General features: G+C 58.3%; 55 protein-coding genes, 1 tRNA gene and 1 pseudogene (1 of these 57 only partly in view). 36 read left to right on the top strand and 21 right to left on the bottom strand.

Translation table 11 applies throughout. From position 1 onward, the window contains the following. The 6 genes from RYC18_RS18025 to RYC18_RS18000 all read right to left on the bottom strand — a co-directional run. Positions 1–301: the 5' portion of a helix-turn-helix domain-containing protein gene (locus RYC18_RS18025; protein ID WP_003372222.1), read on the bottom strand. The gene continues 143 nt to the left of window position 1, outside the view; only the first 301 of its 444 coding nucleotides appear in the window; its start codon is at positions 299–301; its stop codon lies beyond the left edge, outside the window. Then, positions 298–615 (bottom strand): DUF4258 domain-containing protein, encoded by a 318-nt coding sequence (locus tag RYC18_RS18020; protein ID WP_005781631.1) that lies wholly within the window; start codon positions 613–615, stop codon positions 298–300. Before RYC18_RS18020 ends, RYC18_RS18025 begins: the two co-directional genes overlap by 4 nt. 361 nt (positions 616–976) lie before the next feature. Continuing rightward, positions 977–1,052 (bottom strand) — tRNA-Phe (locus RYC18_RS18015). Positions 1,053–1,153: 101 nt separating this feature from the next. Further along, positions 1,154–1,426 carry an oxidative damage protection protein gene (locus RYC18_RS18010; RefSeq protein ID WP_002555777.1) on the bottom strand — a complete coding sequence of 91 codons (273 nt, stop codon included), beginning with the start codon at positions 1,424–1,426 and terminating at the stop codon, positions 1,154–1,156. Continuing rightward, positions 1,423–2,490, bottom strand: coding sequence for an A/G-specific adenine glycosylase (gene mutY, locus RYC18_RS18005; RefSeq protein WP_002555776.1), 1,068 nt, complete (start codon positions 2,488–2,490; stop codon positions 1,423–1,425). The genes RYC18_RS18010 and mutY overlap by 4 nt, the downstream gene beginning before the upstream one ends. Before the next feature lie 96 nt (positions 2,491–2,586). Then, positions 2,587–4,812 carry an AsmA family protein gene (locus RYC18_RS18000; protein WP_016981252.1) on the bottom strand — a complete coding sequence of 742 codons (2,226 nt, stop codon included), beginning with the start codon at positions 4,810–4,812 and terminating at the stop codon, positions 2,587–2,589. A gap of 428 nt (positions 4,813–5,240) precedes the next feature. Here RYC18_RS18000 and RYC18_RS17995 point away from each other — a divergent pair, with 428 nt between their 5' ends. From RYC18_RS17995 to RYC18_RS17960, 8 genes are all read left to right on the top strand, one after another. After that, positions 5,241–6,902, top strand: coding sequence for an OFA family MFS transporter (locus tag RYC18_RS17995; protein WP_002555774.1), 1,662 nt, complete (start codon positions 5,241–5,243; stop codon positions 6,900–6,902). Positions 6,903–7,169: 267 nt separating this feature from the next. Then, positions 7,170–8,369 carry an aromatic amino acid transaminase gene (locus RYC18_RS17990; RefSeq protein ID WP_016981253.1) on the top strand — a complete coding sequence of 400 codons (1,200 nt, stop codon included), beginning with the start codon at positions 7,170–7,172 and terminating at the stop codon, positions 8,367–8,369. Between the two features lie 92 nt (positions 8,370–8,461). After that, positions 8,462–9,055, top strand: coding sequence for an imidazoleglycerol-phosphate dehydratase HisB (gene hisB / locus RYC18_RS17985; RefSeq protein ID WP_002551454.1), 594 nt, complete (start codon positions 8,462–8,464; stop codon positions 9,053–9,055). Next, entirely contained in the window at positions 9,055–9,693 is a 639-nt protein-coding gene (gene hisH, locus RYC18_RS17980; protein WP_005745046.1) for an imidazole glycerol phosphate synthase subunit HisH, read from the top strand. The genes hisB and hisH overlap by 1 nt, the downstream gene beginning before the upstream one ends. A 4-nt stretch (positions 9,694–9,697) precedes the next feature. After that, positions 9,698–9,958: a DUF2164 domain-containing protein gene (locus tag RYC18_RS17975; protein WP_002551456.1), complete on the top strand. Its 261-nt coding sequence runs from the start codon at positions 9,698–9,700 to the stop codon at positions 9,956–9,958. Between the two features lie 107 nt (positions 9,959–10,065). Then, positions 10,066–10,803, top strand: a complete 738-nt coding sequence (gene hisA / locus RYC18_RS17970; RefSeq protein WP_002551457.1) for a 1-(5-phosphoribosyl)-5-[(5-phosphoribosylamino)methylideneamino]imidazole-4-carboxamide isomerase — start codon at positions 10,066–10,068, stop codon at positions 10,801–10,803. A 19-nt stretch (positions 10,804–10,822) separates the two neighbouring features. Continuing rightward, on the top strand, positions 10,823–11,593 hold the full coding sequence (gene hisF, locus RYC18_RS17965) for an imidazole glycerol phosphate synthase subunit HisF (protein WP_002551458.1): 771 nt from the start codon (positions 10,823–10,825) through the stop codon (positions 11,591–11,593). A gap of 185 nt (positions 11,594–11,778) precedes the next feature. Then, complete coding sequence (locus tag RYC18_RS17960) at positions 11,779–12,534, top strand: substrate-binding periplasmic protein (RefSeq protein ID WP_004663214.1); 756 nt, start codon at positions 11,779–11,781, stop codon at positions 12,532–12,534. A gap of 4 nt (positions 12,535–12,538) precedes the next feature. On the opposite strand, the pseudogene RYC18_RS17955 reads toward RYC18_RS17960, so the two are convergent. After that, positions 12,539–12,779: pseudogene (locus RYC18_RS17955) on the bottom strand (serine protease); the annotation flags it as partial. 321 nt (positions 12,780–13,100) lie between these two features. On the opposite strand from RYC18_RS17955, the gene RYC18_RS17950 reads away from it, so the two are divergent. Together RYC18_RS17950 and RYC18_RS17945 are read left to right on the top strand one after the other, a co-directional pair. Further along, positions 13,101–13,283: a type II toxin-antitoxin system HicA family toxin gene (locus tag RYC18_RS17950; protein WP_005781617.1), complete on the top strand. Its 183-nt coding sequence runs from the start codon at positions 13,101–13,103 to the stop codon at positions 13,281–13,283. Positions 13,284–13,314: 31 nt separating this feature from the next. Further along, positions 13,315–13,740, top strand: coding sequence for a type II toxin-antitoxin system HicB family antitoxin (locus RYC18_RS17945; protein WP_016981256.1), 426 nt, complete (start codon positions 13,315–13,317; stop codon positions 13,738–13,740). Between the two features lie 54 nt (positions 13,741–13,794). Here RYC18_RS17945 and RYC18_RS17940 read toward each other — a convergent pair whose 3' ends face one another. From RYC18_RS17940 to gpmI, 4 genes are all read right to left on the bottom strand, one after another. After that, positions 13,795–14,577 carry a divergent polysaccharide deacetylase family protein gene (locus RYC18_RS17940; RefSeq protein WP_054995969.1) on the bottom strand — a complete coding sequence of 261 codons (783 nt, stop codon included), beginning with the start codon at positions 14,575–14,577 and terminating at the stop codon, positions 13,795–13,797. A gap of 3 nt (positions 14,578–14,580) precedes the next feature. Continuing rightward, complete coding sequence (locus RYC18_RS17935; protein WP_316886557.1) at positions 14,581–15,918, bottom strand: S41 family peptidase; 1,338 nt, start codon at positions 15,916–15,918, stop codon at positions 14,581–14,583. A 33-nt stretch (positions 15,919–15,951) separates the two neighbouring features. Beyond that, complete coding sequence (locus tag RYC18_RS17930; RefSeq protein ID WP_316886556.1) at positions 15,952–17,274, bottom strand: murein hydrolase activator EnvC; 1,323 nt, start codon at positions 17,272–17,274, stop codon at positions 15,952–15,954. 153 nt (positions 17,275–17,427) lie between these two features. Beyond that, complete coding sequence (gene gpmI, locus RYC18_RS17925; protein ID WP_005781612.1) at positions 17,428–18,960, bottom strand: 2,3-bisphosphoglycerate-independent phosphoglycerate mutase; 1,533 nt, start codon at positions 18,958–18,960, stop codon at positions 17,428–17,430. 156 nt (positions 18,961–19,116) lie between these two features. On the opposite strand from gpmI, the gene RYC18_RS17920 reads away from it, so the two are divergent. The 3 genes from RYC18_RS17920 to secB are packed head-to-tail and all read left to right on the top strand — an operon-like array spanning position 19,117 to position 20,313. After that, on the top strand, positions 19,117–19,530 hold the full coding sequence (locus RYC18_RS17920) for a rhodanese-like domain-containing protein (protein ID WP_002551466.1): 414 nt from the start codon (positions 19,117–19,119) through the stop codon (positions 19,528–19,530). 2 nt (positions 19,531–19,532) lie between these two features. Beyond that, on the top strand, positions 19,533–19,784 hold the full coding sequence (grxC, locus tag RYC18_RS17915; RefSeq protein ID WP_002551467.1) for a glutaredoxin 3: 252 nt from the start codon (positions 19,533–19,535) through the stop codon (positions 19,782–19,784). A 40-nt stretch (positions 19,785–19,824) separates the two neighbouring features. Continuing rightward, entirely contained in the window at positions 19,825–20,313 is a 489-nt protein-coding gene (secB, locus tag RYC18_RS17910) for a protein-export chaperone SecB (protein ID WP_002551468.1), read from the top strand. Positions 20,314–20,375: 62 nt separating this feature from the next. Here secB and RYC18_RS17905 read toward each other — a convergent pair whose 3' ends face one another. Further along, positions 20,376–20,831: a tRNA (cytidine(34)-2'-O)-methyltransferase gene (locus RYC18_RS17905; RefSeq protein ID WP_005781609.1), complete on the bottom strand. Its 456-nt coding sequence runs from the start codon at positions 20,829–20,831 to the stop codon at positions 20,376–20,378. Between RYC18_RS17905 and RYC18_RS17900 the strand changes: the two genes are divergently transcribed. Next, positions 20,830–21,270: a hypothetical protein gene (locus tag RYC18_RS17900; protein WP_004655063.1), complete on the top strand. Its 441-nt coding sequence runs from the start codon at positions 20,830–20,832 to the stop codon at positions 21,268–21,270. The genes RYC18_RS17905 and RYC18_RS17900 overlap by 2 nt on opposite strands. A gap of 347 nt (positions 21,271–21,617) precedes the next feature. Here RYC18_RS17900 and tauC read toward each other — a convergent pair whose 3' ends face one another. From tauC to tauA, 3 genes are read right to left on the bottom strand one after another with little or no spacing between them, the layout of a single operon-like run. Further along, on the bottom strand, positions 21,618–22,493 hold the full coding sequence (gene tauC / locus RYC18_RS17895) for a taurine ABC transporter permease TauC (RefSeq protein ID WP_005745053.1): 876 nt from the start codon (positions 22,491–22,493) through the stop codon (positions 21,618–21,620). After that, positions 22,490–23,275, bottom strand: coding sequence for a taurine ABC transporter ATP-binding subunit (gene tauB, locus RYC18_RS17890; RefSeq protein ID WP_005745054.1), 786 nt, complete (start codon positions 23,273–23,275; stop codon positions 22,490–22,492). Before tauB ends, tauC begins: the two co-directional genes overlap by 4 nt. Before the next feature lie 25 nt (positions 23,276–23,300). After that, the gene (gene tauA, locus RYC18_RS17885; protein WP_016981262.1) at positions 23,301–24,278 is read right to left on the bottom strand and encodes a taurine ABC transporter substrate-binding protein; all 978 of its coding nucleotides are present in this window, start codon (positions 24,276–24,278) and stop codon (positions 23,301–23,303) included. A 770-nt stretch (positions 24,279–25,048) separates the two neighbouring features. On the opposite strand from tauA, the gene RYC18_RS17880 reads away from it, so the two are divergent. The 7 genes from RYC18_RS17880 to RYC18_RS17850 all read left to right on the top strand — a co-directional run bounded on the left by RYC18_RS17880 (position 25,049) and on the right by RYC18_RS17850 (position 31,686). Beyond that, entirely contained in the window at positions 25,049–26,410 is a 1,362-nt protein-coding gene (locus RYC18_RS17880) for an OprD family outer membrane porin (protein ID WP_005737118.1), read from the top strand. A 168-nt stretch (positions 26,411–26,578) separates the two neighbouring features. Next, on the top strand, positions 26,579–27,217 hold the full coding sequence (locus RYC18_RS17875; RefSeq protein ID WP_316886555.1) for a peroxiredoxin: 639 nt from the start codon (positions 26,579–26,581) through the stop codon (positions 27,215–27,217). A 446-nt stretch (positions 27,218–27,663) separates the two neighbouring features. Beyond that, positions 27,664–28,629, top strand: a complete 966-nt coding sequence (locus RYC18_RS17870; RefSeq protein ID WP_002555773.1) for a sulfonate ABC transporter substrate-binding protein — start codon at positions 27,664–27,666, stop codon at positions 28,627–28,629. Between the two features lie 28 nt (positions 28,630–28,657). After that, the gene (ssuC, locus tag RYC18_RS17865) at positions 28,658–29,455 is read left to right on the top strand and encodes an aliphatic sulfonate ABC transporter permease SsuC (RefSeq protein ID WP_004655051.1); all 798 of its coding nucleotides are present in this window, start codon (positions 28,658–28,660) and stop codon (positions 29,453–29,455) included. After that, positions 29,452–30,264, top strand: a complete 813-nt coding sequence (gene ssuB, locus RYC18_RS17860; protein WP_010195713.1) for an aliphatic sulfonates ABC transporter ATP-binding protein — start codon at positions 29,452–29,454, stop codon at positions 30,262–30,264. Before ssuC ends, ssuB begins: the two co-directional genes overlap by 4 nt. A 26-nt stretch (positions 30,265–30,290) precedes the next feature. Further along, a complete protein-coding gene (locus RYC18_RS17855; protein ID WP_002555770.1) occupies positions 30,291–30,506 on the top strand; it encodes a molybdopterin-binding protein in 216 nt (71 codons plus the stop codon). Between the two features lie 133 nt (positions 30,507–30,639). After that, entirely contained in the window at positions 30,640–31,686 is a 1,047-nt protein-coding gene (locus RYC18_RS17850) for an RHS repeat-associated core domain-containing protein (RefSeq protein ID WP_316886554.1), read from the top strand. Between the two features lie 6 nt (positions 31,687–31,692). Here RYC18_RS17850 and RYC18_RS17845 read toward each other — a convergent pair whose 3' ends face one another. Together RYC18_RS17845 and RYC18_RS17840 are read right to left on the bottom strand one after the other, a co-directional pair. Then, positions 31,693–32,325: a TetR/AcrR family transcriptional regulator gene (locus RYC18_RS17845; RefSeq protein ID WP_004655040.1), complete on the bottom strand. Its 633-nt coding sequence runs from the start codon at positions 32,323–32,325 to the stop codon at positions 31,693–31,695. A gap of 219 nt (positions 32,326–32,544) precedes the next feature. After that, complete coding sequence (locus RYC18_RS17840) at positions 32,545–33,921, bottom strand: glutamine synthetase family protein (RefSeq protein ID WP_003413528.1); 1,377 nt, start codon at positions 33,919–33,921, stop codon at positions 32,545–32,547. A gap of 593 nt (positions 33,922–34,514) precedes the next feature. On the opposite strand from RYC18_RS17840, the gene RYC18_RS17835 reads away from it, so the two are divergent. From RYC18_RS17835 to RYC18_RS17805, 7 genes are all read left to right on the top strand, one after another. Continuing rightward, positions 34,515–35,873: a glutamine synthetase family protein gene (locus RYC18_RS17835; RefSeq protein ID WP_002555767.1), complete on the top strand. Its 1,359-nt coding sequence runs from the start codon at positions 34,515–34,517 to the stop codon at positions 35,871–35,873. 69 nt (positions 35,874–35,942) lie between these two features. After that, the gene (locus tag RYC18_RS17830; protein ID WP_005758606.1) at positions 35,943–37,310 is read left to right on the top strand and encodes an aspartate aminotransferase family protein; all 1,368 of its coding nucleotides are present in this window, start codon (positions 35,943–35,945) and stop codon (positions 37,308–37,310) included. 141 nt (positions 37,311–37,451) lie between these two features. Beyond that, a complete protein-coding gene (locus RYC18_RS17825) occupies positions 37,452–38,549 on the top strand; it encodes a polyamine ABC transporter substrate-binding protein (RefSeq protein WP_004663257.1) in 1,098 nt (365 codons plus the stop codon). A gap of 171 nt (positions 38,550–38,720) precedes the next feature. After that, positions 38,721–39,815 carry a polyamine ABC transporter substrate-binding protein gene (locus tag RYC18_RS17820; RefSeq protein ID WP_005745064.1) on the top strand — a complete coding sequence of 365 codons (1,095 nt, stop codon included), beginning with the start codon at positions 38,721–38,723 and terminating at the stop codon, positions 39,813–39,815. Positions 39,816–39,870: 55 nt separating this feature from the next. Continuing rightward, positions 39,871–41,013 (top strand): polyamine ABC transporter ATP-binding protein, encoded by a 1,143-nt coding sequence (potA, locus tag RYC18_RS17815; protein ID WP_002555763.1) that lies wholly within the window; start codon positions 39,871–39,873, stop codon positions 41,011–41,013. Then, the gene (locus RYC18_RS17810) at positions 41,010–41,930 is read left to right on the top strand and encodes an ABC transporter permease subunit (protein ID WP_003372160.1); all 921 of its coding nucleotides are present in this window, start codon (positions 41,010–41,012) and stop codon (positions 41,928–41,930) included. Before potA ends, RYC18_RS17810 begins: the two co-directional genes overlap by 4 nt. After that, positions 41,927–42,808 carry an ABC transporter permease subunit gene (locus tag RYC18_RS17805; protein ID WP_004655028.1) on the top strand — a complete coding sequence of 294 codons (882 nt, stop codon included), beginning with the start codon at positions 41,927–41,929 and terminating at the stop codon, positions 42,806–42,808. The genes RYC18_RS17810 and RYC18_RS17805 overlap by 4 nt, the downstream gene beginning before the upstream one ends. Before the next feature lie 320 nt (positions 42,809–43,128). Here the strand turns inward: RYC18_RS17805 and RYC18_RS17800 are convergent, their stop codons facing one another. After that, the gene (locus tag RYC18_RS17800) at positions 43,129–45,516 is read right to left on the bottom strand and encodes a penicillin acylase family protein (RefSeq protein WP_316886553.1); all 2,388 of its coding nucleotides are present in this window, start codon (positions 45,514–45,516) and stop codon (positions 43,129–43,131) included. Between the two features lie 278 nt (positions 45,517–45,794). Between RYC18_RS17800 and RYC18_RS17795 the strand changes: the two genes are divergently transcribed. After that, positions 45,795–46,736 carry an alpha/beta hydrolase gene (locus tag RYC18_RS17795; RefSeq protein ID WP_016982735.1) on the top strand — a complete coding sequence of 314 codons (942 nt, stop codon included), beginning with the start codon at positions 45,795–45,797 and terminating at the stop codon, positions 46,734–46,736. Positions 46,737–46,750: 14 nt separating this feature from the next. On the opposite strand, the gene RYC18_RS17790 is transcribed toward RYC18_RS17795, so the two are convergent. Further along, positions 46,751–47,503, bottom strand: coding sequence for a DUF2059 domain-containing protein (locus RYC18_RS17790; protein ID WP_117140111.1), 753 nt, complete (start codon positions 47,501–47,503; stop codon positions 46,751–46,753). A gap of 141 nt (positions 47,504–47,644) precedes the next feature. Between RYC18_RS17790 and RYC18_RS17785 the strand changes: the two genes are divergently transcribed. After that, entirely contained in the window at positions 47,645–48,280 is a 636-nt protein-coding gene (locus RYC18_RS17785; protein WP_005733639.1) for a 2OG-Fe(II) oxygenase, read from the top strand. Positions 48,281–48,416: 136 nt separating this feature from the next. Beyond that, on the top strand, positions 48,417–48,854 hold the full coding sequence (locus RYC18_RS17780) for a DUF4399 domain-containing protein (protein WP_016982738.1): 438 nt from the start codon (positions 48,417–48,419) through the stop codon (positions 48,852–48,854). Positions 48,855–48,976: 122 nt separating this feature from the next. Here the strand turns inward: RYC18_RS17780 and serA are convergent, their stop codons facing one another. Continuing rightward, complete coding sequence (gene serA / locus RYC18_RS17775) at positions 48,977–50,206, bottom strand: phosphoglycerate dehydrogenase (RefSeq protein WP_002555754.1); 1,230 nt, start codon at positions 50,204–50,206, stop codon at positions 48,977–48,979. A 160-nt stretch (positions 50,207–50,366) separates the two neighbouring features. Between serA and RYC18_RS17770 the strand changes: the two genes are divergently transcribed. From RYC18_RS17770 to RYC18_RS17755, 4 genes are all read left to right on the top strand, one after another. Then, positions 50,367–51,761, top strand: coding sequence for an FAD-binding oxidoreductase (locus tag RYC18_RS17770; RefSeq protein WP_016982739.1), 1,395 nt, complete (start codon positions 50,367–50,369; stop codon positions 51,759–51,761). Between the two features lie 66 nt (positions 51,762–51,827). Beyond that, entirely contained in the window at positions 51,828–52,493 is a 666-nt protein-coding gene (locus RYC18_RS17765; RefSeq protein WP_005781573.1) for a fumarylacetoacetate hydrolase family protein, read from the top strand. Between the two features lie 182 nt (positions 52,494–52,675). Further along, positions 52,676–53,620 carry an SdiA-regulated domain-containing protein gene (locus tag RYC18_RS17760; RefSeq protein ID WP_005745071.1) on the top strand — a complete coding sequence of 315 codons (945 nt, stop codon included), beginning with the start codon at positions 52,676–52,678 and terminating at the stop codon, positions 53,618–53,620. A 126-nt stretch (positions 53,621–53,746) separates the two neighbouring features. Continuing rightward, entirely contained in the window at positions 53,747–54,652 is a 906-nt protein-coding gene (locus RYC18_RS17755) for an SdiA-regulated domain-containing protein (RefSeq protein WP_032704014.1), read from the top strand. Positions 54,653–54,697: 45 nt separating this feature from the next. Here RYC18_RS17755 and rpiA read toward each other — a convergent pair whose 3' ends face one another. Beyond that, positions 54,698–55,369, bottom strand: a complete 672-nt coding sequence (rpiA, locus tag RYC18_RS17750; protein WP_057404911.1) for a ribose-5-phosphate isomerase RpiA — start codon at positions 55,367–55,369, stop codon at positions 54,698–54,700. A 163-nt stretch (positions 55,370–55,532) separates the two neighbouring features. On the opposite strand from rpiA, the gene RYC18_RS17745 reads away from it, so the two are divergent. After that, positions 55,533–55,998: pyridoxal-phosphate dependent enzyme (locus RYC18_RS17745; protein ID WP_316886552.1), on the top strand; the 466-nt coding region annotated here is incomplete at its 3' end.

Raw genomic sequence — 55,998 nt, 5'->3', positions numbered from 1 at the left:
CATCAGCTGGTCCCGGTATTTCTTGAGATTCGCGCTTTTCCCAGTTGGCAATGGTCTGCACATCGACCCGGAAAATGGCTGCAGCCTCCTCCTGAATGAGATCCTGCTCCTTTCTCAAAAAGCGAAACTGACGCCCGGTCATTGGCGTTTTCTGGCCAATGATATCCACAGCTATCGCTCGATGAAGTCCGTCGATATCTTCGATCTTCACACCCTCGCCGTATGGCGTTTCGAGGATCGTATAGCCATTTTTCAAGAAGATGCCGTCCAGTCCACTGCCTTTATATTTGTACATTTTCATACCTCCCACACCGTAATTGCGAAAAGCTCGTCAGGCTCAGGACTTGGATTGACGGCTACTACCATGCAGACAACATCTCTCGGCGCGAGCTCGCTCATCCGGAACTCGAAGTTGCCATGCCTCTCGCTGTACGTAGGCCCTCGGATGATTGCTCCTCGACGCAGGCATCTCAGGGCCTCCGTGGCGGTTATGCCGCGCTCATAGAGGCGCTCCAGGCAATGCTCGCGAAAGACGACTTTGGAGGAATCTCTTGCCAGGACATGAACAAGATCCTCAAGTTGCTGCTTGCTCCACAAGGGCTGCCTGTTTTTCATGCTGCCTATAATCCTTATAGGTGACACCATATTAGGGTGTCGTCCTTGCGTCGTAAATAATGATTATTTTCCGCTTGAGGCGTCGCGCTTGGAGCCTTTGAAATTAGCGGGTTTTGGTTTGCCGAGGCTTGGCTACCTTGTCACGCGCTGCGAAATGCGGGCAAGCGAATAAGCCGGATGGCGGCAGACGTGCGGTGCAGGAAGAGGCGACACGTGCAGTAGTCTGATTCTACTGGTCTCTTCTGCGCGCGCAGGGTGCAGACACGTCTGTCATTCAAAAAAACCAGACAACAAAAAGCCCGCACGAGGCGGGCTTTTTGTGTGCTTTCAGGTGTGCTTGGCATCACCTGAAAACGAAAGGTGGTGCCCAGAGACGGAATCGAACCGCCGACACGGGGATTTTCAATCCCCTGCTCTACCGACTGAGCTATCTGGGCAACGGGGCGCATTAGACGTGTTTTTCAGGAGGTCGTCAAGCGTGTTTTTTAAAAAATTTGAATTATTACCGACGCTTACGACCTTCACTGCGTGAAACGCTTTATTTTTCGGGGGGTACGTAGCCTTCGGCCTGGGCGTATTCTTCGCCGGAGAGAAACTTGTCCATCTCGGTCTGGAGGAATTTCCGGTCTTCAGCGTTCATCATATTCAGGCGGCGCTCGTTGATCAGCAGGGTTTGGTGTTTCTGCCAATCGGCCCAGGCTTTTTGCGAGACGTGGTTGAAGATGTCTTCGCCCTTGGCTCCCGGATAAGGGGCGCGTTCCAGGCCGGGCAGTTCTTCTTTGTACTTGCGGCACATTACGGTGCGGGTCATGACGACTCTCCTGCGTTCAATACGTCAGCTGCGCGTTTGAGCAGCTTTTTCACCGGGGCGGCAAGGCCCAGGCGTGGCGGGGTGGCGAGGTTATACCAGAGCCAGTCGGCCTCGGCCACGTGATCGGCGGACTCCTGGACCTTGACCAGCCAGGGTTCGATGCTCAACTGGAAGTGGCTGAAAGTGTGGATCAGCCCCGGCAGTTCATGATGCTCGCCCAGTTGCAGCGCGTGTTGGGTGGCCAGGTGCTGCAGGTCATCGAAGTCATCCAGTTCCGGCAGGCTCCACAGGCCGCCCCACAAGCCGCTGGAAGGGCGACGATAAAGCAGGATCGCGCCGTCTTCGTTGGCGAGCATCGGCATGAGCGTGCGTTTCTGCGGCACGGTCTTGCGCGGCTTGGGGATCGGGTAGCGCGTTTCCAGGCCCAGCATGTGCGCCTCGCAACTGCGTTCCAGCGGGCAGAGCAGGCAGCTGGGTTTGCTGCGGGTACAGAGCGTGGCACCGAGGTCCATCATGGCCTGGGTATAGTTGTTGACCCGGCTATGCGGTGTGAAGCGTTCAGCTGTGGCCCACAGCTGTTTGGCCACCTTGGGTTCGCCGGGATAGCCCTCCTGCGCGGTAAAGCGCGCCAGCACGCGTTTGACGTTGCCGTCGAGGATCGGCGCGCGAAGACCCATGCTCAGGCTGGCGATTGCGCCTGCGGTGGATAGACCGATACCGGGCAGCAGGATGAGTTTTTCGACGTCGCGGGGAAACTCGCCATCGTGATCGGCAACCACGATTTTTGCGGTCTTCTGCAAGTTGCGGGCGCGGGTGTAGTAGCCCAGCCCGGTCCATAGGTGCAGCACTTCGTCTTCCGGTGCCTCAGCCAGCGCCTGCACGGTCGGCAGGGCCTCCATGAAGCGGTCGAAGTAATTCAGAACGGTGCTGACCTGGGTCTGCTGCAGCATGATTTCCGATACCCAGACCCGATACGGCGTGATGTCTTGTTGCCAGGGCAGGTCATGTCGGCCATGACGGTCGTACCAGTCCAGCACGGCGCTGGAGAATTGTTCGGGTTGCATGGCCTGAAGGGCTCTCGTCGTCGGGATATGAGTCGGTATAGGAAAGGTTGCGCCAATGGAGCGCCGCGAGGGCGCTCCTGAGCTGTTCACAGTGCTCTAGCGTTTGAACAATCCCTTGAGGGCGTCCTTGAGTTCGGGGCTGACCTTGTCACCGAGTTTTTCATTCAGCTTGTCCTCAAGCTTCTCGCTGATCCGGTCGCCTGCCAGCCTGGCAGCGATCTGGCCCACGCCTTCCTTGTCCAGGCGGCAGGCTTTGGCACCCAGTTCCAGCGGGCCGCGGCACTGCACCGGCCACTCGATGCCGACAAAGCGCGGATTGATCTCGCACGCCGGGTCCGGCATGTCGCTCTTGTCGCCTTCGACGATGATGCCGACGCGGTAATTCATGCCCAGTACGCGCAGATCGACGTCGCCGTTACCGTTGACGGCCATGCCCGGCGTACGAACCTTGAGATCCGGGTTGCTGGCCACGCCGTTGCGTATCACCAGATTGCCGTTGAGCTGCTGGAAAGGAGTGTCCTTGGCGCGCGGTTCGCCGCTAAGCGTCTTGCGGTTGAGGATCGAAATACCCTTGCACAGCTGCTGCTCCAGGTTGGCATTGACCAGTACGCCGTTATTGAGCGCAAAGCTGGCGGTGCCGTTCAGGCTGTCGATCAGGGCTTTTTCGCTGTTGCCTGTGCCGGTCAGGCTGCTGTCTAGGTTCAGCAGGCCACGCACTGGCGGCGTCTGGCCCTGGCTTTCCAGAATGCGTTCGACCGGTACTTTGGCAATGCGCGTCTGTACCGTGGCCACAGGCGTGTCCGGACGCGCGTCCAGATTGCCCTTGACCTCGAAGTTGCCGTTGTACAGGTCGCCACTCAGCGTATCGACCTTGATAAGACCACCGTTGGCCTGGGTCTTGAACGCTGCGTTGTCGATGGGCAGTTTGTTCAGGGTCAGTTTGCCGAAGCTCAGGTCAGCTTCGACATCCAGCGTACGCAAGCGCTCCAGCGGCAGCAGCCTGGCAGTGCTCCAGGCGGCCTTGGTCGGTTGTTCGGGCAGCGGTGAATCGCCCGCAGCAGCGGCGGCTTCACCGGACTGAACCTCGGATTTGCGCGCGGCCTTGGCACCTTTGCTTTCTTCGCTCTCAGCCGGACGATAGCGGTCGGCGTCGAAGGTATCGCCCTTGAGCTGGACACGCAGCGCCTGCTTGGCGAAGTCGTCCACGGCGATCCGACCCGTGAAGGTGCTGTCGTCGACTTTCAGGTTGAGGTTTTCCAGCGCAAGGCTGGTGGGCGTGCCAGCGAGGCGTGTGACCATTTCAACCTTGCTCAGCGCGCCCTCGGACATGGCTGGCAATGGCTGGCCGATGTTTTCGAAGAAGGTGCGCAGGTCGAGCTGGGCGATGGACAGACCGCCGCTGATCTGTGGCGTCTTGTCCAGATCACGGGCACGCAGTTCGCCCAGTGCGCGCAACTGGTTGGCTGACACTTTGAGGCTGTTCCATTCGGCGATATTGGCGGCAAGGTCTGCCAGCAACTGGCCCTGCGCCGAGAAAGTGACGGTCTTGCCCTGCAGCGGCTCGCCTGCGACTTCGCCGGACAAGCGCATGTCTTCGAATTGATAGCGCTTGAGTACGCGGTCCATGCGCAGTTCGCCGACCAGTTCGGTCTTGGCGCGCACGACGGGCTGGTTGGTGCTCAGGAACGCCGTCAGTTTGATCGGGATGTCGGATGCTTCACGAATTGGTCCGGTGCTCAGTTGAATGCTCTCGGCCGTGAAGGTTCGGCCTTTGCGGGCATCGCTGTAATCCACGCGGGCGTTGTTGACAGTCAGGCTGTCGATGTCCAGCCGGATCGGCTGGGAAGGGCGATCGGCCTTGGGCGCGTCCGGGGCAGGCGCAGGGGTTGGTTCGCCAGGCGCTGTGGTGGTTGCGACAGCGGGCTTGCCGATGTCCTCCCAGTTGCCATGACCGTTTTCGTCACGGTGCAGGGCCAGGTTAAGGCCTTCGACGCGGATGTCACTCATCTGCACCTGACGACGAAGCAGCGGCAGGACACGTACGGACAGGCCGAGCATCTGCACATCGGCAAACGGCTGATCGGGGGCGGTCAGGGTGGCGACATGGGCGTCGTGCAATTCCAGGCCGAGCCAGGGGAACAGGCTCCAGCCGATATCGCCGTTGAGCGTCAGCTCGACGTTGGCCTTGTCGCGTGCCAGCTGGCGAATCTCGTCTTTGTAGTCGTTGGGATCAAACAGGTGGGTCAGGGCGAAGCCGAGAGCCACGATGATCAGCAACAGCCCGAGAATAAACAGCCCCAGGATTTTGCCGAACGCTTTCATGGGCGAGTCCTTGTGTCGATATTCAAAAATAGCCCGTGAGTATACCGCTCTGACGCGCGTACCGGGCTGCGGATGCCTTTATTGCTGTCCGGTCGCCGGTTTGAGGTAGCAGCGCTCCTCTCGACCCTACAGCTACATAGCTTTTTTGCCTCAACTAAGGTTCTGACAGGCTTTTCCTTATCATTTAATTGATTGCATCTATGGCGTCATAGAGCGCGCGGATTAACCGATAAAATAGATAATAAAAAGCATGTAACGAGATGCTTATTTGCCATCAGACAGTGATAGTCTCCGTTTTTGCTGGCTCAGGTGCGTCTTTTTGTCACGTATCTGAACAACCTGCCGATAAAACAGACATGGCCGCTCGGCATAGAGTCTGTGGCGGACCAGCGGACCATCTGCGAGCTTCACACATTGGGGTAATTATAATGAGCACAAGCACAGCCTTGGGCGGCGACGCCGTTCAGCCTGCGTTCTTGTCCAAAGAGCGCATTATCGCCAAGCCCGGTTTCAACCGTTGGCTTGTTCCACCAGCAGCATTGGCCATCCACCTCTGTATCGGTATGGCTTACGGCTTCTCGGTGTTCTGGTTGCCGTTGTCCAAGGCCGTGGGTATTACTGCACCCGTCGCCTGTACTCCGGACATGGGTTTCTTCGCGCAGATGTTCGCGTCGACCTGTGACTGGCAGATCTCCATGCTGGGCTGGATCTACACCCTGTTCTTTATCTTCCTGGGTTGCTCGGCTGCCATCTGGGGTGGCTGGCTGGAGCACGCAGGTCCACGCAAGGCCGGTGTTGTTTCGGCCCTCTGCTGGTGTGGTGGCTTGCTGATTTCCGCACTGGGCATTTATACGCACCAGATCTGGTTGATGTGGCTGGGCTCGGGGGTTATCGGCGGCATTGGTCTGGGGCTGGGCTATATCTCCCCCGTTTCGACCCTGATCAAGTGGTTCCCGGACAAGCGCGGCATGGCGACCGGTATGGCGATTATGGGCTTTGGTGGCGGCGCAATGGTCGGTGCACCACTGGCCACTGCGTTGATGGGCCACTTTGCCTCGGCTGAAAGCGTTGGCGTCTGGCAGAGCTTCGTGGTGATGGCGGTGATCTACTTCATCTTCATGATCGGTGGCGCGCTGGGCTATCGCGTTCCGCCAACCGGCTGGAAACCTGAAGGCTGGACCGCTCCGGCTGCCAAGGCCAAGAACTCGATGATCACCAACCGTCACGTGCACGTCAGCGTGGCCTGGAAGACACCGCAGTTCCGTCTGGTCTGGCTGGTGCTGTGCCTGAACGTATCGGCCGGTATCGGCATCCTGGGCATGGCTTCGCCGCTGCTGCAGGAAGTCTTCGCCGGCAAACTGCTGGGCGTCGACCTGACCTTCAGCCAGCTCAATGCCGACCAACTGAAAGCCATTGCTGCGATTGCAGCCGGCTTCACGGGCCTGTTGAGTCTGTTCAACATCGGCGGTCGTTTCTTCTGGGCTTCGTGCTCGGACTTCATCGGTCGCAAGGCAACCTACTTCGTATTCTTCGCACTGGGCTTCCTGCTTTATGCGTCGGTTCCGACCCTAAGCCACATGGGTAGCATTGCCCTGTTCGTGGCCGCGTTCTGCATCGTGCTGTCGATGTACGGTGGCGGTTTCGCGACGGTTCCGGCTTATCTGGCTGACCTGTTCGGTACGCAGATGGTCGGCGCGATCCACGGTCGTCTGCTGACTGCCTGGGCTGCGGCCGGTGTGCTCGGTCCGGTATTGGTCAACTACCTGCGTGAGTACCAACTCGCCCACGGTGTTGCACGTGCCGATGCCTACGACATTACCTTGTACATCCTCTCGGGTCTGCTGGTGCTGGGCTTTATCTGCAACCTGCTGATTCGTCCGGTTGCCGACAAGTACTTCATGACCGACGCCGAGCTGGCGGCTGAACAAGCCATCGGTCACGACAAGGGTGCCAATGCCACGACTTCGCTGGAGTGGAAAGCATCCGCAGGCAGTAAGCCGCTGGTCATCGCCGCCTGGCTGGCCGTAGGCATCCCGCTGGCGTGGGGCGTCTGGATTACCCTGCAAAAAACCGCAGTGCTGTTCCACTAAAAGCCTGTAGGTAACAGATAAGCGCTTGCACTTAGGTGCAGGCGCTTTTTTTTGTGCGCAGAATTCTTGTTCCACGCACTCTGAATCGGACGCAGAGCGTCGCACGATAGTTGAGGCTATCGTTCCGCACACTCCAGCGTGGGAATGCCGTTCGTGACGCTCCGCGTCATCTATCTGCGGCTCAATGTGTTTGATGCACTGCCCGTTCCCCCGCAGACGCTGCTACATTAGCAACCCCTGTTTTTATTGCCTGTAGGAGTTGTTTGCATGCTAGCCCACGTGGAGTCATACGCTGGTGATCCGATCCTTTCCCTGATGGAAACCTTTGGCAAGGATTCCCGTGCGGACAAGGTCAATCTGAGCATCGGCTTGTATTACGACGCGCAGGGCCGTATCCCTCAGCTGGCATGCGTAGCAACGGCACAACAGCAACTGGCCGAGGGCGAGCAGGCGGCTTCTGTCTATCTGCCGATGGAAGGCCTGGCGGCTTATCGGCAGGCAGTGCAGACCCTGTTGTTCGGGGCGGATCACCCGCTTGTGCAGGCAGGACGCGTGGCGACTATCCAGACCGTGGGCGGCTCCGGCGCGCTGAAAGTAGGTGCCGACTTCCTCAAGTATGCCTTCCCGGACTCGCAGGTCTGGGTCAGCGATCCGACCTGGGAAAACCACAACGCGCTGTTCGGTGGTGCGGGCTTCAAGGTCAACAGCTACCCGTATTTCGACGCGCAGACTGGCGGGGTCAGGTTCGAGGCCATGCTCGATACGGTGCAGCGCCTGCCTGCGCAGAGCATCCTTTTGCTGCACCCTTGCTGCCACAACCCGACAGGTGCCGATCTGACAGTCGAGCAATGGGACCGGTTGATCGAGGTTATCAAGGATCGTCAGCTCATCGCGTTTCTGGATATTGCCTATCAGGGCTTTGGCAAAGGCATTGATGAGGATGCCTATGCCATCCGCGCAATGGCCAACGCAGGTGTTACAACGCTGGTCAGTAACTCGTTCTCGAAAATCTTCTCGCTGTACGGCGAGCGGGTCGGCGGGCTGTCGGTCGTCTGCGAAGACACCGCGTCGGCTGCCAACGTATTCGGCCAGCTGAAGGCCACTGTACGTCGCAACTACTCCAGCCCGCCTGCGCATGGCGCCTTTCTGGTCTCAAAAGTGCTCAACACGCCGCACCTGCGCGAGCAGTGGCTGAGCGAAGTCGAGGCCATGCGCGTGCGCATCATCGACATGCGCACGCGGCTGGTTGAGGTGCTGGCGCAGAAGGTTTCCGGACGTGATTTCAGCTTTATCCTCAGGCAGAGCGGGATGTTCAGCTACACCGGTCTGACGCCACAGCAGGTCGACGAACTGAAAGACGTTCATGGCATTTACATGCTGCGCAGTGGCCGGGTGTGCATGGCGGGCCTGAATGAAGGCAATATCGACAAGGTATGTAACGCAATCGCGAGCCTCTTCACCCACTAAATGCCCTGCTGGTCGTCTGTTTGCTTCATGGCGGGCGCATCTGGGCCTATAATGCTCGCCTTTTTTCGCCCAATGATTTTGCGGAGCTGGTGATGGCCGAACGTAAGGCGTACGTCGAGCGTAATACTCTGGAAACCCAGATCAAAGCCTCGATCAACCTGGATGGCACCGGAAAGGCCCGATTCGATATCGGTGTGCCTTTTCTTGAGCACATGCTCGACCAGATCGCCCGGCACGGGCTGATCGACCTGGACATCGAGTGCAAGGGTGACCTGGCAATCGATGATCACCATACGGTGGAAGACGTCGGTATCACCGTGGGGCAGGCGTTCAGCCAGGCCATCGGCGACAAGAAAGGCATTCGTCGTTACGGCCACGCCTATGTGCCGCTCGACGAAGCGCTGTCGCGCGTGGTCATCGACTTTTCGGGTCGTCCGGGCCTGCAGATGCATGTGCCGTATACCCGTGCCACGGTGGGTGGCTTTGATGTGGACCTGTTTCAGGAGTTCTTCCAGGGCTTCGTCAACCACGCGAACGTGACGCTGCACATCGACAACCTGCGTGGCACCAACACTCACCACCAGATCGAGACCGTGTTCAAGGCTTTCGGTCGCGCGCTGCGCATGGCGGTCGAGCTGGATGAGCGCATGGCCGGGCAAATGCCATCCACCAAGGGTGTGCTCTGATGCAGACGGTTGCGGTCATCGATTACGGTATGGGCAACCTGCACTCTGTCGCCAAGGCGCTTGAGCACGTAGGCGCAGGCCGTGTGCTGATTACCAGTGACGCCAAGGTGATTCGCGAAGCCGACCGTGTGGTGTTTCCGGGTGTGGGCGCGATTCGCGACTGCATGGCCGAGATCCGCCGTCTGGGCTTTGATTCGCTGGTCAGGGAAGTCAGCCAGGACCGTCCGTTTCTCGGTATCTGCGTCGGCATGCAGGCGTTGCTCGACAGAAGTGAAGAGAGCGGCGGCGTGGATTGCATCGGTCTGTTTCCCGGCCAGGTGAAGTTTTTCGGCAAGGACCTGCACGAAGAGGGCGAGCACTTGAAAGTGCCGCACATGGGCTGGAATCAGGTCGCTCAGGCGGTGGATCACCCGCTGTGGCATGACATTCCGGACCTGGCGCGTTTTTACTTCGTGCACAGTTTCTATATCGATGCCGCCAACCAGCGTCAGGTGGTCGGGCGCGGTCACTACGGCCTCGACTTTGCCGCCGCGCTGGCCGACGGTTCGCGTTTTGCCGTGCAATTTCACCCGGAAAAGAGCCACACCCACGGCCTGCAATTGCTGCAGAACTTCGCTGCCTGGGATGGTCGCTGGTAATCGTATGAGCAAAACCAAGAGCAAGCCGCCGATTCTGACCCTTTCGCCCGAGCATGAGCAGCAGGCGATCGACAAGCTCAAGCGCCTGTTCGCAGAGCGCTTCGAGCTGGAGCTGGGTACGTTTGAAGTGGCTGAGGTACTGGAATTGTTCACCCGCGAGATTGCCCCGCATTACTACAATCGCGCTATTTTCGATGTTCAGCAGCAGCTCAAGGAGCGGTTCGAGAGCATCGAAAGCGACCTCTGGGCGCTCGAAAAGAATTGAATAGAAGCAGCTTTGAGCTTCAGGCTTCAAGCCGCAAGAATCAGTGAGTACGCATACTTGCAGCTAATCGCTTGCAGCTTGCCGCTCTTTTTGACCAAGGAATAAGCATGCTGATTATCCCCGCTATCGACCTCAAAGACGGTGCCTGTGTACGTCTGCGTCAGGGCCGGATGGAAGATTCCACGGTGTTCTCCGATGACCCGGTGGCCATGGCTGCCAAGTGGGTCGACGGTGGTTGCCGCCGTCTGCATCTGGTCGATCTGAACGGTGCGTTCGAAGGACAGCCGGTCAACGGTGATGTGGTCACGGCCATTGCCAGACGCTACCCGAACCTGCCGATCCAGATTGGTGGCGGCATCCGTTCGCTGGAAACCATCGAGCACTACGTCAAGGCAGGCGTGAGCTACGTCATCATTGGCACCAAGGCCGTCAAAGAGCCCGAGTTCGTGGCTGAAGCCTGCCGCGCGTTCCCAGGCAAGGTGATCGTCGGTCTGGATGCCAAGGACGGTTTCGTCGCCACCGATGGCTGGGCTGAAGTCAGCTCGGTTCAGGTCATTGATCTGGCCAAGCGTTTTGAAGCCGATGGCGTGTCTGCCATTGTCTACACCGACATCGCCAAAGACGGCATGATGCAGGGCTGCAACATCCCGTTCACCGCCGCGCTGGCGGCGGCTACGCGGATCCCGGTGATTGCTTCGGGTGGCATTCATAACCTGGGCGACATTCAGGCGCTGTTGAATGCGAAGGCTCCGGGCATCATCGGCGCAATCACCGGTCGTGCGATCTACGAAGGTACGCTGGATGTGGCCGAAGCCCAGGCGCTCTGCGACCGCGAACAACGCTGAATAGCTGGAGACTGACCCTGTGGCCCTAGCCAAACGCATCATCCCTTGCCTGGACGTCGACAACGGTCGAGTGGTCAAGGGTGTCAAGTTCGAGAACATCCGGGATGCAGGCGATCCGGTGGAAATTGCTCGTCGTTACGATGAGCAGGGTGCCGACGAAATTACTTTTCTCGACATCACTGCCAGCGTCGATGGCCGTGACACCACGCTGCACACCGTCGAGCGCATGGCCAGTCAGGTGTTCATTCCGCTGACTGTCGGTGGCGGCGTGCGTACCGTGCAGGACATCCGCAACCTGCTCAATGCGGGCGCGGACAAGGTGTCGATCAACACGGCAGCGGTGTTCAACCCTGAGTTTGTCGGTGAAGCCGCCGCTCGTTTCGGGTCGCAGTGCATTGTGGTCGCTATTGATGCCAAGAAGGTCTCCGGCCCGGGTGAAACCCCGCGCTGGGAAATCTTCACCCACGGTGGACGCAAACCCACTGGGCTGGACGCGGTGCTCTGGGCGAAAAAGATGGAAGACCTGGGGGCTGGCGAGATCCTGTTGACCAGCATGGACCAGGACGGCATGAAGAACGGCTTCGACCTGGGCGTCACTCGCGCCATCAGTGATGCGCTGGGCATCCCGGTGATTGCTTCCGGTGGTGTCGGCAACCTTGAGCATCTGGCCGCCGGCGTCATCGAAGGCCACGCCAGTGCCGTGCTGGCGGCGAGTATTTTCCACTTTGGCGAATACACCGTTCCCGAAGCAAAGGCTTATATGGCCAGTCGCGGGATTGTGGTGCGCTGAGTCGCTGCGCATCAAAGCGGGCGTCGCTTGTTTCAGACCATGGGTTTGAAGCAGTCGGCGCTCGCTCTGTTTCAGCCCTGTGGCATTCGAGTATTACCTGTAAGCGACATCGCCGGACAGCGCGCTAGACAGTGCGCCGGGTTCGCGGCACTCTGCATGCGTCAGTCACGATCGAGTGCCGGAACATGTTCAAACGTCTATTTCTCGCACTGATCGGTGTCGGCTTGTTGCTGAATGAAACTGCGCGAGCCAGCGACTCAACGCCTTATTCCATGGTGTTGCTCACCGAGAATTTCCCGCCGTTCAACATGGCGGTCGATGGCAAGAATTTCGCGCAGGAAAACAACATCGACGGTATTGCCGCTGAAGTGGTGCGCGAGATGTTCAAGCGCGCAAACATTGGTTACAGCATGACCCTGCGTTTTCCGTGGGATCGGGTTTACAAGCTTGCCCTCGACAAGCCCGGCTATGGTGTGTTCTCCACCACTCGCCTGCCTGAGCGCGAAAAACTGTTCAAATGGGTGGGTCCGGTAGGCTCCTATGACTGGATCATGCTCGCCCGCGGCGACAGCCCCATCACGTTAACGTCGCTTGAGCAGGCAAAGAACTACAGGATTGGTGCCTATAAAGGCGACGCCATCGGCGAGCGTCTGAACGCGATGGGCCTTAACCCGATTTTGATGCTGCGTGACCGGGACAACGTGAAAAAGCTCGACAATGGTCAGATCGATCTGTGGGCCGTGGGTGATCCGGTTGGCCGCTATCTGGCGAAACTGGAAGGGGTCTCGGGGTTCAAGACAGCGCTGCGTTTCAACAGCGCCGAACTTTACCTGGCAGTCAACAAGAGCACGCCTGACGACGTTGTGGCTCGCCTGCAGAAAGCCCTCGACCAGATGCGCGCCGAGGGTTGGGTCGACGCGGTCAAGGCGCGCTATCAGTAATCGCTCAACCTGCTGCGGGAAGGGTGTCTTCGCGTACATTGGAGGGCTGCCCATTGATGTCATGGGCGTAAGTGCAGATCTTCAACGGCAGCAGTGTCTGGCGGGCCCATCTTGACCGTGTAATGGTCGATCGGGCGATGTTCGTACGACCAACTGACCGATAATGCGCCTAACCGGTTTTTCCCCATAACCACCTGTGGCTCGGGCGTCGGTCCCGCCGGTTGCAGCTCTATGGCAAGCGCAAGCGGCTGGATGCCGTCCTTGATAACGGTGTCTTGCTCTCCGTTGTGGAGACCTCATCCTTTAAGCCGGAATTGATCGGGTTATCAAGGCTGAAACGGCGCGTGACATGGAAAACAGACCTTGCCTACTTTGCGTGCGGAACGTGCTGACTCGGTTTTGGCGGGATCGACGGTAAAATCCGTCAGCGTCATGTCTGGAAAGGCGAGCGCAGATTGGCGAAAGCCAATTATATGCAATTAAGAGCTATTTATATGCATCATAAATGTTGCCCGAGCTACATAAGTGTTGCATATTGATGTTGCCGAAACGGTAGGATTCAAGCAATGAAGTGCAACGAGTTTCGGCGATGGTTGCAGGCTCAAGGCGCTGAGTTCAGGGCTGCCAAGGGTAGTCATTTCAAGGTTTACCTGAATGGTAAGGCAACCATCTTCGCAGACCATGGAAGCAAAGAAATGCACGAAGGGTTACGCAAGTCGATCATCAAGCAGCTCGGCCTTAAGGATTGACGTCGAGCTGCTCCACTACAGGTGAGACCTTATGTATCAATATCCATTGGATCTACATCGGGAGCCGACAGGCGTTTGGCTGTCGTGTCCAGACATTCCCGAAATGAGCGCCTCTGGCGACACCCTGCCTGAAGCATTTAGCGAAGCTCTTGACGGCATGGAATCGGCTCTATCGCTCTACGTCGATCAGCGTCGCAAGATTCCCCAAGCCTCAGTCGTACCCGGCCATGAACTGTTGATGCGTTTGCCTGCGCTGACGGTTGCCAAAATCATGCTATGGAACAGCTTGTTGGAAGAGGGCGTTAGCCGTGCTGAGCTGGCGCGTCGCCTCGGTTGCACGCGGCAAGTGGTGGATCGGCTTGTGGACTTTCTGCATGCCTCGAAAATCGAGCAGGTGGAGCGAGCGCTGGCTGAGCTTGGTCGGCGTATTACGTTGAGCATTGAGCGGGCCGCTTGATGTGTAACACCTCATTTGAAAGACCAGCTGACGGACGTTTCGTCGTTCGCAGGCTCAGCGATACACCCCATTCTTGCCATGCGCCGCACTCGCCTGATTGCCGCGTTCGCTGATCATGCTGCGCAGGTCGATCCATTCGACGCCCTGATCCTTGAGTTTGGGCAACTCGCGTTCCAGTACGTCCAGCGTGACAGGGTAGGGGTGACCGATGACCACTGCCGAGCCATGCTTGCGGGCGATTTTGATGGCTGACTGCAATTGTCGGTTGATGGCTTCGGCCGTGCGCTCGTCGTCCAGAAACACGTCGCGTGAGACGCTTGCGAGGCCGATGCGCTGAGCCTCTGCGGCTGCCACGGTTTTCGCGCTGGTGCGGCTGTCCACGAAAAACAGATGACGTCGTTGCAGTTCGGCCATCAACCAGGCCATCGCGACCGGTTCGGCGGTCATCCGGCTGCCCATGTGGTTATTGATGCCGGCTGCATAAGGCACTTTCAGCAGCGCCGCATTGAGACGGCTTTCCAGTTCAGGCAAGGGCAGTTCGGGATGCCAGGCGTAAGGCCCGGTCGCCGGGTCCATCGGCATGTGCAGCATGACCGTCTTGCCAGCGCGGTGAGCCTCGCGGGCAAATTCAGTGGCGTGTGGAGTGTCAGGCATGATCGCCAGCGTTACCGGCCCGGGGAGCGCCAGTGTACGGCTATCCCGCGCCGGGTTCTGACCCAGGTCGTCGATGATCAGGCTGAGATACGCCTTCGGCGGCTTGCCGTTGTCTTCGGCTGGCGCTGCATGGGCAGCGCCAGTGATCGAGAGTGTCAGCAGTAACAGAGCGAGAGCGCGCATCCGTCAGTTGCCGCGGGTGATACTCAGCCCCTTCAGAAGACTGAGCGCCTGGCTGAGCTGGAAGTCATCATCCTGCGGACGCGCCTTGGCTGCTGCGCCACCCTTGACGGTCGGCTTGTCGGCACCGCCGTTGCCATTGCCCAAGTGACCCATCAGGTCGGCTTCCTTGTAGTTCTCGCCGTCTGCTTCGCTGGTGACCTTGGCCCGACGTACCACGATGTCCGGGTTGATACCCTGCGCCTGGATCGAGCGACCGTTCGGCGTGTAGTACAGCGCGGTGGTGATCTTCAGGGCGCGATCGTTGTTCAGCGGCAGAACGGTCTGCACCGAGCCTTTGCCAAAGGTGTCAGTGCCCATCAGAATCCCGCGTTTCTGGTCTTGCAGGGCACCGGCGACGATTTCCGACGCAGAAGCGCTGCCGCCGTTGATCAACACCACCAGCGGTACGCCTTCGCTGGCGTCTGCCGGGTCTGCCGAGAAACGCAGTTCGGAGTTGGCGATGCGACCTTTGGTGTAGACGATCAGGCCCTTGGTGAGGAAGTGATCCGCCACCTGCACCGCCGATTGCAGCACGCCGCCCGGGTTGTTGCGCAGGTCGAGAATCAGGCCGCTCATCTTCTTGCCATTGTCCTTGCGGAATTTGGCCAGCGCCTTGCCGACTTCGTCCCCGGTCTTGACCTGGAACTGGGTGATGCGGATGTAGCCGTAGCCATTTTCCAGCATCTGCGCCTTGACGCTCTTGACCTGAATGGTCGCCCGCGCCAAGGTCACGTCAAACGGCGTACCGCCATCGCGGACCAGCGTCAGGGTGATCTTTTCACCGATCTTGCCGCGCATCTTGTCGACCGCTTCCTGCATGTTCTGGCCCTGGGTCGGCGTGCCATTGATCTTCACGATCAGGTCGCCTGCCTCAATGCCAGCCTTGGAAGCAGGTGTGTCGTCGATGGGTGAAACCACCTTGACGAACCCGTCTTCGACGCCCACTTCGATGCCCAGTCCACCGAACTCGCCGCTGGTGCTTTCCTGCAGCTCCTGGAAATCTTCCGGGCCCAGGTAGGCGGAGTGTGGATCAAGGTTGCTGAGCATGCCCTTGATGGCGTTTTCCAGCAGAGTCTTGTCGTCCACCGGCTCGACATAGGCCGCCTTGACCCGATCCATGACCTCGGCAAAGGTGCGCAGCTCGTCAAGCGGCAGCGGCGGCTTGGCGTTGGCATTGGGCTTGGCGGGCGAGACTGCTGCAGGCGCGGCTGGCGCGGTCTTTTCGGCAGCTTGCGCCAGAGGCGCGCCGATAACGATGGCAATTGCCAGGGCCAGCGAGGTGAGGCGGGACAAATGCAGCATGTCTAACGAACTCCTACAGATATTGACGCCGGCTTATCCTTGAGTGCGGCACCATTGGGCCGGATCGCTGGGGCGACCCTGCTGACGAATAGCAAAGTACAACGCTGCCGTGTCCTGACCGCCACTATTGCCGACCGTGGAAATCGCTTCACCGGCTTTTACAATGTCACCTGCCGACTTGAGCAGGCTCTGGTTATGCCCATACAGGGTGAGATAACCGTTGCCATGGTCGAGAATGACCAGAAGCCCGGCACCACGCAACCAGTCGGCGAACACCACTCGTCCGCCATGCACTGCATGTACCTGGCTTCCGGCTGCGGCGCTGATCATGACGCCGTCCCATTTGGTTCGCTCGTCATCACCGCGGGCTTCACCGAAACGCGCAAGCAGTCGACCATCAATAGGCCATGGAAGTTTTCCCCGGGCCTCTGCAAAAGGTCCGCCGTAGGAAACTCCGGCACTGGAAACGACTGCGCCGGGGGCTTTGACCGGGCGACGCTGTGTGGGTTCATCAGCGCTTTTACTGCTGCTGGTGCTGTTGTTGCGGGCGACGGCCTCAGCTTCGCGCTGACGTTTCTCTTCGGCCTCGCGAGCGGCAACCAGCGCCTTCTGGCGAGCCTCTTCAGCTTCACGTGCCTGCCGGGCCAGGGTTTCTTCGATGGTCTTGAGAACCTTGGCCAGGTCGGCCTGATCCTGCTGACGGGCCTGCAGTTTCTGATCGCGGGCCTTGTAGTCCTGATTCAGCTTGGCCAGCGCCTGTTGACGTTCCTGGCGAACCTTGGCCAGCTCTTCGCTCTGGCTGTCCAGGTTGCTTTTCTGCACCAGCAGTTGGGCCTGTTGCAGGTCGATGTCTTTTTCGACATTGGCCAGCTGGCGCAGGGTTTCATTGAAGTTGCGTAGCTGCTCCAGGCGCGCCTGGCTCAGGTAATCGTAATACGTGAGGGTTCGGGCGAACTTCTCGGGGTGCTGCTGATTGAGCAACAGCTTGAGGTATTCCTGGCGGCCACTCTGATAGGCGGCGCGGGCCTGGATAGCGATCAGGCGTTGCTGTTCAACGCGGGCACTGTTCAGTTTCTTTTTTTCACTGTCGAGCTTTTGCAGCTCGGTTTCCGTCTTTTTTAGTTCCTTTTGCAGGACCTCGACCTGCTTTTCCAACTTGCCCATTTCGGTTTCGGTGGTGCGCAGGTCCTTCTGGACGCCTGCACGTTCTTCCTGAAGCTTGCCCAGGACTTTTTGCAGCTCCGTCACATCCTGACGCGCAGCATCTATCTGTTTTTGGGTTTGCACACGCTCGTCTTCGGCAAACGCCGGATTGAGCAGGCAGATCAGAGCAAGGGCAATCAAGGCGCGAAGCATGTGGGTGGGCGATACCGAGGAATTGTGAGAAAAAATGTCAGGCTTAGTATGCCCGCCATGCGCTGCAAAAAAAACGCCCCGCAGCCACTGCTTTAGGGCTTGAAACATAAAAAACCGGCTTTGCCTGATGGCTATAGGCCGGTTTTCAGCGTTTTACTTCGCCACGAGGATCGAGTGGCCCGTCATCTCTTGCGGTTTCTCCATGCCCAACAGATGCAGCATGGTCGGTGCCACGTCAGCCAGAACACCACCTTCGCGGACTTTCAGCGGGCGCTTGCCGACGTACACGAAAGGCACCGGCTCGGAAGTGTGCGCGGTATGCGCCTGGCCTGTGGAGTCATCGGTCATCTGCTCGACGTTGCCGTGGTCAGCGGTAATAAGTGCTTCACCGCCGACTTTTTCCAATGCCGCGGTAATGCGACCGACGCAGACGTCCAGGCATTCCACGGCCTTGATTGCCGCTTCCATGATGCCGCTGTGGCCGACCATGTCGCCGTTGGCGTAATTGACGATAATCACGTCATAACGCTGATGTTCGATGGCATCGACGATTTTGTCGGTCACTTCCGGCGCGCTCATTTCCGGCTGCAGGTCGTAGGTGGCGACTTTTGGCGATGGAATCAGAATGCGCTCTTCGCCCGGAAACGGCTCTTCACGACCGCCAGAGAAGAAGAACGTGACGTGCGCGTATTTTTCGGTTTCGGCGATGCGCAGTTGAGTCTTGCCGTTGTTTGCCAGGTATTCACCCAGCACGTTTTTCAGGCTGCCAGCCGCAAATGCCGAGGGCGCGGGGATGCTTGCCGCGTACTGGGTCAGCATCACGTAATTGACCTTGGGCTGACGGGCGCGCTCGAAATCCTTGAAGTCGTCTTCGACGAACACACGGGTCAGCTCACGGGCGCGGTCGGCGCGGAAGTTCATGAACACCACAGCATCGCCGTCCTCGACGCGAGCGGGTTCACCGATGCGTATGGCTTTGACGAATTCGTCGTTCTCGTCACGCGCGTAGGCAGCTTCAAGCCCGGCAACACCGCTGTCTGCGTGAAATTCGGCGGTGCTGTCGACGATCAGGTTGTAGGCGGTGGAGACCCGGTCCCAGCGGTTGTCACGGTCCATGGCGAAGTAGCGGCCGATGATCGTGGCGGTGCGGCCCTTGCCCAAGCGGGCGAAGGTTGCGTCCATCAGCTCAAGGGATTTCTTCGCGCTGCGCGGTGGCGTGTCGCGACCGTCGAGGAAGGCGTGCAGATAGATTTTTTCTGCACCGCGCTTGACCGCCAGTTCGGCCATGGCGACCAGATGGTCCTGGTGACTGTGCACGCCGCCATCGGACAGCAGGCCCATGATGTGCACGGCCTTGCCCGCACCGACAGCTTTATCCACAGCGGCACAGATGGTCGGGTTCTCGAAGAACTCGCCGTCGCGAATCGCTTTGGTCACTCGAGTGAAGTCCTGATACACCACGCGACCGGCACCCAGGTTCATGTGTCCGACTTCGGAGTTGCCCATCTGACCGTCCGGCAGACCGACGTCCATGCCCGACCCTGAAATCAGGCCGTTGGGCATGGTTTCGTAAAGACGATCCATGACCGGCATCTTCGCGGCCAGGATGGCATTGCCTTCATGGCTTTCGCTGTGTCCGAAGCCATCCAGGATGATTAGAACCAGAGGTTTTGGCGTGGCAGTCATAGAACCCACTCGATGCTGGTTGAATAAAGAGAGTAACAAAGTACAAGGGAGCGGCATTTTAGGGACAAGTTCAAACGGCGTCACTGCCGTACGGACTTTGGCCCACCTTGGCTGCTGTGTATACTGGCCGACATTTTAACGCCCTGGAACCTACTGATGGTTGCTCACCTGCTTGAATTCGCCACTAACCACTATTTGATCACCGGTGCCTTCGTCATTCTGCTGGGACTGCTGATCGCTTACGAACTGAGCAAGGGCGGTGCCAGCCTGAGCACTCGCGAGCTGACCGCGCTGGTCAACAGCGACCAGGGCGTGGTCATCGACGTGCGCTCGAAAAAGGATTTCACTGCCGGCCACATCGTGGGATCCCTGAATTTCCCGCAGGACAAGGTGCTGACGCGTACCGCTGAACTGCAGAAATACAAGGACAAGACGTTGATCATAGTCGATGCAATGGGGCAGCATGCTGGCACCACCGCCCGCGAGTTGCTCAAATCCGGCTTCAAGGCGGCCAAGCTGTCCGGCGGTATTTCCAGCTGGCGCGGCGACAACCTTCCCCTGGTGAAGTGAACATGGCTCAAGTCATCGTCTATTCCAGCGATTATTGCCCGTATTGCATACGTGCCAAACAGCTGTTGCAGAGCAAGAGCGTGGCCTTCGAGGAAATCCGTGTCGACGGCAAGCCGCAACTGCGTGCCGAAATGACCAAGAAGGCCGGTCGCACTTCCGTACCGCAGATCTGGATCGGCTCGACCCACGTGGGCGGCTGCGATGACCTGTTTGCTCTGGAGCGTGCCGGCAAGCTTGATGCGCTGCTGGCCTGATTCCCCTTAAACTTTCAGCCCTATCTGACAAGGATCCGAGATGACCGACCAACCGAACAACGGTGCTGTTGCCAACGAAGAAAACGGCCCACAATTTTCCCTGCAGCGTATCTACGTTCGCGACCTGTCGTTCGAAGCGCCAAAAAGCCCGGCAATCTTCCGCCAGGAGTGGACACCGACCGTCAGCCTGGACCTCAACACCCGTCAGAAGCAGCTGGAAGGCGATTTCTATGAAGTCGTGCTGACCCTGTCCGTGACCGTCAACAATGGCGACGAAGTTGCTTTCATCGTTGAAGTGCAACAGGCCGGTATCTTCCTGATCAAGGGTCTGGACGACGGCGCGATGAGCCACACTCTGGGCGCGTTCTGCCCGAACATCCTGTTCCCGTATGCACGCGAAGCCATCGACAACCTGGTTGTACGCGGCTCGTTCCCTGCGCTGATGCTGGCCCCGGTGAACTTCGACGCCCTGTACGCCCAAGAGCTGCAACGCATGCAGGAAGCTGGCGAAACGCCGACTGTGCAATAAGCGTTACCGCTGCAAGCAAAAAGCGCCTTTCGGGGCGCTTTTTTGTGTCTGGCGGCGCGCTATCAGGCAAACCCGTGCTGGCGCCATGCTTCATAGACGGCCACCGCCACGGTGTTGGACAGGTTCAGGCTGCGGCAGCCTTCGCGCATGGGCAGTCGCAGGCGGTGCTCGCTGCTCAGCGAGTCGAGGATGTCGGCGGGCAGGCCGCGGCTCTCCGGGCCGAACAGAAATGCATCACCAGGTTCAAAGCTGGCATCGTGAAAGGGGCGCGAGCCCTTGGTGGTGAAAGCGAATAACCGTGGGTTGCCGATCTTCTCCATACAGCTTGCCAGGTCAGGATGCGTCTGCAGCGTGGCATACTCGTGATAGTCGAGCCCGGCACGGCGCAAGCGCTTGTCGTCCAGCTCGAAACCCAAGGGTTCGATCAAATGCAGGGTGCAGCCGCTGTTGGCGCATAGCCTGATGACATTGCCGGTATTCGGCGGAATTTCTGGTTGAAAAAGGATGACGTGAAACATGCACGGCTCCGAACGAAAGGACGGGATGCATTCTACCCCTGAAGAGGACCCGAGACCGAAGCTATGGCCGCGAGTTCTGGGTTCGATGGCGATTGTCGGCTTTACCGTGGGCACCATTATCGGTCGTCTGCAGCAACCTGACCCCGTTGAACTGGAGCAGATCGAGGAGCTGCCTGCCGGGCTGGCGCTCTGGTTCAATGAGGAGCCGAAGTACCAAGGGTCGACGGTGGATGGCGCTGTGGTGCTCAACGTCGATGCTTCAGGGCGGCCGTGGACGGGCCAACTGAGGTTCGACAACAGGGTTGCACGCTGGAAGGTGGAGCGAGGTGAGAAGGGGTTGGTGCTGACACTCCTGGCAGCCCGTCCACTTCATGGCGACTGGCGCACTGAGAAGGTGGACGGGCGCTGGAGACTGGAGGTCAGTCTCCGGGAGGAATAAAAGAGGGGAATCCCCGGCCTGCCTGTACCAAGGTCCCCAAAACTGGTGATGTAATACCTATTGCAGAGTGCGTGCCAGTTTTGAGAATTAATCCGAAAGAACAGGCTGACTTAGCTATATCCGGTTAAGCACTTCTTGAGTTCGAAGCCGTTTAATATCATCAAGATACTGAATTTATTAAGTATTTTTCATATTCGAAAACCTTGGATTGGTTGATGAGTCAGCCGCTGTGAATGCTCGGCGCTGGCATCTGGTCGCCCTGAATGTCGCGCCAGGCCCCGCAATGCGGTATCAGCGCATGCACTCAATTTGCGCACCGCAACGACGCACACACCCATACTGATGCATTAATGCTGCTGACCATGCCAGGGCACCAGCCTGCGTTGCAGCGCGCGCAGTCCCAGCTCCATGGCAAAAGCGATCACGGCGATCACCAGAATCCCCAGCACCACAACGTCTGTCACCAGAAACTGCGCCGCCGACTGCACCATGAATCCCAGCCCGCTGGTGGCAGCAATAAGCTCTGCGGCCACCAGCGTCGACCAGCCCACGCCCAGGCCGATGCGAATACCGGTAAGAATGTCCGGGAGTGCGCTGGGCAGGACCACGTGCCGAATCAACTGCCAGCGCGTCGCGCCCAGCGACTGTGCCGCCCGCACTTTGGTCGGGTCCACGGTGCGAACGCCGGTAGCCGTGGCAATGGCAATCGGCGCGAAGATCGCCAGATAAATCAGCAGTACCTTGGAGAATTCGCCGATACCGAACCAGATAACGATCAGCGGCAGGTAGGCCAGCGGTGGTATCGGTCGGTAAAACTCGATCAGCGGGTCGAATATGCCCTGAGCGATGCGGTTATGGCCGATGGCGATTCCTATCGGGATGGCCGTCAAAATTGCCGCGGCCAGCGCCAGACCGATGCGTTGCAGGCTGGCGTCCAGATGCTGCCAGAGTGTGGCGTCCATGTAGCCCTTGGTTGCCAGCAGCCAGCCTTTGCTCAGCACATCCGCTGGCGGTGGCAGAAACAGCGGCTCGATCCAGCCCCCGGCAGTTATCGCCCACCAAAGAGTCAGCAGTGCCACGAGGGTCAGGATGCTGATCGCTCGGGTGCTCAGATAAACCTTCGGCGTGGGGGCAGCCGGTTGTTTGGCGAACGGTTTGCTGATGCCGGTCAGTTCGCGGCTATCTATAAGCTCATGGCTGCCAACAGGCTCAAGTCTGCTCATACACGCTGCTCCCGGGTGCGCTGGGAAAACACGCTGGCCAGCACATGCTCGCGGGTTTCGATAAAGCGCGGATCGGACTTTATCGCGCGGGCCGATTCGCCAGCGGCGTAGCGACGGCCGAAGTCCAGGTGCAGATGCTCGGCGATACGACCAGGGTTAGGGGCGAGCAGAACCAGGTCGGTGGCGAGGAAAACTGCTTCTTCTATGTCGTGGGTTATCAGAAACACCGGCTTGGCGGTACGTTGCCAGACTTGCAGCAATAGCTCCTGCATCTGCTCACGGGTGAAGGCATCCAGTGCACCGAATGGCTCGTCCATCAACAGGATGCGCGGATCGGCTGCCAGCGCTCTGGCCAGGCCGACGCGTTGCCGTTGTCCACCGGACAGCTGCCATATTCGCCGCTGGTCAAAACCGGCCAGATCCACCAGTGCCAACATCTCCCTCGCTCTGGTTTCACGTTCCAAGCGGTCGACACCCGCCAGTTCCAGGCCAAACGCAACATTGGCCAACACGTTCTGCCAGGGCAGCAAGGCATCGTCCTGAAACACCACGCCACGCTCTGCGCTCGGCCCCTCTACGGGAATGCCGTCGAGAGTAATGCGGCCGCTGCCGGGTTTGATGAAGCCGGCGATGAGGTTCAGTAACGAGGTTTTACCGCTGCCGGAGGGGCCGAGCGCAACCAGCAGTTGCTGTGGGCCCAGGCTCAGGTTGATGTCTGCCAGCACGGGTGCCGCGGCACCGGGGTACTGAGCGCCAATACGCTCCAGCTGCAACAGCGCCATACGTGTCTCCTTGTGCTGAGAGCGCTTAGCGTGGGATGAACCGGGCGCTGACGTAAGGTGAGTAGTCAGGCAGTACTGCGTCGACCTTGCCCTGCTCTTTAAGGAATGCTGCGGTTTTGGTCACCGCCTCGATGGTCGGTGTACCCAGCAGCGCGGTCTGCTCGGCAGCCAGCGGGTAGACATTGCCTTGCAACAGGCCAGGTACGTCAGATGCCTTGGCGCCAGACAGTCGGGTCAGCTTGTCTACGTTGGCCGGGTTGGCGATCCATGCAGCCGGGTCCTGGCGATATCGGGCGTAGGCATCGAGCGTTACCTTGGCGAATGCGCTGACAACTTCCGGGTGTTTGTTGGCGAAGTCCTTGCGCACGATCCAGGCATCGAAGGTCGGCGCTCCGACCTTCGCCAGTTCGCCGGAGGTGATCAGCACCTTGCCGGTTTCCTTGGCGACGCCCAGTGCCGGGTCCCAGACGTAAGTGGCATCAATGTCGCCGCGCTTCCAGGCCGCAGCAATGGCGGGCGGCGCGAGGTTCAGGATCGTGACCCTGGCCGGATCGATGTTCCAGTGTTTGAGCGCTGCAAGCAGGCTGTAATGGCCGGTGGAGACAAAGGGCACGGCCACTTTCTTGCCGATCAGGTCCTGCGGTGAGTTGATCCCCGAACCATTACGGGCAACCAGCGCCTCGGCCGCGCCGATCTGCGTGGCTATCAGAAAGGTCTCCACCGGGAGTTTGCGTGTAGCGGCGGCTGTGAACGGGCTTGAACCGAGATAACCGATCTGTACGTCGCCGGATGCGATTGCGGTGATGACGTCCGCACCATTATCGAACTTGCGCCAGGAGATTTTTGAGTCGGTGGCTTTTTCGTAGGCGTTATCGGCCTGGGCAACCTTGGCCGGGTCGATGGTGGTCTGGTAGGCGACGGTAAAGTCTGCTGCCTGTGCAATGAATGTTGCGCCAGTCAACGACAGCGCAGTCAGCAAGCGCAGGGAAAAATGCAGTTTCATGATGAAGCTCCGAATCAGACGGGCCGAGGACTGGCTGGATAAGGAGACTAAGTGATCTAAGAATCTTAGAATAAATAACTTTTGGGAATTAGCTTATGAAGGGGCTTTAGAGCCATCTGCAGAACCCATTTGCACATCGAAGGGCTGTTGCGCATCTGCCAATCGGCTCGGGGTTCACGCGCCAGACACCAAAATTGCTTTTTTGTTCACCTGAACTACAGTTGAGCGCATGTTTCAGACGGTAAAAAACGCTGAAAAAGGGTGTTTGGAGCGGTTTTTAGAAAATATTTCATGACCGTGGAGCGTCGGGAGTCAAGGTGATGACAATTGTCACAATTCATCACTAATCTCTCTGAAGTGCCCGTTTTACAAGGCTTTTACTGGCAAGCAAATTGCGCTTCGCCGTTGGGGACTATGACCGGTTGGTCGCGATTTGGCCGGTCACTGATACAAAACCAAAAGATCTGACGAATGGTACCGAAATAAATTTTGGGAATTACCCGATTAGGTCGATACACTCCGTGACGTCCTGGCTGACACGAGTTGTGACATATGCCTGATTGTTCTTAGAACCTGCAAAACGGTTTCTTTTGAGCATGATGAATTTTCACTAACGTACGGCCACCGACATGCGCGGTCTAGTCAAAAGTCGGGGTGTACAGAATCCATTGATCTCCAGATCGGGACTGTCACCTTTCGCAATATCTCTGGGTCAGGGCAATGCCCGGCACCGGAGACATAAAAAATTAGATTCACGAGGAGCGTAGTTAATGAAGAAGTCCACCCTGGCCTTGGCCGTAACCGTCGCGGCATTGGCTCAGCAGGCCGGTGCAGCTGGTTTCCTTGAAGACAGCAAAGCGTCCGTCAGTTCTCGTACCCTGTATTTCAACAACGACCTGCGTGAAGGCGTTCGTGCATCTGACCAGCGTGAAACCGCTACCGGTCTGAAATTCGACTACCTCTCTGGCTTTACCCAAGGCACCGTTGGTTTTGGTCTTGATGCACAAGCTGTAATGGGGCTGCACCTGGGTGGCGGCATTGAGCACCATAACGCCAACACGGCCAACACTGTTGTTCCGACCGACACTGATGGTTCTTCTGTCAGCGACTGGTCCCGTGTCGGTGCCAACGCCAAGATGCGCTTCTCCAAAACCGAGTTGAAGGTTGGTAACGCTCTGGCGCCAAACCTGCCAATTCTGGTCAGCAACGACGGTCGTCTGCTGCCTCAAGCCTTTCAAGGCGGCATCCTGACCTCCAAGGATCTGGACACCGTTACCTTCACCGCCGGTCAATTGAACAAGACCATTGGCCGTGCTTCGTCTGACTGGGGCGATCTGTCGGTCAACGGCGCAACCGAAGGCAGTGATCAGTTCCGCTTTGCCGGTGCTGACTGGAAGGTCACCAAAGACCTGACCTTGCAGTACTACTACGCCAACCTGGAAGACTTCTACAAGCAGCACTTCCTGGGTCTGGTTCACGTTTATCAGATCTCTGATAACCAGTCCTTCAAGACTGACCTGCGTTATTTCGACAGCAGCTCCGACGGCAAAAACAGCAGCGGCGCTTCTGGTTACGCCTTCAACAACAACAGCGGCTACGCAAAAACGCCTGGCGAAGTTGATAACCAGACCTGGTCTGCCATGTTCACCTACGCTCTGGGCGGCCATGCATTCATGGTTGGTCATCAGCAGGTCGGTGATGACGGCGGCTTCGTCAACCTGAACCAAGGTTCGGTCCGTAACGGTAACAACCGTCCGGAAGGCAACGGCGGCGCCAGCTTCTACTTGTTCACTGACTCGATGATCAACAGTTTCAACCGTGCTGGTGAAAACACCACGTTCGGTCAGTACTCGTATGACTTCGCCAAGGTTGGTGTTCCAGGCCTGAAGGCAGCGATTGCTTACCTGCATGCTGATGACATCAAAGGCGCACGTGGCACCACTTCGTTCGGTAAAGAGTACTCCGAGTGGGAACGTGACATGCGCGTTGACTACGTGATTCAAAGCGGTGCGTTGAAAGGTTTTGGCACTACCGTTCGTTACGGCACCTACCGTGCTGACGATGGCCTGAACAACTCGACCAACGCCGACCAGGCTCGCGTTCTGTTCAACTACACCTACAACTTCATGTAAGTGTATTGAAGCGTGAAGAAACCCCGCCGAGTGCGGGGTTTCTTTTACCTGTTTTTTTATATTCCCTATGGGTATATGCAAGTCGCTATTTATTCTTTTTAATTTCCTTTCGCAGGGCGCACAGTCAGGCTATATCCATGCCTACCGACTATGACGAGGAGCAACACCATGACACTGCGACTTGGCGACATCGCCCCTGACTTCGAGCAGGAATCCAGCGAAGGTCGTATCCGTTTCCATGAATGGCTCGGCAACAGCTGGGGTGTGTTGTTTTCTCATCCGGCAGACTTCACACCTGTCTGCACCACTGAGCTGGGCTTCACCGCCAAATTGAAAGACGAGTTTGCCAAGCGCGGTGTAAAAGCCATTGCGCTGTCGGTAGACCCGGTTGATTCGCACATCAGGTGGATCGACGACATCAACACCACGCAAAACACCCAGGTTAACTTCCCGATTCTGGCCGATGCCGACCGCAAGGTCTCCGACCTGTATGACCTTATTCATCCCAATGCCAACGACACACTGACTGTGCGCTCGCTGTTCGTGATCGACCCGAACAAGAAAGTGCGCCTGACGATTACTTATCCGGCGAGTACCGGACGTAATTTCCACGAGATTCTGCGCGTTATCGACTCGCTGCAATTGACCGACAACTACAAGGTTGCCACGCCCGCCAACTGGGTGGACGGCGATGATGTAGTGATTGTGCCGTCGATCAAAGACGAAGCCGAGATCAAAGAACGCTTCCCCAAGGGCTACAAGGCCGTCACGCCTTATCTGCGCCTGACACCTCAGCCAAACCGCTAATTTTCGATCTACCAAGCGTGGGGTTATTTGGGCCGATTCATCGGCCTTTTTTATTCCTCCCTCACAGCCGCCGACTGCGTCGCTCGATCAGGTGCGGACGCAGAGCGTCCAGAACGGCATGCGACGCGGAGCGTCGCACGATAGTTGAGATCATCGTTCCTCACGCTCCAGCGTGGGAATGCCTGTCGTGACGCTCCGCGTCGTGGATATGCGCCACGCCGCATACTCAAGATCAGACGCAGAGGGTCCAGAACGGCATGCCGCCGTAGTACGCCGCACGATAGTTGAAAAATAGCGCTGTCCTTTATATTCATTTATGGAATAACTAAATGAATAAATAAGATTTATAGATATAAAAAAGTGCTGTTAATGTCGTCCCTATTCCCGCCTTGTTCGTCTGTGACTGGCTGAGCAGGCACTACCCAACACCCGCTAAAGGAGCGCATATGCGCACTGTCATTTTGCGTCGAGGCCTTGTCGCTCTGTTTGCTGCTGCGGTCGCGCTTGGCGCGGTCACCCAGGCCCAGGCGGAAGATCTGCGCATCGGTTATCAGAAATACGGCACGCTGGTGCTGCTCAAGGCCAAGGGTTCGCTGGAGAAGCGCCTGGCCGAGCAGGGCGTAAAGGTTCAGTGGACAGAATTTCCGGGCGGCCCGCAGTTGCTTGAAGGTCTGAACGTGGGCTCGATTGATTTCGGCGTGACCGGTGAAACGCCGCCGGTTTTCGCTCAGGCAGCAGGCGCGGATCTGCTGTACGTGGCTTACGAGCCGCCAGCGCCGACCAGCGAAGCCATCCTGGTGCCCAAAGACTCGCCTATTACTTCGGTTAAAGACCTGAAAGGCAAGAAAGTCGTCCTCAATAAAGGCTCGAACGTCCATTACCTGCTGGTCAAGGCACTGGAAGATGCCGGCCTGAAATACACCGATATCCAGACCGTCTTCCTGCCTCCGGCCGATGCGCGTGCCGCTTTCGAGCGCGGCAGCGTAGACGCCTGGGTCATTTGGGACCCGTATCAGGCTGCCGCAGAGAAGCAATTGCAGGCGCGGACCTTGAAAGACGGCACCGGCATTGTCGACAACCACCAGTTCTATCTGGCGACCAAGCCTTACGCGCAAAAGAATCCGAAGGTGATTCAAGCCTTGATCGAAGAAGTTCGTGCAGTGGGCGAATGGTCCAAGGCTCACCCTGACGAAGTGACCAAACAGGTTGCGCCGTTGCTGGGGCTGCCCGCCGACATCACCCTGACCTCGGTAAAACGCCAGGGCTACGGTGCGCTGTTTATTACTCCGCCGGTTGTAGCGGCGCAGCAGAAAATTGCTGACACCTTCTACCAGCTCAAACTGATTCCGAAGCCGCTCAGCATTGCTGATGTGGTCTGGACACCTCCTGCTGCTGTTGCTCAAGCACAGTGATCGTCAGGCCCTTCGAGGAGACAACTCCATGAGCCTCAGTGCTTCGCAACGCATCATTCACCGACTGGCGCCCTGGGCACTTCCAGTCCTGTTGTTGGCCGTCTGGCAGCTGTCGGTCAGCGCCGGATGGCTATCCACACGCATTCTTCCTGCACCCAGCGCAGTCATCGAGGCGGGCATCAATCTGGTTGCGAGTGGCGAAATCTGGACGCATCTGGCGATCAGCGGCTGGCGCGCCGGGATCGGATTCGCCATTGGCGGTGGCATCGGTCTGGCGCTGGGCTTCATTACCGGCCTGAGCAAATGGGGCGAGCGCCTGCTGGACAGCTCAGTGCAGATGATCCGTAACGTGCCGCACCTGGCGCTGATTCCGCTGGTCATTCTGTGGTTCGGCATTGATGAGACCGCCAAGATATTCCTGGTCGCGCTGGGCACCCTGTTCCCGATTTATCTGAACACCTACCACGGCATCCGCAACATCGATCCGGCGCTGGTAGAAATGTCCCGCAGCTATGGCCTGTCCGGTTTCAGCCTGTTCCGGCATGTGATCCTGCCAGGTGCCATGCCTTCGATTCTGGTCGGTGTACGCTTTGCGCTGGGCTTCATGTGGCTGACGCTGATTGTGGCAGAAACCATTTCTGCCAGCTCCGGCATCGGTTATCTGGCGATGAATGCACGGGAATTCCTGCAAACCGACATCGTGGTACTGGCCATTGTGTTGTACGCCGTCCTCGGCAAACTGGCCGATCTGGCGGCGCGAGGCCTTGAACGTGTGTGCCTGCGCTGGCACCCGGCCTATCAAGTGAGCAAAGGCGGTGCCGCATGACCAGTCTGAAACAGCAACCTCCACATTTGCTGCGCGGTATTCCGCTGGCAGTCCGCAACTTGAAAAAAGCGTTCGGCACTCGCGAAGTGCTCAAGGACATCGACCTGCATATTCCGGCCGGTCAGTTCGTCGCCATCGTCGGCCGTAGTGGCTGCGGTAAAAGTACCTTGCTGCGCCTGCTTGCCGGTCTCGACAAGCCAACCGAGGGTCAATTGCTTGCAGGTTCTGCACCACTGGACGACGCTCGCGAAGATACGCGTTTGATGTTCCAGGAGGCGCGGTTGCTGCCCTGGAAGAAGATCATCGACAACGTCGGCCTTGGCCTGAGCGGCGACTGGCGTGCGCAAGCACTCGAAGCGCTCGAGGCCGTCGGCCTTGCCGAACGCGCCAACGAGTGGCCAGCGGCATTGTCCGGTGGCCAGAAGCAGCGTGTTGCTCTGGCGCGTGCGCTGATTCACAAGCCGCGCCTGCTGTTACTCGACGAGCCGTTGGGCGCGCTGGACGCTTTGACCCGCATCGAAATGCAGCAACTGATTGAAAAACTGTGGGGCCAATACGGCTTCACGGTACTGCTGGTTACTCACGATGTCAGCGAGGCAGTCGCCATCGCCGACCGCGTGATCCTGATCGAAGAAGGCCAGATCGGCTTAGACCTGTTGGTCGACCTGCCACGTCCGCGTGTTCGTGGTTCGCATCGCCTTGCAGCATTGGAGGCCGAAGTGCTCAACCGTGTGCTGGCCCTGCCGGGTTCGCCACCTGACCCGGAACCGTTTTCGCCACTGCCTACGCAACTGCGTTGGGCAAATTAACCCTGATCCCCAAAGGAAGACATGCCATGACTATTAAAGCCATCAACGTTCGCAACCAGTTCAAAGGCACCATCAAGGAAATCGTCCACGGCGACGTACTGTCGGAAATCGACGTACAGACCGCTTCCGGCGTTGTGACCTCGGTTATCACCACCCGCTCGGTAAAAGAGCTGGAACTGGTCGTCGGCAGCGAAGTGATTGCCTTCGTGAAGTCGACAGAAGTCTCCATCGCCAAGCTATAAACAATGAATAAAAAACGCCCCGGACGGTCCTGACCCTCCGGGGTTTTTTGCTGTTTACCTAGCAATTATGTGAGGTAGGCGAAGTATCAGTTTTGCTGGATGCTGATAGCTGGTTCTATTTGAAGCATCAGCCATGACCTCTTCAGCCCAAGCAGTTTTATGCCGCTATCGCTACGACCCGCTGGACCGTCTGGCTTCCAGTTCGCCGGTGAGGCAGGAAGATATCCAGCGCTTCTATCGGAAGAACGTTCTGGCGACCGAGATTCAGGGGGCGTTGCGGAGCACGGTCTTTCAGCATGAAGACCGGCTATTGGCTCAACAGCGGCACGTTGATGATCTAGTGGACACGACGCTGCTGGCGACCGATCAGCAACGTTCAGTTTTGCAACTCGTGGATAACACCGGGGTTGAGTCTATGGCGTATAGCGTCTACGGACATCATCCGGCTGAAAGCGGACTAACCAGTTTGCTGGGCTTCAATGGCGAGCGACGAGATCCGGCGACCGGGCATTATCTGCTGGGGAATGGGTATCGGGCTTATAACCCGGTGTTGATGCGGTTTAACAGCCCGGACAGTCTGAGCCCGTTTGGCGAGGGAGGGTTGAATGCTTATGGTTATGTGGGTGGGGATCCGGTTGGGTTTGGGGATCCGTCGGGGCATATAAGTGCTGGGTTGCTTGATAAGTTATTACGCGCCGGAACAATTATACTGGCGCCTAAAAAAATACCGTTATCACAGTTGCCTGGCATGGTTGATGAATTGCCATATTCCTCTGCTACTGTTTCGTCAACTCCCTCGCTTCCCATTGCTTCATCAACAGGTGTGGGCTTGGCAAGTAAGAGTTCAATTTCCAGCTCGTCTGTTGATCCGAGTGCAGGCGGGACTTTAAAATCCATGATCAGAAATTATAAAGAAAAACGTGAAACTTTTAATCGTTTTTATAAATCTGGTGCAGCTGACCAGCGCAAAGCAGACGTACTCAAGTTGGCAGAAAGCACCTTCCGAGAAGAGTTAGACGTTACAGTGAAAGCGCTCGAAGTGATGGAGGCGTCGAAAGGAACCAGTGCTTTTGATCCTGAGAGGTACAATATTCTGAACGCCAGGTTTATCGAGCGAGAAAGAAAATATAGAAAACGTTTTACGCCTTATCATGAAGGTGTGAAGAAGATCCGTGAATAGTGAGCTTTAAATAACTCGCTTCACCAAAAACATCGGCAAATACAACCCCAAATAAGCATCAAACACCCGCATCCCTTCCTCAGCCATGCGCGGTGTGATCTCGTCATGCAACTGCACTGACCGTGCATACACCCGATCCCCCAGTTCCATCGCCAGCGCAAATACGTCCACGTCATCCGGCAGCGCAGGCAGCTGGAAGTGGCGGTCAAAGACCTCAAGCATCAAATGCCCCAGCTCTATGTCGTGCTGGCGGTCTGCCTGGTTGATTTCGGTCAGGCCGTGCTGGGCAAGGATCAATTGGCGGGCGGCGGCGTCGGCGTTGTAGATGGCGAGCATACGCAGTTCGACGATGCGTGACAGGTCGCGCCAAGTGGTGAGCTGGTCGTGATCGATAGGCGCCTGCAGTGAGGCGCGGAAAGCCGCGTGAATATCAGCGGTCAGCGCTTCAAGCAGCGCCGGAACACTGGCGAAGAAGTGATACACCGAGGAGGGTGGAATACCTGCGCGTTCAGCCACGCTGTAGATCGACAGGCTGGCCACCCCTTGCTCGGCGAGCAGCGTGCGCGCGGCGTCGAGAATCGAATCAATCCTGGCCTGGCTGCGTGCTTGAGGTTTGCGGGGCGTGGCGGCGCGTGTCATGGGCGTGGCTCGTGGTTGGGCTGACGGCATTGTAAGGGATTCTGACTGGATGAATCTCTGTCGTCGCCAAACGATTATCGCTCCCACGCTCCGCGTGGTAGCGCAGTTCTGGACGCTCCGCGTCCTCTCCTGATGATGCGGCGCGAGAGGTGCTCCGGGCGCAAACAAAAACGCCGCAAAGCTCAAGGCTTTGCGGCGTTTTATGTTGCTCAGCCTCAATCAGACGGTGTGCAGGTACCAGTTGTACTCGAGGTCGGAGATGGAGTGTTCGAACTCTTCCAGCTCGCTCTCTTTACAGGCGACAAAAATGTCGATGTATTTTGGGTCGATGTACTTGGCCATCACCGGGTTGTCGTCCAGCTCGCGCAGTGCGTCGCGCAGGTTGTTCGGCAGGCTTTGTTCGTGTTGCTCGTACGAGTTGCCTTCTACCGGCGCGCCAGGTTCGACCTTATTGACCAGGCCGTGGTGCACGCCGGCCAGTACCGAAGCCATGACCAGATACGGGTTGGCATCGGCACCGGCAACGCGGTGTTCGATACGCACTGCATCTGCGGTGCCGGTCGGTACACGAACGGCGACCGTACGGTTATCCAGGCCCCAGGTCGGCGAGTTGGGCACATAGAACTGCGCACCGAACCGGCGATACGAGTTGACGTTCGGGCACAGGAAAGCCATTTGTGCCGGCAGGGTCTCGAGCACACCGCCGATAGCGTGACGCAATGCGGCGTTCTGCTCGGGATCCTCGCTGGTGAAGATATTCTTGCCATCGCGATCCAGAATCGAGATGTGGACGTGCAGACCATTACCCGCCTGACCCGGATAGGGCTTGGCCATGAAGGTCGTGTCCATCTCGTGATCGTAGGCGATGTTCTTGATCAGGCGCTTGAGCAGCACGGCGTAATCGCACGCCTTGATGGCATCGGCAACGTGGTGCAGGTTGACTTCGAACTGTGCCGGGGCGCTTTCCTTGACGATTGCGTCTGCAGGAATGCCTTGCTCCTTCGCACCTTCAAGGATGTCCTGAAGGCAGTCGACGTACTCGTCGAGGTCATCGATCAGGTAGACCTGTGTCGAATGCGGGCGTTTGCCGGAGATCGGCGAGCGGGGCGGTTGCGGGCGACCGTTCACGTTCTCCTGATCGATCAGGTAGAACTCCAGCTCGAATGCGGCGCAGATGGTCAGGCCCATTTCGTCGAACTTGGCGACGACCTGGCGCAATACTTCACGCGGGTCGGCGAAAAACGGGTCGCCTTCGAGTTCATGCATGGTCATCAGCAATTGCGCAGTAGGGCGCTTTTGCCATGGCTCGTTGCACAGGGTGTCGGGGATGGGATAACAGATTCGGTCAGCATCACCGATATCCAGGCCCAGGCCGGTGCTTTCCACCGTGGAGCCATTGATATCCAGAGCAAATAAAGAGGCCGGCAGGTTGATGCCTTTCTCGTAAACCTTATGGAGGCTGGTGCGTTCGATGCGTTTGCCACGCACCACACCATTCATATCTGCAATCAGAAGGTCAACGTACAGAACCTCAGGATGTTCCTTAAGGAACGCGTTCGCTTCGTTAAGCTGAACGGCACGCGGGGGTACCGACATGATGCAACACCTTTGTTGTTAAAAATATCAATCATCAATGATTGCGGATCTCAGTCAATCCGAAAGCCATGATGAAGTCAATAGAGCCTTTTTTGCCCTAAAACTGCGCCATATGGCCTTTTTTGCCGCTATTTAGGGCGTTTTATTCCGTTTCTGACCGTCGTTAAATACGAGCTAGAGCGGCCTGTCTTCTATTTTTAACGGGTTGTTGTATAAAAAAATGAACGAGGCTAAGCTCGATCGCAACCCAGTAGAGCAACAATAGCGGGGGTCCAATGCTTCACCTTTCCCTGGTCGACACGCGACTATCAAGTCCGTACAGCGCTCATCATGCCTGTGATATCGGTGCTCGTGGTGGGTTGCCACACCTTGCGACATCCCTGAACGGCTATCGAAGCCAGTCTGCTCTACTCTCAATGCTGGACATTACCACTATAACGGCTTCGTCAGTGTGACCGCGGCCGTCTGGAAATCCGGCCCCGCAGCTGTCACCTTACCCCTAATCGGCGTCTGCCGAAACGAGTTGTACAACATGACGCCGATGCGTCTGGAACGCCTGATCACGATCAGGACAATAAAACCCTGAGGTATTTATGAGTACCAACCTCGACCAGCTCACCGATTGGTTGAAAGAACACAAGATTACCGAAGTCGAATGCATGATGTCCGACCTTACCGGCATCACCCGCGGCAAGATCTCGCCGACCAACAAGTTCATCGCTGAAAAAGGCATGCGTCTGCCTGAAAGCGTGCTGTTGCAGACGGTGACCGGCGACTACGTAGAAGACGATATTTACTACGAGCTGCTGGACCCGGCAGACATCGACATGATCTGCCGTCCCGACCAGAACGCGGTGTACCTGGTGCCCTGGGCGGTCGAGCCCACTGCGCAGGTGATTCACGACACCTACGACAAGCAGGGCAACCCCATCGAGCTGTCGCCGCGCAACGTGTTGAAGAAGGTCCTCAAGCTTTACGCCGATCAGGGCTGGCAGCCAATCGTGGCGCCGGAGATGGAGTTCTACCTGACCAAGCGTAGCGACGACCCGGACTATCCGCTACAGCCACCGATCGGGCGCTCCGGGCGACCGGAAACCGGCCGTCAGTCGTTCTCGATCGAAGCGGCCAACGAATTCGATCCGCTGTTCGAAGACGTCTATGACTGGTGCGAACTGCAGAACCTGGACCTGGACACGCTGATCCACGAAGACGGTACGGCGCAGATGGAAATCAACTTCCGTCACGGTGATGCCCTTTCGCTGGCCGACCAGATTCTGGTGTTCAAGCGCACCATGCGCGAAGCCGCGCTCAAGCACGACGTCGCGGCGACCTTCATGGCCAAGCCGATGACCGGCGAGCCAGGCAGTGCCATGCACTTGCACCAGAGCATCATCGACATCGAGACCGGCAAGAACATCTTCTCCAATGAAGACGGGACCATGAGCGAGCTGTTTCTGAACCACGTTGGTGGTCTGCAGAAGTTCATCCCCGAGCTATTGCCGCTGTTCGCCCCCAACGTCAACTCGTTCCGCCGCTTTCTGCCCGACACCTCGGCACCGGTGAACGTCGAGTGGGGCGAAGAGAACCGTACCGTCGGCCTGCGCGTGCCGGACGCTGTGCCGCAGAACCGTCGCGTGGAAAACCGTCTGCCAGGTGCCGATGCCAACCCCTATCTGGCCATCGCCGCCAGTCTGCTGTGCGGCTTCATCGGCATGGTCGAAGGCATCAACCCGAGCGCACCGGTGGTCGGGCGGGGTTACGAGCGGCGTAATCTGCGTCTGCCGTTGACCATCGAAGACGCGCTGGAGCGCATGGAAAACAGCAAGACCATCGAGAAGTACCTGGGCAAGAAATTCATCATCGGTTACGTCGCGGTCAAGCGCGCCGAGCATGAAAACTTCAAGCGCGTGATCAGCTCGTGGGAGCGGGAATTCCTGCTCTTCGCCGTCTGATCCCGCAGAGCGCCGCAGCAGCAGGTATGCGGCGCTCTGATAACTGACCCTAATTAAAGGAAGTGCTGCATGAGTGCCCACAATAATCCGCAAACCCTCGAATGGCAGGCCTTGAGCAGCGAACATCACCTGGCACCGTTCAGCGACTACAAACAATTGAAAGAGAAAGGCCCGCGTATTATTACCCGTGCCGAGGGCGTTTATTTGTGGGACAGCGAGGGCAACAAGATCCTCGATGGCATGTCCGGCCTGTGGTGTGTAGCCATTGGTTACGGCAGGGAAGAACTGGCCGACGCTGCCAGCAAACAAATGCGTGAGCTGCCTTATTACAACCTGTTTTTCCAGACCGCCCACCCGCCGGTGCTGGAACTGGCCAAAGCCATTTCCGAAATCGCTCCGCAGGGCATGAATCATGTGTTCTTCACCGGTTCAGGTTCTGAAGGCAATGACACGATGCTACGCATGGTTCGTCATTACTGGGCTCTAAAAGGCCAGCCAGACAAGAAAACCATCATCAGCCGCGTCAATGGCTACCACGGCTCCACCGTCGCCGGTGCTAGCCTGGGAGGCATGACCTACATGCACGAGCAGGGCGACCTGCCGATTCCGGGTGTTGTCCACATTCCGCAGCCCTACTGGTTCGGCGAAGGCGGTGACATGACGCCGGACGAGTTCGGTGTGTGGGCTGCCGAGCAACTGGAAAAGAAAATTATCGAGCTGGGCGTCGAGAATGTCGGCGCATTCATTGCCGAACCGATTCAGGGCGCAGGCGGTGTGATCGTGCCGCCTGATTCCTACTGGCCGAAGATCAAGGAGATCCTTTCCCGCTACGACATCCTTTTCGCCGCCGATGAGGTGATTTGTGGCTTCGGCCGCACCAGTGAGTGGTTCGGTAGCGATTTTTATGGCCTCAAGCCGGACATGATGACCATCGCCAAAGGCCTGACCTCCGGTTATGTACCGATGGGCGGCCTGATCGTGCGTGATGAAATCGTTGCGGTGCTCAACGAGGGCGGTGATTTCAATCATGGCTTTACCTACTCCGGGCATCCGGTGGCGGCAGCCGTTGCGCTGGAGAACATACGTATCCTGCGCGAAGAAAAGATCGTCGAACGGGTCAAGTCGGAAACGGCACCGTATTTGCAAAAGCGTTTGCGCGAGTTGAGCGATCATCCGCTGGTGGGCGAGGTCCGTGGCGTCGGGCTGCTGGGGGCCATCGAACTGGTGAAGGACAAGGTCACTCGCGAGCGCTACACCGACAAGGGCGCCGGGATGATCTGTCGAACCTTCTGCTTCGATAATGGCCTGATCATGCGGGCCGTGGGCGACACGATGATCATTGCGCCGCCACTGGTGATCAGTTTTGCGGAAATCGACGAACTGGTGGAAAAGGCTCGCAAATGCCTGGATCTGACGCTGGCGGTATTGCAGGGCTGAATCCGCAAAAAAAGGGTCGATTCAAGCGCAATGTGCGTTGTTTAACGGGTGTCGGCTTGAAAGCCTGCCCTGGAAGTTGCCAGACTAATGGCTACAAGCCGCTAACTGACGGTCAGTGATAAAAATACATTGGAGCTACGCATGAAAAAATTTGGCAAGACCCTTCTCGCGCTGTCCCTGATGGGCGTTGTGGCCGCCGCTGCGCAGGCCGATGATAAAGTGCTGCACGTCTATAACTGGTCCGATTACATCGCGCCGGACACCGTTGCCAAGTTCGAGAAAGAATCGGGCATCAAGGTGGTCTACGACGTTTTCGACAGCAACGAGACGCTGGAAGCCAAATTGCTCGCCGGCAAGTCCGGCTATGACATCGTTGTGCCGTCCAACAACTTCCTGGCCAAGCAGATCAAGGCGGGCGTCTACCAGGAACTGGACAAATCCAAACTGCCGAACTGGAAAAACCTCAACGAATCGTTGCTCAAAGCCGTTTCGGTCAGCGACCCGGACAACAAGCACGCATTCCCGTACATGTGGGGTTCGATCGGTATCGGCATCAACCCGGACAAGGTCAAGGCTGCGCTGGGCGCCGATGCGCCGGTCAATTCCTGGGACCTGCTGTTCAAGCCGGAGAACGCTGCCAAGTTGAAGTCGTGCGGCATCAGCTTCCTCGATTCGCCGACCGAAATGCTGCCGATTGCCCTGCATTACCTGGGCTACCCGACAGACTCTCAGGACAAGAAGCAGCTCGCCGAGGCTGAAGCGCTGTTCATGAAGATTCGTCCGTCGATTGGCTATTTCCACTCGTCCAAGTACATCTCGGACCTGGCCAACGGCAATATCTGCGTCGCAGTCGGCTACTCGGGTGACATCTATCAGGCCAAGTCCCGTGCTGCGGAAGCCGGTGGCAAGGTAAAAGTTGCTTACAACATTCCCAAAGAAGGTGCCGGTAGCTTCTACGACATGGTCGCCATTCCCAAGGATGCCGAAAACGTTGAAGGTGCCTACAAGTTCATGACCTTCCTGATGAAGCCGGAAATCATGGCCGAGATCACCAACGCAGTGCGCTTCCCGAATGGTAACGCGGCAGCGACGGCACTGGTCGACAAGGAAATCACCAGTGATCCTGGCGTTTATCCGCCTGCCGACGTACAGGCCAAACTGTATGCAATCGCGGACTTGCCTGCTGCCACGCAGCGGATCATGACCCGCAGCTGGACCAAGATAAAGTCAGGTAAATAAGCCTGTCATCAAACCTGTGGATGCTGCGTAGCCTTGGCTGCGCAGCCTCCAACAGACAGGAATATTGCCTAAACCTTTGCTGGTTGGACGCATAGACGGTAAGTTGCGCGCCGGTTTGGTTTTCCGGACGCCCTCCGGCGCTCAGGCCCCTCTGTTAAAAGGACTCATTCTTTGTCTATTTCTATTTTTTCCAAAGCCTTGCTGGCGGCTGCCGGGCTGACACTGTCGATCAGTGCTCAGGCTGAATCCACCGTGCATATTTATAACTGGTCCGATTACATCGGCAAGACCACCCTGGCGGACTTCGAAGCCGCGACCGGCATCAAGCCGATGTACGACGTGTTCGACTCCAACGAAACCCTTGAGGCCAAGCTGTTGGCCGGACGCACCGGCTATGACGTGGTGGTGCCGTCCAATCACTTCCTCGGCAAGCAGATCAAGGCTGGCGCGTTCCAAAAACTCGACAAGTCGCTGCTGCCCAACTACAAGAACCTCGACCCGGCGCTGCTCAAGCGCCTGGAGAAGAACGATCCGGGTAACCAGTACGCAGTGCCATACCTGTGGGGCACCAACGGCATCGGTTACAACGTCGAGAAGGTCAAGGCAGTGCTGGGTGTCGACAAGATCGACTCCTGGGCGGTGCTGTTCGAGCCGGAAAACATCAAGAAGCTGTCCAGCTGTGGCGTAGCGTTTCTTGATTCCGCTGATGAAATGTTGCCGGCGGTGCTCAACTACATGGGGCTGGACCCCAACAGCACCAAGGAAGCGGACTACAAGAAGGCCGAAGCCAAACTCATGGCGATTCGTCCTTACGTAACCTATTTCCACTCGTCCAAATACATCACTGATCTGGCCAATGGCGACATCTGTGTTGCAGCCGGTTTTTCGGGCGATGTGTTCCAGGCCAAGGCGCGCGCAGAAGAGGCAGGCAAAGGCGTGAAGCTCGCTTACAGCATCCCGAAGGAGGGCGGCAACCTGTGGTTCGATATGCTGGCTATTCCGGCAGACTCGAAAAACATCAAGGCCGCCAGCGCCTTCATCAATTACATGCTTGACCCCAAGGTGATCGCCCAGGTCAGCGATGAAGTCGGCTACGCCAACCCCAATCCCGCCTCCGGCGAGTTCATGGACCAGAAAATCCGCACCGATGCAGCGGTTTACCCGCCTCAGGAAGTGCTGGACCGCCTGTTCGTGAACAGCGAGTTGCCCCCCAAGGTGCAACGTCTGATGACCCGCAGCTGGACCAAGGTCAAGTCGGGCAAATAAAAATCCAGCACCCGGCCGTATTGGCCGGGTTGCCTACCTGTTGGGAGTTTCACCCATGGCAGTTGCCTCCGGCGCCTACAAGAAAGCCCTCGAAGGCGGTCAGCAACCCAAAGAGGTGCTGGTCAAGATTGATCGGGTCACGAAGAAGTTCGACGAGACGATTGCGGTGGACGACGTGTCGCTGCAAATCAACAAGGGTGAGATCTTCGCCCTGCTTGGCGGCTCCGGTTCCGGAAAGTCCACACTGCTGCGCATGCTGGCCGGTTTCGAGCGCCCGACCGAGGGCCGCATCTACCTAGATGGTGTCGACATTACCGACATGCCGCCGTATGAACGTCCGATCAACATGATGTTCCAGTCCTACGCGCTGTTCCCGCACATGACCGTGGCGGACAACATCGCCTTTGGCCTGAAACAGGACAAGCTGGCCAAGCCGGAAATCGAAGCCCGCGTGGCGGAGATGCTCAAGCTGGTGCAGATGACCCAGTACGCCAAGCGCAAGCCGCACCAGCTCTCGGGAGGCCAGCGTCAACGTGTGGCCCTGGCCCGCTCGCTGGCCAAAAAGCCCAAGCTGCTGTTGCTTGATGAGCCAATGGGTGCGCTGGACAAGAAACTGCGTTCGCAGATGCAGCTGGAACTGGTGGAGATCATCGAGCGCGTCGGCGTGACCTGCGTAATGGTGACTCACGATCAGGAAGAGGCCATGACCATGGCCGAGCGCATCGCAATCATGCACCTGGGCTGGATCGCGCAGATCGGCAGCCCGATCGACATCTACGAAACCCCGACCAGCCGTCTGGTCTGCGAATTCATCGGCAGCGTCAACCTGTTCGAAGGTGACGTGATCGAAGACATGGAAGCCCACGCGCTGATCCGCAGTCCCGAGCTGGAGCGCAATATCTATGTCGGCCACGGCGTCAGTACGTCGGTAGAAGACAAGCACATCACCTACGCCCTGCGCCCTGAGAAGCTGCTGATCACCACCGAGCAGCCAGGCTTCGAATACAACTGGTCACGCGGCAAGGTTCACGACATCGCCTATCTGGGCGGTCATTCGGTGTTCTACGTCGAGCTGCCGGGCGGCAAGCTGGTGCAATCGTTCGTCGCCAACGCCGAGCGTCAGGGCGCACGGCCTACCTGGGGCGATGAAGTCTACGTGTGGTGGGAAGACGACAGCGGCGTGGTACTGCGCTCATGAAAATCCGCAAGATCAAGCGCGCGTTCGAGCGCATAAAGCCCAACGGGCGGCAGATGGTCATCGGCGTGCCGTTCCTCTGGCTGTTTCTGTTCTTTGCCTTGCCGTTTTTGATCGTGCTCAAGATCAGCTTCGCCGAAGCCGACGTCGCGATCCCGCCATACACCGAGATCTTCAGCTACGCCGACGAAAAGCTGCAGATGGTCCTCAACTTCGCCAACTACACCTTGCTCAGTGGCGATGACCTGTATGTTTCGGCCTATCTGGGCTCGCTGAAGATGGCCTTCATCAGCACCTTGCTGTGCCTGCTGATCGGCTATCCGATGGCCTATGCCATCGCCAGCGCGCGCAAGGACCTGCAAACCGTGCTGTTGCTGCTGATCATGATGCCGACCTGGACGGCGATCCTGATCCGCGTCTACGCCTGGATGGGTATCCTCAGCAACAACGGGCTGCTCAATGCATTCCTGATGTGGCTCGGGCTGATCGACGCGCCGTTGCAGATCCTCAACACCAACCTGGCGGTGTACATCGGCGTGGTCTATTCCTACCTGCCGTTCATGATCCTGCCGCTGTACGCCAACCTTGTGAAGCACGACACCAGCCTGCTGGAAGCCGCGTCCGACCTGGGTTCGAGCACCTTCAACAGTTTCTGGAAAATCACCGTACCGCTGTCCAAGAACGGTGTGATCGCCGGCTGCATGCTGGTATTCATCCCGGTGGTCGGCGAGTTCGTGATTCCCGAACTGCTGGGTGGCCCGGAAACCCTGATGATCGGCCGCGTGCTGTGGCAGGAATTCTTCAACAACCGTGATTGGCCGGTGGCTTCGGCGCTGGCAGTCATCATGCTGCTGGTGCTGATCGTGCCTATCATCCTGTTCAACCGTAGTCAGGCCAAAGAACTGGAGGGCAAGGCATGAACCGCTTTCGATTCTCGAACCTGATGCTGGTTCTGGGTTTGCTGTTCATCTATGCGCCGATGGTGATTCTGGTCATCTACTCGTTCAACGCCTCGCAACTGGTGACGGTCTGGGGCGGCTGGTCGGTGAAATGGTACGTCGGCCTGCTGGACAACTCGCAACTGATGGGCTCGGTGATGCGCTCGCTGGAGATCGCCTGCTACACCGCCGTTGCTGCGGTGGCGCTGGGGACGATGGCTGCGTTTGTGCTGACCCGCATCAGTCGCTTCAAGGGTCGGACGTTCTTTGGCGGGCTGGTAACTGCGCCGCTGGTAATGCCCGAAGTGATCACCGGCCTCTCGCTGTTGCTGCTGTTCGTGGCCATGGCGCAATTGATCGGTTGGCCGCAGGAGCGCGGCATCATGACCATCTGGATCGCGCACACGACGTTCTGCGCGGCCTACGTGGCAGTGGTGGTATCGGCGCGGCTGCGTGAGCTGGACCTGTCGATTGAAGAAGCGGCGATGGATCTGGGCGCGCGTCCGTGGAAGGTGTTCTTGCTGATCACCATCCCGATGATCGCGCCGTCGCTGGCAGCCGGCGGCATGATGTCGTTTGCACTGTCGCTGGACGACCTGGTGCTCGCCAGCTTCGTTTCCGGGCCGGGTTCGACGACTCTGCCGATGGAAGTGTTCTCCGCCGTGAGACTGGGCGTTAAACCTGAAATCAACGCAGTGGCGAGCCTGATTCTGCTGGCCGTTTCATTGGCGACCTTCCTGGTCTGGTTCTTCACCCGCCGCGCGGAAAACAGCCGCAAGCGTGCCATCCAGCAAGCCATCGAGGAAAGCGCAGCAGACGCCTGGAAACAACCGGACCCAAGGCGTGCGCCTGCGGCGTGAAGACCTGATCGTGCCCGGAGGGCGTGGGAGCGAGCTTGCTCGCGAACTGCCGGTTACCGGCAGCAACTAGCTATCTCGGTTTATCGCTCCCACGCTCCGGCGTGGGAGCGCAGCTCTGGACGCTCTGCGTCCGATCTTGATAGCGCGGTGCTACGCAGACTTGTGACGCGGAGCGTCACGAAAGGCATGCCAACGCGGAGCATTGGCACGATAGTCAAACCCGGTTGTGCCTGATGTACCGTGCGTGAAGGTTTCACTGTCGGCTCCCGACAGTTCGCGAGCAAGCTCGCTCCCACGAGAAGCCACATTTCAGGGGGCGGCTATTCCCCCGGCACTAACCGTAAAACCCCTTCCGTATGCTCTGCCACGTCTTTCTCGCTGAAGCGCTGTGGCACGTACTCGCCACTCACAAACGCCTTGGCCTGATCCGAATAATGCTTGTCGAACGGCACGCCGCTCTGGCTTACCGGGTTGATACCCAGGCTATGCGCCGGGTCGGCGAAGTCGATAAGGCGGCGGGTCGAAGGGCCGTAGCCGACGGGCCACGGGGCAGGGCGGATGCTGGATGACAGGTTGTTCGGCACTTCGTGGGTGCCCGGCGCTGCATACGGGCCAACGTTGAAGATCATGTCCAGCGGCTTTTGCGACCCCATCGGGTGACCCTGAGTAAGGGTGTGTGCCTTGCCCCACACCCATTCATCCGGGTTGGTGCCGTACAGCGACCGCAAGTGCGACACGCTGGCTCGCCAGGCTACCTTGACGGTATTGGCGCGGCTTTCTTCATGGGGTGAATTGCGATTGTTCCACCACGGCGAATCGGCATCGGCGGCCAGACGCGGCAGGGCGGCGTCCAATACGCGGGTCGACAGCAGCGTTTCGAACATCGTATCGCCCAGTTCGTCGTGGAATGTTTCTTCCGTCAGGTCGAACAGGAACTGGTTGAACAGTGTGGCACCCACCGAATCAACGGGGTAATCGCCTTTCCAGCTGGCCAGCCGCTCCACGAGGGCGATTTCGTCCGGGTCGCTGACAACGCTGCGCAGTACCGGAATCAGCGGTTTGAGAATGCTCGGTGCGTAATCGGTCTGCGTGCCCAGTTGCAGCGCCTTGCTGGCGGCCAGGTCCCACTTGATGGTGGAGTCGCTCAGTTGCCGGTTCAGCTCCTGACCGCGCTCGGCCGGGTTGTAGTAACCCGGAATCTGCATGCCGGTCGGCGACAGCGGCTGGAAGTTGGCGGACACGATGTAGCCGCGCGCCGGGTTTTCTTCGTGCGGGTTGGCGCTGAATGGGTAAAAGCCCGATTTGTCCGCCTGCGCGGTGCTGCCATCGAGGATGAAGCTCGGGTTGACGCCTTGCGGACGAATCGGCAGTTGCGCCGCAGCCCACCAACCGATATCACCTTTGGCATTGGCCCAGACAATGTTGAGGCCCGGCGACTGGATCTTCTCGGCGGCGCTGCGCATTTTATCCAACGTGTCGGCGCGGTTGGCTTCGTAGAAACCATCCAGCACCGGGTTGGCGGACACCAGAAATGACCACCACATCGCGATTGGCGTCTGGCCGGCGTTCTTGCCCATCACATTGTTGACGATCGGTCCGTGCGGCGATTCGAGCAGCGTCAGTGTGACCGGGGCCTGGCCCTTGACGGTGATTTGCTGCTCGGTGCGTTTCATGTCCACCCATTGCCCGTGGTACCAGACCTGATTCGGGTTGTCCGGGTTGGTCTTCTCGGCGATCAGGTCCACGTCATCGTTCTGGAACATGGTCAGGCTCCAGCCGAAATCCATGTTGTGGCCCAGAAACGCGAACGGATTGAGCCCCGGAAAGTGTCCGTACAGCTCAAAACCCGGCGCAGAAAGCTGTGCTTCGTACCACACCGAAGGCACGGAAAAGCGGATGTGCGGGTCGCCCGCGAGGATCGGTTTGCCGCTTTGCGTACGGCTGCCGGAAATCACCCAGGCGTTGCTGCCCTCGAACTGCGGCAGACCTGCGCCTTCCAGCGCTTTGTGGCTCAGCTGGGCCAACTGCGCCAGGCCTTTCCAGTCGGCGCTGGCCAATGCCGGTTTAGAACCGAGCATGCCGTCCGGATGCCAGTCCAGATCAAACACTTTCAAATACTGCGGGCCCAGTTGATCGCGCACATACGTCAGCAATGGTTCGGTTCTGAATGCTGCCGCAAAGCTGTACGCCAGATAGCCACCGATGCTCACGGTGTCTTCGGTAGTGAAGCGCCGCTTGGGAATACCCAGCGCGTCGAACTCCATCGGTCGTGCGTGGGTGTCCTGATACTGATTGACGCCGTCGATGTAGGCTTCCAGCGCTTTCCAGGTCGGGGTGTTCTTGTCCTGGCGTGCGACATACGCGTCGGCATGCTCGCGAATACGCAATGTGCGAAACAGTTTGTCGGTCTCGACCAGGTTCGGCCCGAGTATCTCCGCCAGTTCGCCACGCGCCAGACGCCGCAGCATTTCCATCTGGAACAGCCGGTCCTGAGCATGGGCATAACCCAGCGCTCGGTACAGATCTGCTTCGTTCTCTGCCCGGATGTGCGGCACGCCACGCTCGTCGTAACGCAGCGTGACAGGTGCCTGAAGATGGCTCATGGCAATCTCGCCATCACGGACCGGTTGTTTGCTATTGACGTACCAGCCCGCGCCGCCTGCAAGGATGGCGATGATGATGGCTAGAATGACGAGGCTGCGTTTCATCCGGGTTTCTCTGTGAATGGCGTGATGCATGGGCGAAGGCTATGGTTGTGCAATATGGCAGCAGCCTGACAGGCCGCCCTGCATAACACAGCGCGAAAGCCTACCGCGATCGAGTACGCAGTAAACATTAAGATAGCGTTCGCTACCGTGCAGTCTGATGGCGATGTGCCTAAGCATGTGAAGCGTGTGATTGCAGCCGAGCAGCTTGCCATGCCGGAGCATACAGAAGAATATCGTTACACAATTTTACTTACCGTTTCCCGGAATCTGGAAGCCACATGTCCGCCACGTTTGACCCCGATAAACTGCGCGCCAGCCTGCTGCCGCTGAATATCATCGACCCGCTTTCCATGGACGGACTGGCCTATCAACGCTTCTACGGCCTGGCCGGGCTGGGCGGCGAAAAAATCATACGCAGCTGGCTGGGGCGTCTCGATGTCGCGGGCTACGAGGTTGTCGGGCAGGTGTGGATGCCTGACAGTCCGGTCGCCACGCTGTTTCTGTTTCACGGTTTTTACGACCACATGGGGCTATACCGGCATGTGATCGAATGGGCGCTGGAGCAGGGGTTCGCCGTGATCGCCTGCGACTTGCCGGGCCATGGCCTGTCCAGCGGCAGTCGGGCCTGTATCAATGACTTCGCCGAGTATCAACTGGTGTTGCAACGTCTGCTGTCTGAAGCCGAAGGCCTTGGGCTGCCACATCCCTGGCACCTGTGCGGACAAAGCATGGGTGGTGCCATCGTGACGGATCACCTGCTTCATCAGGGGGCAGACTCGCCGGCGCAGGGGGAGGTGATCCTGCTGGCGCCGCTGGTCCGGCCGCGCGCTTGGGGCTGGTCGCGTCTGAGTTATCACCTGCTCAAACCGTTCGTAAACGGCATTGCCCGGCGTTTCACCGAAAACTCCAATGCGCCTGCGTTCCTGCCTTTTCTCCTGGCGGACCCTTTGCAGCCGCGTCGCCTGCCCACTGCCTGGGTCGGCGCGTTGTCGCAATGGATTGTGCGTATTGAGCGCGCGCCGCGCAGCCTGCGCAGCCCGTTGATCATTCAAGGTGACGCAGATATGACGGTCGACTGGTCTCACAACCTCACGGTTCTGAAAGGCAAGTTCAGCCAGCCGCAGATCCTGATGCTGGGGCACGCCCGGCATCATCTGGCCAATGAATCGCCGGAGTTACGGGCAAGGTACTTTGATTTTCTGGAAGGGCGTTTGCGCTAAGCCGTCGGTACCGATCAGGGGTTCAGGCTCGACGCACTTTGCCCAACCGCCAGTCCGGCGCGAATCGCAGCCAGTGCTGCCTGATAATAGGCTTTGCCTTCCGGTGACTCGGCGAAGGTCGAGAACTCTTCAAGTTCAGGGTCGGACAGGTCGCGGTACACATACAGCAGCGTGTTGTTCAGATCAGCACTCATCTGCGCCATCAGGCGCTCGCGCTGGCCTTCGAGCATGCCCTGCGCCTGGCCTCCACCGAGCAGGCCGGGAATCATCTGGCTCAGGCTGTCTGCGGCAACGCCTGCGATGGCAAGGCTGACTTCCGCGCCGGCCTCTCTGGCCGGCAGTGCCTGGGCCAGATGGCCGATCAACAACTGACGCGTTGCATCCGCTTCGATATGCGGCAGCCCTTGGGCATGTTTGGCCAGCTGATCGGCGCGGGTGGCGGTCAGCTCGGCGTTGACGATCTTTCGGCCCAGCGGCGACTGGAAAAACTGCAGCGACGGGGCAGGGTCCTTGAGGCTTTCACGCAGGCGCTTCGACGCGCGCTGGTCCATGGCCTGGGGGGAAAAACGCTGATTGCTGTTATTGACCAGCGCTTGATAAACCGCAGGCGGCAGGTTGTTGCTGTAGCGCTGTTGAGCAGCCTTGAGAGCATCGTTGAAATGCGCGCGCTGTTCCGGCCAGCCTGCGGCCTTGTACAACTGATCGTAGCTGTCTGCCCAGGCAGGGGAGGTGCAGAACATCAACAGCAAAACAAACAAACGACGCATTGGGGACTCCTGTCGGCAGGCCGCTATTCTCCGGGTGTTAGCGTGGATTTGTCGAGTTATGAGTGCCGTCGGCGAGTGAAATCTCACGCGTGTGATACCACATGTATACGCCTCTGTCGGATTTCATGGCTTATCGATACTATGCACGCCATGCGCATACCCTCTGACCACCCACTGCTGTTGCGAATCGTCGACGACCTGGCCGCCAACGGCTGGTCGCAGCAGAATATTTTCCTGCCCGAAGCTCTGACTCTTGAACTTGAGCAAGAGTGCCGAAAACGTGCTGCCGAAGGCGAGCTCGAGCCTGCCGCTATTGGCAAGGGCGCAGCGCAGGAAATACGCGAAGGTATTCGTGGTGACCGCATTCAGTGGCTTGAAGCGGGGCAGGTGCAGTGTTGCGACAGCTATCTGGAATTGATGGAAAGCCTGCGTCAGGCGCTCAATCGCGGCCTTTTCCTGGGGCTGGAGGACTACGAAAGCCATTTTGCGCTGTATCCACCGGGTGCCCGCTACCTCAGGCATGTGGATCGCTTTCGCGATGATGACAAGCGCATGGTGTCGGCGGTGCTTTACCTCAACAATGCCTGGCTGCCCGAGCATGGCGGCCAGTTGCGCATGTACCTCAAGGACGATGTGGCTTACGACGTCCAGCCTACAGGCGGTTGCCTGGTGGTTTTTCTGTCCGGTGATATTCCCCATGAAGTCATGCCTGCCAGCCGTGATCGACTGTCACTGACGGGCTGGTTCAGGCGCCGCGGTAACGAGCTGTTTCAGTAACCTGTGGCCTGTTCATGAAAACTGTTTCATCAATGCAGTGAGCCATTGAGCCCGGCTGCGGTCTATCTTGAGCACTCCTGAACCGACGGATTTGTTGTGTGAGGGTCGACTTACGTCAACTGCAACCGGAGCAATCATGAAATCCTTATTTTCTGGAACGATGGTCGCGGGCCTGTTGCTCAGCGCATCCATGCTGGTCAGCGCCGCCGATATGCCACGCACTGCATCCCCTGAAGGCGCCGAGGTGTACATCATCTCGCCCAAGGATGGTGAAACCGTGACTTCACCGTTCAAGGTGCAATTCGGTCTCAAAGGCATGGGCGTCGCGCCTGCGGGTGTGGATGTTCCCGATACCGGTCACCATCACCTGCTGATCGATGTGAACGACCAGCCAGCGATGAATGCGCCGCTGCCGGTCAGTGACAACATCCGCCACTTCGGCAAGGGCCAGACTGAAACCGAAATCAACCTGCCGCCTGGTCAGCACACATTGCAATTGCTGATGGGCGACAAAGGCCACATGCCGCTGAACCCGTCGGTCGAGTCGAAGAAGATCACGATCAATGTGAAGTAGGGCTGTCAGTGCTTGTATAACGCAGAGCGTCACGAACGGCATTCCCACGCTGGAGCGTGAGGAACGATCGGTGCCCGCAAGACCATCGCTCGTGCCCACACGGGGTGGGCACGGCGCTCGGATCAGAACAGAACGCGGCTGCGGATGGTGCCTTTGATCTGTTGCAGCTTGGCTTGTGCCAAATCCGAGTACTCGGCGTCGACGTCGATGACCACGTAACCGACTTTCTCGTTGGTCTGCAGGAACTGACCGGAGATGTTGATGCCGTTCTCGGCGAAGACCTTGTTGATCTCGCTGAGCACGCCCGGGATGTTCTCGTGGATGTGCAGCAGGCGATGCTTGCCAGGGTGAGCAGGCAAGGCCACTTCCGGGAAGTTGACCGACGACACCGAGGTACCGTTGTCGCTGTACTTGACCAGCTTTTCTGCGACTTCCAGACCGATGTTGGCCTGCGCTTCGGCAGTGGAACCACCGATGTGCGGGGTCAGGATCACGTTGTCCAGGCCACGCAGCGGGCTTTCGAAGATGTCGTCGTTCGAGCGTGGCTCGACCGGGAACACGTCGATTGCAGCGCCGATCAGGTGCTTGTCCTTGATCGCGTCGGCCAGGGCGTCCAGCTCAACGACTGTGCCGCGAGCCGCGTTGATCAGGATGCTGCCCTTTTTCATCGCGCGAATTTCTTTTTCGCCGATCATCCACTGGGTTTCCGAGGTTTCCGGCACGTGCAGGGTAACGATATCGGACATGCCCAGCAGCTCGTTCAGGCTGGACACCTGAGTCGCGTTGCCCAGTGGCAGCTTGGTCAGGGTGTCGTAGAAGTACACCTGCATGCCCAGGCCTTCGGCCAGAACCGACAACTGCGTACCAATCGAGCCATAGCCAATGATGCCGAGCTTCTTGCCACGGATTTCGAAAGAGTTGGCCGCGCTTTTGATCCAGCCGCCACGGTGGCATGAAGCGTTTTTCTCAGGGATACCGCGCAGCAGCAGGATCGCCTCGGCCAGCACCAGTTCTGCTACCGAGCGGGTGTTGGAGTAGGGCGCATTGAACACTGCAATACCGCGCTCACGCGCTGCATTGAGGTCAACCTGGTTGGTGCCGATGCAGAAGCAGCCGACGGCAACCAGTTTCTTGGCGCAATCGAACAGCTCTTCGGTCAACTGAGTGCGGGAGCGGATACCGATGAAGTGTGCGTCGGCGATCTTTTCTTTCAGTTCGGCTTCCGGCAGAGACTTGGTGTGGTACTCGATGCTGGTGTAGCCGGCTGCCTTGAGGACGTCGACAGCGGACTGATGGACGCCTTCGAGAAGAAGGAACTTGATCTTGCTCTTGTCGAGGGAAGTCTTGCTCATCTGCGTAAACCTGTGTCCCGAAGAAAATTGGCAGGGGGTGCCCGGTTCGGCTCTGGGCACGACTCACGGGGGGCGTATGCTAGCATATGAGCCCCGCGAAACCTCATCCCGAACGTGAACCGTTCTCAGGATGCCCATGAATCGTTCGAGAGTTGATTCAATGACCGATCGCGTTTTGATTGATGAGCTGCAGACCCTGGTTGACCCCGGCAAGGTACTCACCGATGCCGGTTCTCTGGAAACTTACGGCAAGGACTGGACCAAGCAGTTCACTCCTGCGCCACTGGCCATCGTATTTCCCAAGACCACCGAACAGGTGCAGGCCATCGTACGCTGGGCCAATGAGCGGCTCGTGGCGCTGGTGCCTTCGGGTGGACGCACCGGGCTTTCGGCGGCCGCGGTGGCTGCCAACGGTGAAGTGGTCGTCTCGTTCGATTACATGAACCAGGTGCTGGAGCTGAATCTCACCGACCGGACGGCGGTCTGTCAGCCTGGCGTGATCACCCGGCAATTACAGGCGCTGGCTGAAGAGAGCGGCCTTTATTATCCGGTCGACTTCGCTTCTTCGGGCTCCAGCCAGATCGGCGGCAATATCGGCACCAATGCGGGCGGTATCAAGGTCATTCGCTACGGCATGACGCGCAATTGGGTCGCGGGCCTCAAGGTGGTCACCGGCAAGGGCGACCTGCTGGAGCTGAACAAGGACCTGATCAAGAACGCCACCGGCTACGATTTGCGCCAGTTGTTCATCGGTGCCGAAGGTACGCTGGGCTTTGTCGTCGAAGCGACCATGCGCCTCGACCGTGCGCCGAAGAACCTCACAGCGATGGTGCTGGGCACCTCGGACTTCAACTCGATCATGCCGGTGCTGCATGCCTTTCACGGCAAGCTCGACCTGACCGCCTTCGAATTCTTCTCGGACAAATCCTTCGCCCGGGTCATGGCGCGCGGTGATGTGCCGTCGCCTTTCGACACGCCATGCCCGTTCTATGTGTTGCTGGAGTTCGAAGCGACCACCGACGACCTGGCCGATCAGGCCCTGGCGACCTTCGAGCACTGCGTCGAGCAGGGTTGGGTGCTGGACGGCGTGATGAGCCAGAGCGAACAGCAATTACGCAACCTGTGGAAGCTGCGCGAGTACATCTCCGAAACCATCTCGCACTTCACACCGTACAAAAACGATATCTCGGTCACTGTCTCGAAAGTGCCGGAGTTTCTGGCTGAAATCGACACGATCGTTGCCGAACACTACCCAGACTTCGAAGTGCTCTGGTACGGCCACATTGGCGACGGCAACCTGCACCTGAACATCCTCAAGCCCGAGGGCCTCGACAAGGACGAGTTCTTCGTCAAATGTGCCCGGGTCAACAAGTGGGTATTCGAGACTGTCGAAAAGTACAACGGCTCGATTTCGGCCGAGCATGGTGTCGGGATGACCAAACGTGACTATTTAACGTACAGTCGCTCGCCGGTCGAAATCGAATACATGAAGGCGTTGAAAGCGGTGTTCGATCCCAACGGGATCATGAATCCCGGCAAAATCTTCGCCGTTTGATCCGTCGCAACCATTTGATCCGTCGCAACAATAAGCAGGCTACCTCTTACAGCCTCAGGAGACGTCATGAGCTACCAGCACAAATATGTCGATGGCACCAACATTCACTTCCCGCTGGGTAAAGTGGTCTGCATCGGGCGTAACTACGCCGAACACGCCAAGGAACTGGGCAACGCGGTGCCTACCGAGCCGCTGCTGTTCATGAAACCCGGCAGCGCGGTGGTTGCGCTGGAGGGTGGCTTCACTATCCCGGCAGACCGCGGCTCGGTGCATTACGAAGCAGAGATCGTTGTCCTGATCGGCAAGCCTCTGAGCAAGAACCCTTCGCGCGAAGAAGTACTCGACGCGATCAGCGGCTTTGCGCCCGGCCTGGACCTGACCCTGCGTGACGTGCAGTCGCGTCTGCGTGAGAAAGGCCTTCCATGGGAGCTGGCCAAGTGTTTCGACGGCGCTGCGGTGATTCCGCCGTTCGTGCCCGCCGAGACCTTCCCTGACCTGGAGGACATCGGTATCCGCCTGACCCTCAATGGCAAGGTGGTTCAAGACGGCAACAGCAACATGATGCTCAACCCGATCGTGCCGATGATCCAGCACATGGCAGCCAACTTCTCGCTGCAGGCCGGTGACCTGATCATGACCGGCACGCCTGCCGGTGTCGGGCCGTTCAAAGCCGGCGACCAGATCGCACTGGAACTGGTCGGGCAGACGCCGTTCGAGAGCGTCGTCAGGTAACCCGACAGCATCTTCAGGCTGCACCCAAAGCCACGCGGGATCACTCCCGGGTGGCTTTTGTTTGTGGAGTGACTGATAGTTCAGCCGATTTTGCGTTTTTTTCACACCTGTTCTGGATAATCCGGCCGTCCCCGCAAGGGCACCACGTCGTCATGAAGTCTCATTTGCTCAGGAACACATGAATGGCCAGTACTGCCGCAGCGCCGCCTCGTAACAAAAAACGCTTCGCTTACTTGCGAAACATGCGCTGGTATTCGTGGTTGTTAGTGGTTGCCTTGCTGGGCTATGGGCTGGCCTTCATCATGCATTGGGATGATCGCGCGCTGCTCTGGTTTCAGGAGCGGTTCGAGAGCAAGGCAGGTCGTCACGCCAGTATCTGGCTGCCGGACTACCATGTGGATATCGACGCAAAGGTGCTGCCGGGCATGGAAAAGGACGAGGCGTCCGACCTGTCCTATAACCCGGTCACCAAAACGCTGTTTGCGGTCATGGGCAAAAATGCGTTTCTGGTGGAGCTGACGCTCACGGGCGATGTACTGCGCAAGATCCCGCTGGTGGGCTGGAGCAATCCGGAAGGTGTTGCCGTCATGAACGATGGCCTGATTGCGATCACTGACGAGCGCCAGCACAAGCTGACCATCGTTAAAGTAAACGCCGACACCACCACCCTGAACATCGCGGATTTCCCCCAGTACGAACTGGGCAAGTCTGCCAACCAGAACAAGGGCTTCGAAGGTATCGCCTGGGACCCGCAGCGTCAGCAGCTGATACTGGGCGAGGAGCGACCTCCCGCGCTGTACACCTGGAAAAGTGATGGCAGTGACGTGCTGAAAGGCGACAAGCAACCGCTGTCGAGTCGCTCGCTGGACATGCGCAATCTGTCGTCATTGAGCATCGACCCGCGCACCGGCCACATGCTCGCGCTGTCTGCCGATTCGCACTTGTTGCTGGAAGTCGACGAGCAAGGCGAGCAGGTAAGCTTCATGACCCTGCTGGGCGGCATGAACGGTTTGAAGGACACAATTCCGCGCGCAGAAGGCGTGGCCCTTGATGAGGCCGGTACGCTGTACATGGTCAGCGAACCGAACCTGTTCTATTCGTTTCACCGGGCGCTTCACAAGCACTGAGCCAGGACGGCAACTACACAGGTCGCCGATACACATTCGGCAAAAATATAGCACCATGCCATTAAGCTTGCTTTCAGGATGGCATGGTATCAATCCCGTCCGCTCAATCTGTCTGAGTCACCCTTCATGCGTCGCTCTACTCGCTCTTTAGTTCTGCTTCTGGCCCTTGTACCCCTGATCGTTGTGTTCGTGATCGCCAATCAGCGATACCGCTATGTTGAAAGTGCCCTGTTCGACTGGCAGGTGTTCTGGCAGTCCGACTCACTTCAGTCCATTGGTCTGGATCAGTACCGAGTCGTCACCGAAGCACAGGTGATCGACGGGCTGCAGGATGATGTCTCGGGCCTGAGCTACGACCCGGACCGCAAGAGCCTGTTTACGGTGACCAATCAGAACCCTGAACTGGTCGAGCTGAGCCTGGACGGTCGTGTGCTGCGGCGCATTCCGCTGGTGGGGTTCGGTGATGCCGAGGCTGTCGAATACATCAGCCCGGGCACTTATGTGATCAGCGATGAGCGCCGGCTCCGGCTGATTCAGATTCACGTCGATGACAACACCAAAAGTCTGGACGCCGCCCAGGCAGAACAATTGACGCTGGGCATCACCGCCAGTGGCAACAAGGGCTATGAAGGGCTGGCCTATGATTCCGTCGGCAAGCGCCTGTTTGTCGCCCGCGAGCGTGATCCGGTGCAGATCATCGAAGTGCGCGGCTTTCCCAGGACCAACTCCGAGGCTCCCGGCAATCTGCAGGTCATCTCCAACAGCAAGCGCGATGGCCGACTGTCGGTTCGTGACCTTTCCAGCCTGCAATTCGATGAAACCAGCGGCCATTTGCTGGCCTTGTCCGATGAGTCGAAGCGCATTCTTGAACTCGACACCAGCGGTCATCCGATTGGCAGCGGCTCGCTGGCAAAAGGGGCGATGGGGCTGAGCAAGGACGTGCCGCAGGCTGAAGGGATGGCTATGGACGCAGAAGGGACGCTGTATCTGGTGAGCGAGCCGAACCTGTTTTACGTGTTCCGCAAGCCTTGAGCCTGTGAGGGGCATGCCCACCTTGCGTGGGCACGACCGGTTTTATCAGCGCGTCAGGGTTTTCACGCCTTCGGTGGTGCCCAGCAGCAACAGGTCGGCCGGACGGGCGGCGAACAGGCCATTGGTGACCACGCCGACGATGGCGTTGATCTGTGCTTCCAGCTCCACCGGATTGGTGATGCTCATGTTGTGCACATCAATGATGATATTGCCGTTGTCGGTCAGAACGCCCTCGCGATAAACCGGGTCGCCGCCCAGTTTCACCAGTTGCCGCGCAACGTGGCTGCGGGCCATCGGAATGACTTCGACCGGCAGCGGAAATGCGCCCAGCACCGGCACCAGCTTGCTGCCGTCGGCGATGCAGATAAAGGTCTTGGCCACTGCTGCGACGATTTTCTCGCGTGTCAGCGCCGCGCCACCACCCTTGATCAGGTTCAGATGCTCGTCGCTTTCGTCGGCACCATCGACATAGAACTCCAGATCGCTGACCGTGTTCAGCTCATACACCGGAATGCCATGGCCCTTGAGGCGCGCGGCGGTAGCTTCCGAGCTGGCGACTGCGCCATCGAATGCCGTCTTGTGTTTAGCCAGCGCATCAATAAAGCAATTGGCCGTGGAGCCGGTGCCGACGCCCACAATGCTTTTGTCATCGAGCTTCGGAAGGATGAAGTCGACAGCTGCCTGGGCGACTGCCTGTTTGAGTTGATCCTGGTTCATGCGGGCTCCACGGTGCCTGATGTAGGTAAAAAGAGGGGGTATGTAAAAAAGGCCCGCATTATAGCGGCGACTGCGCTGCAAAGCCCTGTCATTCGTATGGTCGTCTTTCGGCACGCAGGGTAGACTTCCCGACCTTGCCCGCTTCGTCAGTGATGCCGCCCCGATGCTTGAACACTACGTCAAGAAAATCCTCACCTCCCGCGTTTACGACGTGGCGGTCGAAACCCCGCTGCACGGCGCTCGCCAGCTGTCCGAGCGGCTGGGAAACCGGGTATTGCTCAAGCGCGAAGACCTGCAGCCGGTGTTCTCCTTCAAGATTCGCGGCGCGTACAACAAGCTGGCGCAATTGACCGCAGAGCAGACTGCACGGGGCGTGGTGACGGCATCGGCGGGTAATCATGCCCAGGGCCTGGCGTTGGCGGCACGCGAATTGGGGATCAAGGCGACCATCGTCATGCCGCGCACCACGCCGGAGATCAAGGTCGAAGGTGTGCGCTCGCGGGGTGCCGCCGTGGTGCTGCACGGCGACTCCTTCCCCGAGGCGCTGGCCTATTCGCTGAAACTGGTCGACGAGCAGGGTTTCGTCTACATCCACCCGTATGACGACCCCGATACGATTGCCGGGCAAG

Source organism: Pseudomonas syringae group sp. 247E2, from assembly GCF_032587795.1.
GTDB lineage: Bacteria > Pseudomonadota > Gammaproteobacteria > Pseudomonadales > Pseudomonadaceae > Aquipseudomonas > Aquipseudomonas amygdali.
This window is presented reverse-complemented; position numbering and strand designations above follow the sequence as displayed.

Bases quoted from the DNA above. Each gene is read 5' to 3' on its own strand.
- RYC18_RS18020 (WP_005781631.1), bottom strand. From the start codon at position 615: ATGAAAAACAGGCAGCCCTTGTGGAGCAAGCAGCAACTTGAGGATCTT.
- RYC18_RS18010 (WP_002555777.1), bottom strand. From the start codon at position 1,426: ATGACCCGCACCGTAATGTGCCGCAAGTACAAAGAAGAACTGCCCGGC.
- mutY (WP_002555776.1), bottom strand. From the start codon at position 2,490: ATGCAACCCGAACAATTCTCCAGCGCCGTGCTGGACTGGTACGACCGT.
- RYC18_RS18000 (WP_016981252.1), bottom strand. From the start codon at position 4,812: ATGAAAGCGTTCGGCAAAATCCTGGGGCTGTTTATTCTCGGGCTGTTG.
- RYC18_RS17995 (WP_002555774.1), top strand. From the start codon at position 5,241: ATGAGCACAAGCACAGCCTTGGGCGGCGACGCCGTTCAGCCTGCGTTC.
- RYC18_RS17990 (WP_016981253.1), top strand. From the start codon at position 7,170: ATGCTAGCCCACGTGGAGTCATACGCTGGTGATCCGATCCTTTCCCTG.
- hisB (WP_002551454.1), top strand. From the start codon at position 8,462: ATGGCCGAACGTAAGGCGTACGTCGAGCGTAATACTCTGGAAACCCAG.
- hisH (WP_005745046.1), top strand. From the start codon at position 9,055: ATGCAGACGGTTGCGGTCATCGATTACGGTATGGGCAACCTGCACTCT.
- RYC18_RS17975 (WP_002551456.1), top strand. From the start codon at position 9,698: ATGAGCAAAACCAAGAGCAAGCCGCCGATTCTGACCCTTTCGCCCGAG.
- hisA (WP_002551457.1), top strand. From the start codon at position 10,066: ATGCTGATTATCCCCGCTATCGACCTCAAAGACGGTGCCTGTGTACGT.
- RYC18_RS17960 (WP_004663214.1), top strand. From the start codon at position 11,779: ATGTTCAAACGTCTATTTCTCGCACTGATCGGTGTCGGCTTGTTGCTG.
- RYC18_RS17950 (WP_005781617.1), top strand. From the start codon at position 13,101: ATGAAGTGCAACGAGTTTCGGCGATGGTTGCAGGCTCAAGGCGCTGAG.
- RYC18_RS17945 (WP_016981256.1), top strand. From the start codon at position 13,315: ATGTATCAATATCCATTGGATCTACATCGGGAGCCGACAGGCGTTTGG.
- RYC18_RS17940 (WP_054995969.1), bottom strand. From the start codon at position 14,577: ATGCGCGCTCTCGCTCTGTTACTGCTGACACTCTCGATCACTGGCGCT.
- RYC18_RS17935 (WP_316886557.1), bottom strand. From the start codon at position 15,918: ATGCTGCATTTGTCCCGCCTCACCTCGCTGGCCCTGGCAATTGCCATC.
- RYC18_RS17930 (WP_316886556.1), bottom strand. From the start codon at position 17,274: ATGCTTCGCGCCTTGATTGCCCTTGCTCTGATCTGCCTGCTCAATCCG.
- gpmI (WP_005781612.1), bottom strand. From the start codon at position 18,960: ATGACTGCCACGCCAAAACCTCTGGTTCTAATCATCCTGGATGGCTTC.
- RYC18_RS17920 (WP_002551466.1), top strand. From the start codon at position 19,117: ATGGTTGCTCACCTGCTTGAATTCGCCACTAACCACTATTTGATCACC.
- grxC (WP_002551467.1), top strand. From the start codon at position 19,533: ATGGCTCAAGTCATCGTCTATTCCAGCGATTATTGCCCGTATTGCATA.
- secB (WP_002551468.1), top strand. From the start codon at position 19,825: ATGACCGACCAACCGAACAACGGTGCTGTTGCCAACGAAGAAAACGGC.
- RYC18_RS17900 (WP_004655063.1), top strand. From the start codon at position 20,830: ATGCACGGCTCCGAACGAAAGGACGGGATGCATTCTACCCCTGAAGAG.
- RYC18_RS17905 (WP_005781609.1), bottom strand. From the start codon at position 20,831: ATGTTTCACGTCATCCTTTTTCAACCAGAAATTCCGCCGAATACCGGC.
- tauC (WP_005745053.1), bottom strand. From the start codon at position 22,493: ATGAGCAGACTTGAGCCTGTTGGCAGCCATGAGCTTATAGATAGCCGC.
- tauB (WP_005745054.1), bottom strand. From the start codon at position 23,275: ATGGCGCTGTTGCAGCTGGAGCGTATTGGCGCTCAGTACCCCGGTGCC.
- tauA (WP_016981262.1), bottom strand. From the start codon at position 24,278: ATGAAACTGCATTTTTCCCTGCGCTTGCTGACTGCGCTGTCGTTGACT.
- RYC18_RS17880 (WP_005737118.1), top strand. From the start codon at position 25,049: ATGAAGAAGTCCACCCTGGCCTTGGCCGTAACCGTCGCGGCATTGGCT.
- RYC18_RS17875 (WP_316886555.1), top strand. From the start codon at position 26,579: ATGACACTGCGACTTGGCGACATCGCCCCTGACTTCGAGCAGGAATCC.
- RYC18_RS17870 (WP_002555773.1), top strand. From the start codon at position 27,664: ATGCGCACTGTCATTTTGCGTCGAGGCCTTGTCGCTCTGTTTGCTGCT.
- ssuC (WP_004655051.1), top strand. From the start codon at position 28,658: ATGAGCCTCAGTGCTTCGCAACGCATCATTCACCGACTGGCGCCCTGG.
- ssuB (WP_010195713.1), top strand. From the start codon at position 29,452: ATGACCAGTCTGAAACAGCAACCTCCACATTTGCTGCGCGGTATTCCG.
- RYC18_RS17855 (WP_002555770.1), top strand. From the start codon at position 30,291: ATGACTATTAAAGCCATCAACGTTCGCAACCAGTTCAAAGGCACCATC.
- RYC18_RS17850 (WP_316886554.1), top strand. From the start codon at position 30,640: ATGACCTCTTCAGCCCAAGCAGTTTTATGCCGCTATCGCTACGACCCG.
- RYC18_RS17845 (WP_004655040.1), bottom strand. From the start codon at position 32,325: ATGACACGCGCCGCCACGCCCCGCAAACCTCAAGCACGCAGCCAGGCC.
- RYC18_RS17840 (WP_003413528.1), bottom strand. From the start codon at position 33,921: ATGTCGGTACCCCCGCGTGCCGTTCAGCTTAACGAAGCGAACGCGTTC.
- RYC18_RS17835 (WP_002555767.1), top strand. From the start codon at position 34,515: ATGAGTACCAACCTCGACCAGCTCACCGATTGGTTGAAAGAACACAAG.
- RYC18_RS17830 (WP_005758606.1), top strand. From the start codon at position 35,943: ATGAGTGCCCACAATAATCCGCAAACCCTCGAATGGCAGGCCTTGAGC.
- RYC18_RS17825 (WP_004663257.1), top strand. From the start codon at position 37,452: ATGAAAAAATTTGGCAAGACCCTTCTCGCGCTGTCCCTGATGGGCGTT.
- potA (WP_002555763.1), top strand. From the start codon at position 39,871: ATGGCAGTTGCCTCCGGCGCCTACAAGAAAGCCCTCGAAGGCGGTCAG.
- RYC18_RS17810 (WP_003372160.1), top strand. From the start codon at position 41,010: ATGAAAATCCGCAAGATCAAGCGCGCGTTCGAGCGCATAAAGCCCAAC.
- RYC18_RS17805 (WP_004655028.1), top strand. From the start codon at position 41,927: ATGAACCGCTTTCGATTCTCGAACCTGATGCTGGTTCTGGGTTTGCTG.
- RYC18_RS17800 (WP_316886553.1), bottom strand. From the start codon at position 45,516: ATGAAACGCAGCCTCGTCATTCTAGCCATCATCATCGCCATCCTTGCA.
- RYC18_RS17795 (WP_016982735.1), top strand. From the start codon at position 45,795: ATGTCCGCCACGTTTGACCCCGATAAACTGCGCGCCAGCCTGCTGCCG.
- RYC18_RS17790 (WP_117140111.1), bottom strand. From the start codon at position 47,503: ATGCGTCGTTTGTTTGTTTTGCTGTTGATGTTCTGCACCTCCCCTGCC.
- RYC18_RS17785 (WP_005733639.1), top strand. From the start codon at position 47,645: ATGCACGCCATGCGCATACCCTCTGACCACCCACTGCTGTTGCGAATC.
- RYC18_RS17780 (WP_016982738.1), top strand. From the start codon at position 48,417: ATGAAATCCTTATTTTCTGGAACGATGGTCGCGGGCCTGTTGCTCAGC.
- serA (WP_002555754.1), bottom strand. From the start codon at position 50,206: ATGAGCAAGACTTCCCTCGACAAGAGCAAGATCAAGTTCCTTCTTCTC.
- RYC18_RS17770 (WP_016982739.1), top strand. From the start codon at position 50,367: ATGACCGATCGCGTTTTGATTGATGAGCTGCAGACCCTGGTTGACCCC.
- RYC18_RS17765 (WP_005781573.1), top strand. From the start codon at position 51,828: ATGAGCTACCAGCACAAATATGTCGATGGCACCAACATTCACTTCCCG.
- RYC18_RS17760 (WP_005745071.1), top strand. From the start codon at position 52,676: ATGGCCAGTACTGCCGCAGCGCCGCCTCGTAACAAAAAACGCTTCGCT.
- RYC18_RS17755 (WP_032704014.1), top strand. From the start codon at position 53,747: ATGCGTCGCTCTACTCGCTCTTTAGTTCTGCTTCTGGCCCTTGTACCC.
- rpiA (WP_057404911.1), bottom strand. From the start codon at position 55,369: ATGAACCAGGATCAACTCAAACAGGCAGTCGCCCAGGCAGCTGTCGAC.